This is a genomic window from Yersinia sp. FDAARGOS_228, assembly GCF_002073315.2.
GTDB classification, from domain to species: Bacteria; Pseudomonadota; Gammaproteobacteria; order Enterobacterales; family Enterobacteriaceae; genus Yersinia; species Yersinia intermedia.
This window is the reverse complement of record NZ_CP020409.2, coordinates 4,782,895-4,840,565: the sequence shown is the minus strand read 5'-3', so window position 1 is coordinate 4,840,565 and position 57,671 is coordinate 4,782,895. Positions and strand designations below refer to the sequence as shown.

Sequence of the window (57,671 nt, the reverse complement as noted above, 5' to 3'; positions counted from 1 at the left end):
CCGGCGGCGTTTTATCGTAGCGATTATCTGGGTGGGGGCGATATTAAACACAAAGCGCAGGAGCGTATTGCGCAACTGACCGGTGAAAGGTTGAATGGCCGCGTTATGCTGCTGTGCCAGTTGCGCTATCTGGGGTGTTACTTCAATCCCGTCAATTTTTACTACTTGTATAACGAAGATGACAAACTGTGTTGGTTGTTGGCAGAAGTCCGTAATACCCCGTGGAATGAACGCCATACCTATGCGGTTAACCCCGAGGGTACCTCAACCATAGACAAGGTTTTCCATGTGTCGCCGTTTAACCCGATGGACATGACCTACCACTGGCGGCTTTCAGCCCCTGCACAGCGGTTGCGCATCCATATTGAGAATCACCGTGCCAGCCGCGAATTTGATGCCACACTACTGCTTTATCGACACCCGCTGACGCGGGCAACGTTGCGCCGACAGTTATGGCTCCTGCCCCTGATGACGCTGAAAACTGCTGCGGCTATTTATTGGCAAGCACTGAAATTATGGCTGAAACGCACGCCCATTTACCCTCACCCCGCCAGCGGCGGTAAGGATGAACAATGAGTTCCTCAGAATACACCCTCGCCGATAGCGCGTCTTTTTCGAGTCACAACAAAGGCGCTCGCCGTATCATTTTTACCTTGCTACAAAAGTTGCAAGGGGGAGGCTTATTGCTGCGTGAAGCCGGTATCGGTGAAATCCAGTTTGGTGATACTCAGGCACCACTACAGGCTGAAATCGAGGTTTATGATCCACGAGTTTACCGCCGAATACTGTTGGGCGGCAGTATTGCTGGTGGAGAAAGTTACATTGACGGTTATTGGAGCAGTCCTGATCTAACCCGCCTGCTTCAATTGCTGGCCAGTAACATGCAGTTGGTCGATAAAATGGAGGCCCGTCTAAGTTGGCTGACTGCCCCTTGGCATCGGCTAGTACACCTGCTACGCGATAATAGTCGGCGGCAGGCACGGCGCAATATTGCCGCACATTACGATCTGGGTAACAGCTTCTATCAGCAGTTTCTCGATAGTGAAATGCTTTACTCCAGCGCGTTGTATAGCGAAACGGAGATGACATTGGAACAGGCGCAACAGGCTAAAATGCGTCGCTTGTGCCAACAGTTAGATCTGCAACCGCAAGATCATCTGCTGGAGATCGGTACTGGGTGGGGAGCGCTGGCAGAATTTGCCGCGCGCGAGTATGGCTGCCGCGTTACCACCACGACTATCTCGCAGGAACAATATGTTTATGCCCAACAGCGTATTCAGCAAGCCGGATTAGAGGATCGCGTTACTCTGTTGTTTGAGGATTACCGTGAGCTGACGGGGCAATATGACAAACTGGTCTCGGTCGAAATGATCGAAGCCGTAGGTAAACGTTTTTTGCCTCTATTTATCAAACGTTGCCAGCAGTTACTGAAACCTAAAGGCAAAATGGTGTTACAGGCGATCACCATTACCGACCAGCGTTATCAGCAATACAGTAATAATGTGGATTTTATCCAGCGTTACGTCTTCCCCGGAGGCTTCTTGCCGTCGATAACCGCGCTGTGCGATACCCTCACACGCCACAGCGATCTGGTGATGTGTGATCTGTTCGATATTGGCCGTGACTATGCCCGCACGCTGCAACAATGGCGTGAGCGTTTTGAGCAGAACTGGCCTTTATTACACAAGCAGGGATTTGACGAACGTTTTCAGCGCCAGTGGCGATTTTACTTGTGCTATTGCGAAGCTGGTTTTCTGGCGCGATCCATCAGTACCGTGCAACTGAGTGCTGAGCGCCGATGAAACTGGGCAACAATTGATTGGAGGTATCTGATGAATATCAAAAACCTACTACTGGCTTTCCTGTTTGTACTGGCTGGATGCAGTGCCGATATCAATGACTATCAAAACAATAAACCTACTTTCGATTTGTTCGGCTACTTCAGCGGCGAAACCCGCGCTTGGGGAATGTTGCAGAATTATCAGAATAAGCAGACCCGCCGTTTTGAGGTGGTAATCCAGGGGGATGTTGTTGGCAATACCCTGACTCTCAACGAGAAGTTTGTTTTTGATGATGGCGAGCGCCAGACACGTATTTGGCGCATCATCAGAAACGCTGATGGCAGCTATCAGGGAACCGCAGGGGATATCATCGGCGTGGCCCACGGTTATACCGCAGGTAATGCTTTCAACTGGCGTTATGACATGGACGTGAAAACAGATAACAGCAGCATAAAACTGCACTTTGATGACTGGCTATACCGCCAGGATGATACTCATTTATTTAACCAGACATCACTGCGCAAATTTGGCGTTGAAGTCGCCAAAGTGACACTGTTCTTTGAAAAGAAAAGCTAACGCTCTGTTGGGGGCGCCATAATTCATCAAATAAAGTATGCAAAGATGCAGTTTGAGGATGAAAAGAACGATTTACTTCAAGTAAATAAACCCGTTACTTGCATTAGGGTATGCTTAAATTATTCTCTGTAATGATACGTATAATCAAACAATTAATTTGAAGGAGACTCAATGTTGAAGCTACTCCATTATTTCACGTATTTATGGCTGGCCTTCTGGATTTTCCCATCCTATTCAGAGCAAATAAATAACCAACCTATCCAGGTATCTAATGGTATTACCTATGAGCTTATTGGCCGTTGGGATGTTGAACGTCTGAATAAAATCCTCAATACTGATACCCCAAAATTTTCAGGTATTGACGTTAAATACACCCAAGCACGTAATGCGGTTAATCTTTATCGGGTTACTTATCATTCAGTTATTCCCGAAAAAGGTAACAAACCTACTGTTACATCGGGTTTGCTTGCCGTCCCAGTGACAGCCGATAAATCATTTCCCCTGGTTTCTTATCAACATGGCACTGTTTACGGTAAACATCAGGTGCCCTCATTTCCTGAAGAGTCACCAGAAACGCAACTGATGATTGCACAGTTTGCCGGACAAGGTTATTTGGTTATCGGCGCTGATTATTTTGGTTTGGGGATCTCGTCAGAACCCGAAGGATATATGGTTAAAGGGAGCCATCAACAAGCTACGTATGATCTGCTTATTGCCGCCCAGAGTGTGTTAAAGCAGATGGGGCTTTCAAACAAAAACTTGTTTCTTGCCGGATGGTCGCAAGGTGGTTTTGTGACTATGGCGTTACTTGAAAAGCTAGAAAATATCGGGGTTCCAGTGCAAGGCACCGCCACGGCCAGTGCGCCACTTGATGTCTTTGCTTTGATGGAAGGTTTTCTGGTTTTCCCACGAAAGTCGGATGCTAATTGGCTGAATAGTATAATGATTTTGTCGGCTTTCGCTTATGAAAACTACTACGGTGTCCCTGGATTAGCGCATTCATTGATTAATGATGAGTATTATGACGTAGCTAAAAAGGCTTACGAACGTCAACCTTTCAATGCTGACGATATTCCCGTCGATTTACATAAGCTTATTCGCGCGGAATATTTCGATCCTCAATTTTTTGCAGCTTCAACCTTTGGCCGGCTTATTAGTTCTGCTCAATCTTATCGGTGGGTTATCAAATCCCCAGTCCATAACTACTATGGGGAGAGTGATGAGGCGATCACGGTCGGCGTTGGGCGGATGGCGATGACTTATGCTCAGTCAATGGGGTCAGGTAATTCCTTGGTAGAAGCGATATCAACAGGCCCGACGACCCATAGAGGAACCTTTGCTAGCGCAGTGCCACAATGGAAGACTTGGTTCGATACAAAGAATTGAGCTATGGGCTATTTGAGTTGATGGTTTAAGTGCAAAAGAGTGGCCTGTGATCTGGCCACTCTTCGTCTACTGAATAACATGGGGTGCCACGTTATCTTCAAGACTCAGGTCATCCTCTTTATCTTTTAAATTCAATTTTTAGAAGTATTGTGACTGATATTGACTTCTTCCATCATTGATAGTGTTAGTTATGAGCATATGAATCTGTAACATATTATCGTATAAGCAAAAAATCTAATGGAGGACACTGTTGAATCTTTGATCATGTCCGAGTCAAATCAATGACTGGAGTGTTGACGATGATTAAACCAGATATTCCTACTAATGAAATTCTGCGACAGTTAACTCTGGATTCGCTGTCTGTGTTGGACGCCACTGGCGTGACAAATCTTGACCAAGTGACTCGACTTGCCGCTAAGTTTTTTGGTGTGGAAATTGCGTTAGTCTCTCTGGTTGACCGCGATCGTCAGTGGTTTCTGTCGCGTGTTGGATTAGAGGTACAAGAGACAGCAAGAGATATCTCTTTTTGTGGGCATGCTATTTTGCAGTCGGGGACTTTTATTGTCCCCGATACACTGACGGATCTGCGTTTCAGTGATAATCCTCTCGTTACGGGTTATCCCCATATTCGATTTTATGCCGGACAGCCGTTGCTATCCCTCAAAGGCTTGCCAATGGGGACGTTATGTCTGATTGCTCACCAGCCGAGAGTTTTTTCGCCGCAAGATGTCACCGACTTATGCGATTTTTCTGCAATTGTTGAAGAGTACTTACACTGCGTTGAGCGAAAAATTTACACTGAGAGTTTAGAGTCTACTCTGAAGTGCACTGAATCCTTATTTGAGCAAACTTTTTCTCAGGTGGCGGTTGGGATGGCTCTGGTCTCCCTTAATGGTTACTGGTTAAGAGGCAACTCGCGACTTCATGAAATATTACGTTATTCTGAAAATGAATTACTCGCACTGACCTTCCAGGATATTACGCATCCAGATGATCTGGATGCTGATTTGAAACTGCTACATCAATTATTGGCAGGCAGTATCCCATCCTATTCAATGCAAAAACGTTTTTTCCGCTCAGACAGAAAAATTGTCTGGGTGCAAATGTCTGTGGCACTAAGTCGCCAATCTGATGGTTCTCCCCGTCATTTCATTACAGTAATCGTCGATATTACTGAACGTAAAGAAGTTGAGGCGGATCTGTATGCTTTGCAAGGTGAACTTGAAGACAGGATAGAGCTAAGAACCAAAGAGCTAAATACCGTAGTTGATAAACTCAATCTTGAAATTGAGAGTAGGACTATGGCTCAAAGCCTACTCAATGCAGAAAAAGAACGTTTACGCGCAATTACAGATAACATGCCAGCATTTATTAGCCAGGTTGATGCTAACGAAGTCTATCTGTTCGCCAATAACACTTTTATGAAGTGGTTTGGTTTTGATGAGGCAACGCTCAAGAATATGTGCCTTAGAGACTTTATGGGAGATAAAGCGTATTGCAACGCCAAGCCAATGATTGAGAAGGTCTTAGATGGGCATACCGTCAGTTTTGAAAATGAACTTCGCCCGCGTTCGGGGCTGATGCTGGTTCGCACCACGTTGGTACCTTGTGATAATGGCGGGTTCTATATTCTGTCGATGGATATCAGCGAACTTAAAGCATTGCAACAACGTTCTGACTATGAAGCTAATCACGATATACTCACCGGATTACCTAATCGTCGGGCTTTTTTACGCCAGTTGGCATCAAGTATTGAGAGCAGTGCAATAGCGGGTCAATACATGGCGTTATTGTTCCTCGACCTCGATGACTTCAAAAAGATCAATGATACTCAAGGCCATGATTTTGGCGATTTGGTATTAATGGCAGTTGCCGATCTTTTGTCTGAAACGCTAATGTCCAAGGGATATCTGGCTCGGCTGGGGGGTGATGAGTTTACCGTTATACTCTCAAATCTGTCTGATCCTGAGGCGCAAGTAAAGCAAGTCTGCGAAAACGTATTATCGCAATTGTCCGCATTGGTTTGCCTTGGGGAGATCGAGATACATCTGTCGATTAGCATTGGTGCAACGATTTGTTCGGGTAGAGAGGCCGCCGGAAATGAATTGTTAGCACATGCAGATATAGCTATGTATCGTGCAAAATCCGCAGGAAAAGGTTCGTATTCAATTTATTAATATTTTCGGGCGGTGGCGGGTAACTGCTGTAGAGTAAACTACAACGATGACAACTCTCTCAGGCCTCGTCGTGACTTTCGATAGCACATAACCTGATTTCAGTTTCACTGATGTTAACATCACTACTAATCACATTTCTTATCCGTGATTATCAGATAAAATGATAAATAAAGCCTATTATTCAATTGTATCTTAATACCATGACGCCCTGAATTATGTGCTTTATTTAGAATAGTCACTGTATTTACTGAGGTTACGGTAAATCATTTATCGAGCTTTCTGGTTGCTAATGTGGTCGTTCTAAGTCCGTAACCAATACACAATTTCCATTTTTACTCGCTGAATCTGCGAAGTAAAAGCCGAAAAGGAAGGTTGTATTATGACTCAGATTTTCACTTTAACATTATCCCCTTCGCTAGACAGTGCAACGACGACGCCTAAAATCTATCCTGAAGGCAAACTACGCTGTACGGCACCTATTTTTGAACCGGGTGGTGGTGGCATTAATGTCGCCCGTGCCGTTGTTTACCTTGGTGGTCAAGCTCATGCAATTTTTCCTATTGGTGGCCCAACAGGGGAGCACTTGAAAGAATTGCTTGATCAGGAGGGTATTGATACGAGAACGCTGAAAACCCAGGATTGGACACGGCAGAATATGCATGTCCACGTAGACAACAGCGGTGAACAGTATCGTTTTGTTATGCCTGGGGCGCGACTAAGCGATGCTGAGTTTGATCTACTGGTACTACAAGTGCAAAACATCCCTTCAGGATCGATCCTGGTTATTAGCGGTAGTTTACCGCCAGGTACCGGCATTGAAAAATTAGTTCACCTGATTCAGCAGGCTAAAGCGATGGGATTGCAGTGCATCATTGATAGCTCTGGCGATGCCTTAAAAGCGAGCTTAGATTTGGGTGGGCTGGCCTTGGTAAAACCTAATCAGAATGAGCTATCGGCCCTTATTGGGCGGGAGTTGGAGCATCCTGATGATGTACGCCATGCGGCTAAGGAATTGGTTAATCGTGGCGCTGCCGAGCGAGTAGTAGTGTCGCTTGGGCCACAGGGAGCATTGGCAGTTGATCGTGATAACTGGGTACAAATCGTGCCCCCTCCGGTGAAGAAGATGAGTACCGTTGGGGCAGGGGACAGTATGGTTGGCGCGATGACACTGCAACTGGCAAAGGGTGCAGACCTGTTTGAGATTGTACGTTTTGGTGTTGCCGCTGGTAGCGCGGCAACACTTAATCTTGGCACTCGCCTTTGTTCATTGGAAGATACTCAACGCCTGTATGACTATATTTGTAAGAGCTCGCATCATCCTATTAGTTGGTAATGAACCGGATAATTGCGACCTGGGTGCGTGGGTAATGCGTTTAGCTAAGCCCACGCAGCACTTTTCAATGCCAAGGTTATTCGTTTGCGCATGAGATCAGGGGGCGAGTCTTTTAAGGTCGTAAATTAACGTTGATTTAGGTGGAATCAACGGTGGTGAACCTGCATCCCCATAGACTAATTGCGCGGGAACGACGATCTTCACAACCCCCCCTTCACCGATCATATTGATGCCTTCTTGCAGAAGTGGAGGCAACTGTTCGTAGTAGATGGTGATTGATTTGTCTTCTAGCTTATCAGTGTCACTAACAATTACGCCTGTTGATAATGACTCTCTAAGTTGTATACGTAACGGTCCGTTCCCCGTATTTTTCTTGTTGTTTCCTGCGCTAACAACCTGATAACTGAAACCAGAAGGGCTCTTCTTCACGCCTTTTTTCTTATTGAACTCCTGTAGATAGCTATTACTGCTTTTCTCTGATTTGGTTGCCAGCTCATTCATTTTTTTATCGACGGTACTATTAAATGTAGTAAGCGCGGCAGAGAGATCTTTGCTGCTCATACTTGATTGTTTATTCATCTCGTCGTTGAATCCACTGACCAGGAATCTGTTATCAAGAACCAGCCCCATTTGCTGTTGCTGATTGTTGATTTCCCTTAATTGCCGGGCATACATAATGCCGTTGGCATAGGCTTGTTTTTCTGCATTGGTTACTGGTTTTGCTGACGGGCCTTTATTCGCTGCAACAGTTTGCACAGCAGATTGTTCTTGCGACTTTTTATTATCAGCTAACTGTTGTTGCAGAGCTTCGATTTGTGAAACCCGTTTTTTACTTTCTACTTCTTGCACCGCCATTAGCGATTTTTGTTCTTCACTCGCTTTTTCTGCGGCAGCCAACTGTTGTTGTAATGTGTCAATTTTAATGTTGAGCTGCAGATTATTGCTGTCCAAACTCTGACTTAGTGCATCTATACGTTCTTGCTTTCCAGCATCACGTTTTTGAACTGCATTAAGTTTGTGCTGTAGCATGGTAATTTGGGTTGCTGCCTCTTTGCGGTTGTTCTCCGCCTGCGTTTGTAACTCAGATGAACTCTTTTCGGTGTCCTTGAGCTTTTGTTGCAAGTCGGCGATCTGGGCAGTCAGTTTCTGGCTTTGATCGTCTTTGGCCTTGGCGGCGCTGTCTGCCTTGGCAAGCTTATCAGCGCTGGCTTTCTCGCTAGCGGCCAGTTGCAGCTTTAGGGCGTCGAGCTGTTTTGCCATCTCTTTGCTGCCGCTGTCGGCATCTTTCATCAGCGCGGTAGTTTGCGCCTGCATCTCTTTGGCACTTTTTTCAGAGTCGGTAAGCTTTTGTTGTAAGTCAGCGATTTGGGTAGTCAGTTTCTGGCTTTGATCGTCTTTGGCCTTGGCGGCGCTGTCTGCCTTGGCAAGCTTATCAGCGCTGGCTTTCTCGGCAGCGGCCAGTTGCAGCTTCAGGGCATCGAGGTCTGCTTGTCGTTGAGCATTGAGATTTTTAGCCGCGGTCAATTGCTGCGTTAAGTCATTAATCTGAGCCGTGAGTTGGGTCTGATTATTACCTGAAGATCTGTTCGTATTATCAGGTTTCTGAATATTCGCCCAAACAGAACGAATCCTTTCACTTACTTGCTCACCAACTTGGCGCAAACTACTTTCTGCCGGACGTTTTTGTGCTTCGGAAAGTTGCTGCTTTAATTGTGCAATTTGCGCGGATAATCGCTGCTGAGATTTTTTATAGGATTTTTCTTGAGCCTCAGCATTAACCTTTTGCTGTTGCGCAGCGCTTTGTACTTTCGCAAGTTGCTTTTTAAGTTGAGTCGTACTGTTTGAGGATCGTGTATTACTCTGTAATCTTGGTTGAGCCGATCGAGAATATTCTGAATCACGAACGGCCTCATGATCATAATTAGCGGGCGGAATGTCTAACTGCTCAATAGTTCCAAAAAGGGCATCGTGCCGTTGCTGTAAAATATCGGAGAGTCTGGAAAGGGGCTCTGACTCATTATTTGAATTTGTCTCTGCTGTTAAAGCGCTGTTACTGAATAGCAATATAGCGATAGCTAAGGCCAATGTCCCTCGATTCATACCTGATCTCCTAATGGCTCAACGTCTCTATTTAACAATCAATTTTTCTCAATACGTTCCAAGAGAGAGTGAGTTAGGTCTACTCTGATATCATTACAGGTTCTGGCAATGCGATATTGGAAAGCAGAATCGAGGATGGTTGTCATCTCGCCATTCATGCTGCTTCGTACTTTTATATAGGTTTTGGCTTCGCCCAATAAATGGTTCAGCTCTGCACTGCGAGCCATAAATTTGGTTTGTTTAACCTGCTGCAATGCTCTCAACTCTTTCAGACAGGGCTCCAAAATGGCGTCATACTCTTCGCGAGCAACACCCGTCGTCGAGTTAATTGATGATGGCGACGGGGAAACTTGGCTGCTTACCGTCTGGTATTGATGCCCAATAGGTGAAGATGGTGGGGTTATTGGGGCCTGTTGTGTAACAGAAGTCGATCCCGGTGCCAGTTTTTGCGATGCAGACTGTTGAGTCGCGTTTTGACACCCCATTAAAGACAGGGAAAGAGTAACAAGTGCTATACTTTTTTTCATTATTGCAACACTCCAGAAATACTCGTCTTGAATATTTTTTGAATTTTATAAAAGAAAAAATACATTAATAGAGAGGTCACCGGTTGACGCAACTATAATGGTTTACACCATAGTGTGACCGATATCATGGCCATTACGGAGTCCACAATCCCTGTAATTAGATAAATAACTTTAAAGATGGTTTCATCTCTGTGGAAATCATCATTGTTGGCTATTAATCTAAAATAAAGCCCACCCACAAATGCTTAAAGTTATTTACTTTTCAGAAGATAAAATTTTTAACGTATCTGGGGAGATGCCAATATTGTGCTTATGCTACTGTTTTTTTAGCTAAAAAGTAAGAGTAAGATGGATTTTTATTAATTAAAATCAATATGGGCGAAATTAATCAAATAGATACGCTCACGAAGTGGCTGACCGTTTTATGGAATTTAATAGAAAGCTGAGTATTCGCGATGAATTGCTATATGAGATATATCTTGTATGGTGTAGGACGTTAATTGGGAATCATCTTGGATTAATAGGCCAGGTATATATCGTGCTTCAGAATAGAGTTATATATCCGTCATACTTGAGGCGGTATCTTTATTGGCTGGGTTTATTTATGAAAGTCTGTACTTCAATTTGAAGCCGAGGATATTGATATAGTAACAGACACCTTGAGTTAGAACGGTTATCGGCTGTTAATCGCTAAACGTGAAGAACGCCGGGGTCAGATGGTTACCCGACTGCTTAGCCCTGAGGGGGTACTGACAGGAGTTCACTCCATGGTTACGCCATGACATCCAATAACAATCATGAGCCTGCATTTCAATCAGGCTCATGACTGTTAAGTAAACATTTACGGCATGGAGCGCGAGACTCACTTTGTAATACGCAGCCTGACTTAAAATGTTGCGTCACCAGTGGTGAAATGCGGATCAGACTATTGTCAGTACACCCCACCGTGCCTTCACTCAGACCGTGATTGCAGCCACAAAGCGACGGGTAATTTGCTGAGGGCGAGTGATCGCGCCTCCTACTACTACCGCGTGCGCCCCCAGAGCCAGACAGCGAGCAGCCATTTCCGGTGTTTCCACATTGCCTTCTGCAATCACTGGCAGGTCAACTGCGGCTAACACTTCACGTAGAAAACGGAAATCCTCCTGAGCCAGCTTTTGCCCTGCGGTTTCTTTGGTATAACCGTGTAACGTAGTCCCCACACAATCAAATCCCAGATAGCTGGCATGCGTTGCCTCTTCCAGGGTAGCGATATCTGCCATCAGCAGTAACGAGGGATATTTGGCCCTAATCGCTGCGATTAGTTCCGGTAACTGCAGCTCGCCTGGTCGCTGATGGAATGTGGCGTCCAAGGCAATCATCTGTGGTGCTACGATCATCAACTCATCTATTTCTGTCATCGTCGCGGTGATATAAACCTCACTGCCTGGATAATCCCGTTTGATGATACCAATCACTGGCAACTCGACCGAACGGAGGATGGCTTTCACATCCTCCAGGCTGTTCGCGCGGATCGCCGCGGCCCCTCCCTGTTCGGCAGCGACTGCCATGCGCGACATAATAAAATCACTGTGCAAGGGTTCATGCTCCAGAGCCTGACAAGACACCACCAACTTTCCTTTAATTTGCTGCAAAATCGACACACTCATAAATCCATTAACTCCTCTACTTCATTTTTAATGATGGTCACATGTGGGCCGTAAATCACTTGAACGCCATTACCGCGAACGATAACTGCACGTGCGCCAGTGGCTTTTAATCCTGTTTCATCAACACACTTGCTCTGTTTCAGCGTGATGCGTAAACGCGTGGCACAGCAATCCAGTTCCACGATATTGTCTTTACCACCCAATGCTGTCAGAACATGCTGCGCACGCGCTGTTCCAGGTGGTGCCGTTTCTGTCGCTGCATCATCACCGCGCCCCGGTGTTTTGAAATTGAAGCGAAGGATCAGGAAACGGAATGTGAAGTAGTACAAGAAGAACCAGGGGATACCGACCAATGGCACGTACATCCAATGGGTTTTGGCTTCCCCCTGCAAAACACCAAATAGAATAAAATCGATAAAACCGCCGGAAAACGTTTGGCCTATGGTGATGTGCAGAATATGGGCCAGCATAAAGGCCAGACCGTCAAATACCGCATGGACCACATACAGCGCCGGGGCAATAAACAAGAATGAGAATTCGATAGGTTCAGTGATCCCGGTGAGGAAAGAGGTCAGCGCCGCAGAAAGCAGCAGCCCACCAACAAGTTTGCGGTTTTCAGGCCGTGCGGTTTGATACATCGCCAGGCAAGCGCCAACCAGGCCGAACATCATGGTAATAAAGCGGCCAGACATAAAGCGTGCGGTGCCGATGTAGAATTGCTGCGTGTTGGGGTCGGCCAGTTGTGCGAAGAAGATACGCTGTGTTCCCTCCACGAGTTGCCCGTTGATTACTTCACTGCCACCGAGAGCTGTCGTCCAGAAAGGCAGATAGAAAATATGATGCAGGCCAAAAGGGCCAAGCATGCGCAGTACAAAACCGTAGATGAAGGTTCCCACATAACCGGTAGCATCCACCAGACCGCCCAAACCAAAGATTACCTGCTGGAAGTGCGGCCAAACCAGGGTCATCAATCCCCCCACGCCAATCGCCGCCAATGAACTAATGATGGGAACAAAGCGGGAACCACCAAAGAAACCCAGAAACTGCGGGAGAGCAATCTTGTTGTAGCGATTATGCAAATACCACGTCACTAACCCGATAATCACCCCACCGAATACGCCAGTTTCCAGTGTCTGAACCCCCAAGATCATCCCTTGTCCCACCGCGCCGAGATTATCCGTTGCCAACGAACCGTTAATCTTCAACAAGGCGTTGATGGTGGCATTCATCACCAGATAAGCAATTAATGATGCTAACCCCGCAGTGCCCTTATCACTTTTTGCCAACCCCACAGCCACGCCCACGGCAAACAGCACCGCCAGATTGGCGAACACGGTAGAACCCGCGCTGGCCATAACGATGAAGATACCTTGGAGCCAACCGACATTCAGGAAAGGGTAAGCTTCGACGGTATTCGGATTGGAAAGCGCCCCACCAATCCCTAGCAGCAGCCCGGCTGCTGGCAGAACGGCGATAGGCAACATAAATGATTTACCAAAAAGCTGAGCTTTTTCAAACCAGCCTCCTGACTTTGTCCCCTCTAACTTTGACATAAATCCCCCGCTTAAATTGTTTTTATGGTGAAAATTATTACCACAAATTAAATATAATTTAGGTAATTTTTTTCAAAAGGATGATGGATTTCACAATTAGCGAATTTAGCTGGCGGGAGATGAAGGCTTTCCGTCACAATAGAAACAGGAATAATCAGAAGGGTAACTTGATGAATACTGGAAATTTGTTATTACGCCTCAGACAAGATTTGGCCGGTTACAGCCCTACGCTGCAAAAACTTGGGAATTTTGTCATCGAAGAATCATCCAGAGTTATCTACTTTACCATCACTGAATTAGCCCGCGAGAGTGGCACCAGTGAGGCCAGCGTGACCCGTCTGTGCCGGCATTTGGGCTGCAAAGGTTACACCGAATTTAAAATGATATTGGCGCTGTGCGTACAGCAAAGCCAACCAGAGATCGCCTCCAATCTGAGCACTACGGAAAACTTGGTAGAAGAAAGTGTACAAGCGCTGCGTGATACCGGAGCCTTACTTGATCATCAAGCACTACAACAGGCTGCGCAGGCGTTGCATCAGGCAGAAACAGTGCAGATTTATGGCGTAGCGGCCAGCGCGATTATCGGTGACTTCTTGCAATACAAACTGTTGCGTGTGGGTAAACCAGCCCTGCTATTCAGCGACATGCACCGTGCGGCGATGAATGCTTCTTCACTGGGCCTGAATGATATGCTGATTGCCATTTCCAGCTCTGGTTCCACCAAAGACATTTTGCACGCAGTAACGCTCGCTAAACAGCGCCAAGCGCGGGTAATAGTTATCAGTAACACCCAACGCAGTCCTTTGGCCAAACTGGCCGATACGCTATTGGTAGCGGCAAAGCCCGAAGGCCCACTCAACGCTGGTACGCTTCCGGCTAAAGTTGGCGCAATGTTGTTGGTGGAGTTTATCGTTGCAGAGCTGACAAAACGCGATCCTGCCTACAGCCAATCCATTCAGGACACTGCAAGTGCAACATTCCCTCTGTTGCTTTGACGCCAAACCACAACCCTGATAATAGAATCGGTTTTGAAGGGGGTGGCTGCGTTTTGGGGTTCCGGTTGAGTAGACATAGAGGGAGGGTAATCGTACAAAAACCGGCACTGTTGCAAATAGTCGTTAAGGGTAAGTTTTCTCTCCGGTTAAAACGTACAGGCAGCTTAGAAAGCGGGCTTTTCTAAATAACAGTGTCACGGTTTTAACTCATAGTGAACAACTGAGTGGCAGCTAAAAATTATTGAATATAATGATCTGGTCAAAGAATAATTGTCATTATTTAACCAACAGGTATTACATCCTCGGGATAAATAAAATCCAACTCAAGTTCTGATCTTCCCGTCTTCCCCTCTCCTCGGACTGTATATGTACAAGGATTAGGGAAGAGGGAAGTTGTTCTCGTTGGCTAACGTTACCCTTACTGCAGCTCAGGCCAGTAGTCCTTGTTAGCTTCAATCAAGTCATCAAGTATCGCTTTAGCAACCGATGCGCTCGGCACAGTCTTGGACAGTGTAATGGCTTGCCACAGCTTCTGATAAGAGCGGTGTTCCCAAGCATCGACCACCAGCTTTTCTACCGCCACCTGCTGGCTCATCAGCCCTTTCTGGAATTGCGGGATATTGCCAACCACCAGCGGTTCAGGGCCGTTCTTGCCAACCAGACATGGGATCTCGACCATGGCTTCTGGGTCGAAGTTATTAATGGCACCGTTATTTGGCACAATCAGTAACATGCGTTCTTGCGTGTTGAAGGCGATGGCTGTTGCCAGATCGACGATGTAAGAGGCATGCTCATCGATTTCCAACTCGCCTGCCGAGGATTTACCCGCCTGGATAATGGCATTGCAGGAGCCGAAAACGTGCTTCTCGCGGTGATCCATGACCTCGTTAGCGCGGGTACGCTCTGGGTTGGAATGCGCTACTACGTAGTCCGGGAACAGATAGTATTTCAGGTAAGTATTCGGGAAGGTCTCTGGATCCAACGCCCAGACATCTTTTGCTTTGGCAAAGGTGTCATTCCAACTCGCCTCGGTACTCTGTTCATCTGATGGCGGAACGTAGCCAAATTTAGCCACATATTCGCGGATTTTAGGCATCAAATCGTTGCCCTGTAGATCCTCAATCGATGTCCACCAGCCGAAGTGGTTCAGCCCGTAGTAACGCACGCGCATCTCTTTGCGGTCTTTCAGACCAGCAATTTGCGCCATGCGGCTTTCAATGCCAATTGGCATATCGCAGATGTTGAGGATTTTCGCCGTTGGGCGCAGACGACGGGTTGCTTCTGCCACAATCGCCGCTGGGTTGGAATAGTTTAGCATCCAGGCGTTTGGCGAGTATTGCTCCATATAGTCGACAATTTCCAGCACGCCGCCGATGGAGCGCATACCGTAAGCAATACCACCTGGTCCGCAGGTTTCCTGGCCAAGCACGCCGTGGCGCAGAGGGATTTTTTCATCTTTTTCACGCATCGGGTATTTGCCCACGCGGATGTGTGCCATCACGAAATCTACATCGGTAAATGCTACTTTGGGATCCGTGGTGTAGCTGAATTCGATGTCTGGCGCCTGTTCTTTCAGGATGATTTTGCACGCTTCGGCAATGGTTTCCTGGCGCGCACCATCGTTATCATAGAATTTCAGCGCGCGCAGCGGGAAACGGTGCTGGTTTGCCAGTAACATCAGTACGATACCAGGAGTGAAGGTGCTGCCACCGCCAGCTACAACTACTGAGAATTTATTCATGATACTGCCTCCGTCATGGATTTAAGTTCGCTCGAAGAAGAGTCTTTCATCAGGTTTTCGATCTGGTCGCGGACCTGCGGGACATTCAGCCCCACAATCACCTGTATACCGTTGCCGCGTCGCACCACACCGTGGGCACCCAGCGCTTTAAAAATGTCATCGCTTTGCGTCAGCGACATATCCACCAGGGTAATACGCAGGCGGGTCGCACAGTTGTTAACGCTCAGGATGTTGTTTGCTCCGCCAAGTGCTTCGAGAAAGCCGACAGCCTGGCTTTGTTTGGTTTCTTTAGTTACCGATGCCGTAGTTTGCTTGCGGGATGCTTGATAATCCGCTTTGCTATAGAGCTTGATTTCGGCCTCTTCCCGGCCCGGTGTTTTCAGGTTGAAGCGCAGGATCAGCAAGCGGAACACCACGAAGTAGAGACCGGTGAAGATGAGGCCGATGCCAATCTGGGTGAACATCATTGACGCATGGTTGTGGAACATCGGGATCCAGTTTTGTGGCAGGAACTGGTCAAGCAGGCCGCCGCCCATATTGCCCACCACGCCGCACATATACATTACCGTCGCCATGGTTGCGGCCAGAAATGCGTGGACGACAAACAGCACCGGCGAGATAAACAGGAAGGTAAATTCCAGTGGTTCGGTAATGCCGACCAGCATCGCCGTCAACGTGGCAGGGATCAGCAGACCTGCCACCTTCACTCGATTTTCAGGTGCGGCGGTGGCGTAGAGGGCCAGCGCAATCCCCAGGCAGCCAAATATCTTCGAGTTACCGTGCAGCGCAAAGCCACCTTCTGGGAATAGCGTTTTTAGCGGCAGCGTGCTTTGACTGAACTCCTGCAAATGCTGCGCCCAGTAAACCTGAATGCCGCTTTCCACTACTGCCGGGCCAAAGATAAATGGGCCATAGATGAAGTGATGTAGCCCCGTCGGGATCAGGATGCGCTCAAGGAAGGTGTAAACCCACACGCCGAGTGAACCCGCGCTGCGTAGGAACTCCTGCAATGATTCAATCCCCATCTGTACTTTTGGCCAACCGAACAGGGTAAGCCACGCACAAGGGATCATGGCGAAGAAGGCTACAATGACGACGAATGAGCTACCCTGGAAAATACCGAGGAAAACGGGAAGTGGCTTATCAAAATAGCGGTTGTGGATAGCGGTGACCAATCCAGAAATCACAATCGCACCGATAATACTGGTATCGAGAGTTTTGATGCCGGCAATCATAGTGAGCCCAGTTCCCGCCACTGGGTCGACGCTAAAATCAACGCCAAAGTAGTGACCCCAAGTCATTCCCATTGCGTTAATGAAGTAGTTCCAGGTCATGAAGCTGACTAGCACGGCCAGGCAGGCGCGGCCCTGAGCCTGTTTTGCCAGACCAATAGGTAAACCCACAGCGAAAATCAGTGGCATATTACGAAATACCGTCCAGCCACCTTCTTCAATAATATGGACGATTTGCGCAAATAAGTTATCGGGTGCAGTGAGCGCTTCGCCGACAAACATCGGGTTACTTAGCATAATGGCGATACCGACCACAATCCCGGCAAACGGGAATAGCAGGACTGGGGTAAACATTGCACCACCAAAACGTTGTATTTGACTGAGCATTTTAAATCCTCATGTAACAACCTGTAGGGGACGTGACCTTATTCTTTAACGCGGGTCTGAGAAGCAGAGTAGGGAGTTCATGAAGTGTTATCTTTGTCCGTCGCACCGATTCGTGATCACATTCATGGTTTTTGTTTGTACCAAGTTGTCTACTTTTTGTCATAAAGCTGTACATGACGATTTCCCATAGAACCTTCACGGGATGATGTTGATTACAACTTAAATAAAAACAGCATATTAGTTTATAGTATGTAGATTATTTAAGCGCAGTGCGAAACTCCAGAGAGGTCTACCAGTGATCTACAAATCCATAGCCGACAGACTACGTATCCGACTCAATTCTGCCGATTACAATATCGGCAGCCCATTGCCTGCGGAGGTTCGCTTGGCGGAAGAGTTTGGCGTCTCCCGCATGACCATTCGCAAGGCGATAGATTTGCTGGTGGGATGGGGATTGGTGGAGCGCCGCCACGGTAGCGGTACTTATATCGCGAAGAAAGATGTACATCATGAAACCACCAACCTGACTGGATTTATCGAGGTGATGCGCAATCAGGGTAAGGAAGTGGTAAGTGATGTGTTGGAGTTTACTATTATGCCCGCACCACCCGCTATCGCCAGCCAGTTGCGCATTAAGATTGATGAACGGATCTACTACTCGCGCCGAGTTCGTTCGGTCGATGGCAAACCTCTGATGGTAGAAGACAGCTACATGCCAGCGAAGCTCTATCGCAATTTGTCCGTTGCCCACCTTGAGGGGTCGAAATTCAGCTATATCGAAGATGAATGCCACATCATCGTGTGTGGTAATTATGAGAGCCTCACGCCTGTACTTGCCGATAAAAAGATGGCGAAGCTGCTGAATGTCGATGAGTTGACACCTATTTTGCGCATCACCTCGCTGTCATACAGCGACAGTGGCGATTTCGTGAATTACTCCGTAATGTTCAGAAATGCCAGCGAGTACCAGGTGGATTACCATTTACGGCGGGAGCATGTGAAAGTAGGCGTTGTTGAATAAATTGGGCAGTTAGCTTTTGTGGGTGAATGAGAATCGAAACACGGATAACGATGAAACAAGCGGAGTTGCTTATTTTAAGGGCGTTAAAATGTTACAAAAGTTACACTTGCAGAAAAAATGCACTCCTGTAACATTTTAATATATTGCTTCTGGTTTTTCCCTGGTGTTGACTAGACTGATGTAGTCACCTGACTCTTGTGGTCAGGTTTTTTTATCAACTTGTCTAATCATTATACGGGTGTGAGTACGGGACGGTAGTTGTACTAAAGTGCAATAATTCATTGCACTTTATGTCAGTCAATGGAGAAGGTGAATGCATTCTTGTTTCAAGAAGAGTGAAGAAATAATCGAGACACTACGTGATTATATTGATAGAAAACTCATCGACTATGATCGTCCAAGGTATACTTATATGGTGATCAATAAAAAGGACCCCGTCGATATTTTTATTGTCACTAGCTATCCGAACGAATGGGCTGATATTTACACCACCCATAACTACCAGCTTATAGACCCCGTAGTGCTGACCGCTTTCAGGCGATTCTCACCGTTTTCTTGGGATGAAAATATCACTGTCCTTTCCGAACTGAAATTATCCAAGATTTTTGCTCTCTCCAAAAAATATAATATCGTTAATGGTTTTACCTTTGTCCTTCACGATACGATGAATAATCTGGCGATGCTGTCACTTATCATGGACGATAATGTCCAGAAAGAGGTGGAAGGCAGAGTAGTGAATGACAGAGATCGGTTACAGATGGTTTTGATTGAAACCCATGAAAAGATGCTCACGCTAAGTCAAAATAAGATTAATGTTCTGGGCCTCAAGGGGACAGGTATATCCAGTAAAACCCTTTTATCTCCACGAGAAAATGAAGTACTTCATTGGGCCAGTATGGGTAAAACGTATCAGGAAATTGCGCTGATCACAGGCATTACATCCCGAACGGTGAAATATCATATAGGAAATGTGGTGAAAAAGCTGGGTGTGATCAACGCCAAACAGGCCATCAGGCTTGGCGTTGAACTGGAACTGATTAAGCCGGTTCTGGCATGACGGGCAGCGCCATAGGCCATGCACTCAATATTGAGTCTGAATCTTGTAACCTTTGGTTAACCTGTCGAAGCAGTTGTGTCTGGTTATATTGATCTGTCGGAAGACAGAGCAGATAGATAGGTTCATTTTCGGTGACATACGCTTCTTTAATCACCTCAACCTGCCAGCCTGAACGTTTAAGTATGGTCAACATAGCCCGGCTGACGATAGTATAAATACCCGTGTATCCATGATGTCTGGAGTAATTTATAATCGACAGAAAGAACACATAACTGATGGGAAAAGTCCCCCCAAAAAGCAGTTTTGCGCGGGTTTTATCAACGAAGAAACGGCTCGACTCAATATAACCCTTTCCGGGTAACGCGATATCCTCGAAGAGGGTGGTGAAAGTATGCGTGATCATATTGGGTAAATGGAGATCGATAAAACGAACACTACAAATTAATTGACCTTGATAAATACCCAGGAGATAACGCGTATCTGGATTATCATATTCATCAAACTCCATTCCATTGCTGCAATTTACCGCCCAGTTAAGGCGATCCTTAAATGTTTTTTTCCTCAGTTTATACAGGTCCTCAGACCGTATATCAGTCAACTCATCATATTTGACATCAAAAATTTCTAACATGTAATTTCCTGATATTTAATACTGCCAGAGTGTTATATGTAAGATCGCCTTTCATCATCATAAAGTAAGTTGTTGTATTCGGAAACTACCGTAAGTGTCATATGTAATCTCTCTTGTTTAGAAAAATTGGTTGTTTGGGGCACAATGCGGTGACCGTCAAAAAAAATAGTAAGGCTACTCGCCGTTTTCTACATTCCTGTTCACTGCCCAATTCTGGGCTCACCAGTCCAGTCGGAAAAATAACCCAGCAAGTGATGTTGGCAATGCCCGCTTAACCGCAGCCCCTCAGAACACCGATCCGCATTAGCTCTGGGGACGCCAATTCGGAACCCACCAAAAGGAGCTGGTCGGCGATTAGCGTTCCTTATCCTCTTTTTAGCATTTTTGCAGCCTGCATTTTGATTGTGACCAACTTCAACCTTTCTATTTGTGTGCCGATATTTGTTATTCCCTTTTTATTAACGCTGCCAGTATGGGCTCAGGATCGTGGGCGCTGTAGTCAGGCGGTATCTGAGTGAATCCCATGAAATGGCATTAATCATTTCATGGGGGGAATGAAAGTGGCCACCGTAGCAGCAGCGGGGATCGGGTTTAGAAAACAAGGGACACAATGGAAAAGGAACGGATTATTCAAGAGTTTGTTCCCGGTAAACAGGTGACTCTGGCTCATATCATCGCGCATCCTGGCGAGGATTTAGCGAAGAAGATCGGAGTTCCCGGTGCAGAAGCTATTGGCATCATGACGCTAACGCCAGGCGAAACTGCCATGATTGCTGGCGATTTGGCAACAAAAGCGGCGAATGTGCAAATTGGTTTTCTCGACCGTTTTACCGGTGCGTTAGTGGTGTATGGCTCAGTAGGCGCTGTTGAAGAGTCATTACAACAAACGGTCACAGGATTGGGAAATTTGCTCAACTATGCCGTGTGTTCGTTAACCCGGAGCTAATGATGATGCGCACTATTTTTGTTGGTGCCGTTGGTGCCGGAAAAACAACGTTATTTAATGCGTTACGGGGAGATTACTCTCTGGCGAGAAAAACGCAGGCCATTGAGTTTAACGACGAGGGTGATATTGATACCCCCGGAGAATATTTTAGTCACCCACGCTTATATCACGCATTAATTAATACGTTGGTCGAGTGCGAATTGTTGATTTATGTTCACGCTGCCAACGATCCTGAATGCCGCATTCCAACAGGCTTGCTGGATATCTATTCCCACTTGAAGCGCGTTGCCGTAATCAGCAAAGCCGATTTACCCGACGCAGATGTGGCAGGTGTAAAACAAATGCTGGCAGAGGTCGGATTCAAGCCTCCGATGTTCGTGGTGAACAGTAACTCGAGCACCAGCCTGGAAGCGTTTAAGGCGTTTTTGACTGAACAATACGGTCAGGACAAAAGGGTTAAATGATGAAAAAACTGATCACGGCGAATGACATTCGCACCGCACAAGCTCAAGGCCAAAAGAGTATTGATATCGTGTTGGCCGATTACATCGTGACGCCAGAGGCGCGAGTGGTTGCAGAGCAACTGGACGTCAAAATTATCGAGCAACTAACCGCCGAACCTTCAGCACCAACTGCTGCCGATGTTCAGGTAACCGCAGCGGAAAATGACAACACAATCGCTGAACGTCAGCGTATTCGTGAGCATATCTTGGCGCAGTTACCTGAAGGCAGCGTGACTGAAACGTTGTTATCCCAACTTATCGAAAGAGTGCAGCAGGAGCAGCGCGCGCAGAACCAGTCTGTTGCGCCGCCAAATACTACTCAGCCAAGTTTTCGCTCGGTTACGGGCAAAGGTGGCATCAAAGTGGTTGATGGATCTTCCGTAATGTTTGGTCGTTTTGACGGTGCGAAAGAGCATCAGGTGGGGCTTACTGATCTGATCACCGCTCAAGACGGCAGCAGCATGGCGGCAGGGTTTATGCAGTGGGAAAACGGTTTTTTCCCTTGGACGCTGAACTACGACGAAATTGACATGATTTTGGAAGGCGAACTGCACATCCGCCATCAAGGTGAAACGCTGGTGGGCAAAGCGGGCGATGTGATGTTTATCCCGCGCGGTTCCAGCATTGAATTCGGTACGACCAGCCATGTGCGCTTTTTATACGTGGCATGGCCCGCTAACTGGCAGGAATGCTAAGCAGGGGCACCTATGACAACCTTTATCACCGAAGACTGGTTACGCGCTAATCATACCTTGAGCGAAGGGAGTGAAATTCGTTTGCCGTCAGATAGCCGCATGACGCCATCGGCTCGCGAACTGATAGAAGGACATCGGCTGTTGGTGAAATTTCAGGATGAGCAAGGGCGATTATTTGTTGCCCCATCACTTGATACATCGCCCACAGCATTAATGGAAAGCGACGATACGGCCAAGATCCCCAAGTTGCAGGCGGTACATGGGCTTACCAGCCAAGATAGCGTTTCGGTTGCAAGCTGTGAGCTTTGTCATCAGACGGTGATGCATAAGCCCGATACGCTGACTCATCTCAATGCGCAGGTTATGGTCGCAAAAAACGATCCGCGTTTAGCTTTTCGCGCTCGTTTAGATGCCACCATCGCTATTGCCGTATGGTTGCAAAATGAGTTGAAAATGCTTGATTCTGCTCAGTATTGGCTGGCAGATATTCGCTCGTTACTCGGTAATATCATGCGGGCTGATGCCTTGGATATTCCCTTGGCTGCGCAAAAAATTGTGGGGCTGAGCACAGATGAACTTCACCGTTTATCGCATCAACCGCTCAAATACCTCGGGCACGATCACATTGTTCCAGATGTGACCCAGGGGCGCGAAGTCGCGCTACTAAATTTACTGCGTGTCTCGGTGCGAGAAACTGAAATTACGGCGGCTCAGGTTTTTATCGGTGCCGATTACCATGTGCACAAAGCTGATTTGCTTCAGGCTCTTAATCGCTTATCCAGTGCGGTGTATGTGTTGATGATCCTGTGCGTGCGTCAAAATATGCACCCAGGTGCATTGCCTACCACTGAACAGCTTAAGCAAAGGATCGCAAGTGGGGGCAGCTCATGTTAATTGATCGCTGTCGGCGGATGGCGCAAAGCCATCCTCGGCGGGTGGTTTTCCCTGATGCTCTTGATAAGCGGGTGCTGGAAGCCGCTCATTATTTATTACACCACAGTTTGGCTCAGCCAATTTTGCTGGCGAATCCCTTTGCTCTACGCCATTTCGCACTGAGTCAGCGCTTAACATTGGACGGCATGACGGTGATTGATCCGCAAAATGCCGATGATTGGCACCATGAGTTTTGCCAGCGTCTAACGCAGCGTTTGGGTGAGAAAACGCCCGCAGACTGTGACGAGAAAATGCGTCAGCCGCTGTGGTTTGCTGCTGCGATGGTGACTGGCGGTAAAGCTGATTTATGCATTGCCGGAAATCTCTCGTCAACCGCTGCCGTATTACGCGCAGGGTTACGGGTCATGGGGCTTCAGGCAGGAACCAAAACTCTGTCATCCCTATTTTTAATGCTGCCTCCGCAAGGTGACGAGGTGCTGGGTTTTGCCGATTGCAGCGTGGTTCCTCAACCAACCTCAGCGCAATTGGCAGATATCGCCATAAGCAGCGCTGCAACGTATCAAATGATTACGGGGGCTGAATCTCGCGTGGCGATGCTTTCGTTTTCAACCCGTGGAAGTGCCAAGCATTCGGCAGTGGCATCTGTTCAACAGGCCACTGAGATAGTTCGCCAGCGTTTACCGACGCTGATTGTTGATGGCGAATTACAGTTTGACGCGGCTTTTGTACCCGCGGTCGCGCGGCAAAAAGCGCCAGATAGCTTACTGGAAGGGCGCGCTAATGTGATGGTATTCCCTTCACTTGAGGCAGGAAATATCGGCTATAAGATTGCTCAGCGCTTGGCCGGATATCGTGCTTTAGGGCCGTTGATTCAAGGACTTAATGCACCTATGCATGACCTATCACGCGGGTGTAGCTCACGTGAAATTATCGAACTGGTGCTGGTGGCACAAACGCAATGCTCATTGTCCGTAACACCAGCAAAAGCAAATGGAGTCGCATCTGCTGTTGCGTAACTCCAGCCAGAAATGGCGGTATGCCCAAATTAGTTGGTGTGTAGCTCACGTTGCGGCACCAAGTAAAAGGGTGGTTTTAACCGGTCCCTACGGGATCTCATTGAGAGGTATATATCATGGAAGCATTAGGATTGATTGAAACCAAGGGCCTGGTCGCACTGATCGAAGCATCGGATGCCATGGTTAAGGCTGCTCGCGTTAAATTGGTAGGAGTGAAGCAGATTGGTGGCGGTTTGGTGACCGCAATGGTTCGTGGTGATGTGGCCGCATGTAAGGCCGCAACAGATGCGGGCGCTGCTGCGGCACAACGTATCGGTGAACTGGTTTCTGTGCACGTTATTCCACGTCCGCATGGTGATCTGGAAGAAATTTTCCCTATCAAAATGTCTGGCGACAACCCACTGGATTAATCGTTGCTCGCGTGACGCCGTAATCTGACGTCACGCCATTTTATCTACCCAGATTTTTTGCTGCCTGCGGGCGGTGCGGGACGTCTTTGCTCTGCGTTTATGCAAAACGTTTTAAAAATAGTAAGGAGATAAACGTGAAACTGGCCGTCGTGATAGGACAGATCGTATGTACCGTGCGGCATCCCGGACTTGAGCACGACAAGCTGCTACTGGTTGAGACGATCAACCGTCAGGGTGAACCGAGCGGAGAGTGCAGCGTCGCAACCGACAGTATTGGCGCAGGTAACGGTGAATGGGTGCTGGTGGTGGGGGGAAGCTCCGCACGCCGTGCGCAACACAGTGAGGCATCACCCGTCGATTTAAGCATCATTGGCATCGTAGACGAAGTCGTGATGGAGAGTCAGGTGATTTTCCATAAGTAATTTCCCACAGTTGGTGGCTAACGCATTAGCCGTCATAAATAACGGGGCGGACAGTGAACATGGATCAGAAAGAAATAGAACAAGTGGTGAAGGCGGTACTGGCAGGGATAGCGTCAGCACCTGTGGCAACAGCATCCGTACCTAAGAAGCCAGATACTCAAGTATATAGCACAGGCGTTTTTGCCTCGCTTGATGACGCCGTTTCTGCCGCCAGAACGGCACAGTGCGGCCTCAAAACCGTGAGTATGCGCAAGATAGCGGTTGAAGCTATCCGCCATGCGGCTGAAAAGCACGCACAGTCACTGGCGGAAATGGCCGTACAAGAAACAGGCATGGGGCGCGTTGAAGATAAATTTGCCAAAAACGTGGCTCAGGCTCGTGGAACACCAGGCGTGGAATGCTTAGCACCACAGGTACTCACCGGAGATAACGGCCTAACGTTAATTGAAAACGCGCCGTGGGGCGTGGTGGCATCGGTAACACCGTCCACAAATCCGGCGGCAACGGTGATTAACAACGCGATCAGCATGATTTCTGCTGGTAACAGTGTAGTTTTCGCGCCGCATCCTGCGGCAAAAAAAGTCTCACAGCACGCGATCACGCTGCTTAACGAGGCCGTGATTGCCGCAGGTGGCCCCGCCAACTTGATGGTAACAGTGGCAAATCCAGATATTGATACTGCTCAACGCCTTTTCAAATATCCCGGTATTGGCCTGCTAGTGGTTACCGGCGGTGAAGCCGTGGTGGAGTCTGCACGCAAACACACGAACAAACGTCTGATTGCTGCGGGGGCGGGTAATCCGCCGGTGGTGGTGGATGAAACTGCCGATATCCCACGCGCGGCACGCGCTATCGTGCACGGTGCCTCTTTTGATAACAACATCATTTGCGCCGATGAAAAAGTGTTAATTGTTGTCGACAGCGTGGCCGATCGGCTTCTTGCTGAAATGCAACTTCAGCATGCGTTTTTACTCAGCTCTGCGCAGGTAGAACAGCTAGTGCCTCTGCTGCTGAAAAACATTGATGAGCATGGCAAAGGTACGGTTTGCCGTGATTGGGTTGGGCGTGACGCGGCCAAAATCGCAGCGGCGATTGGATTGGATGTTGATGTGAACATCCGTTTGCTGCTGGCTGAAACCTCGTCTTCGCATCCTTTTGCCGTAACGGAAATGATGATGCCGGTATTGCCTGTGATTCGTGTGGGTAATGTCGAGCAGGCCATTGCTTTGGCGGTGAAATTGGAAGGCGGTTGTCATCACACGGCGGCCATGCATTCGCGCCATATTGAAAACCTCAATCAGATGGCGAATGCCATTGATACCAGTATTTTTGTCAAAAACGGTCCTTGCATTGCAGGATTAGGGCTTGGCGGAGAAGGCTGGACCTCAATGACCATTACCACGCCAACGGGTGAGGGTGTGACTTCTGCGAGAACCTTTGTCCGTCTGCGCCGTTGTGTGCTGGTGGATACATTCCGCATCGTATAACGGAGGCGTAAATGACTCGAACCGCACAGGAATGGCTTCATCCGCGTTTGTTACGTGCAGCAGAACTGCATCAGGGAATTGCCGGAACAATAGAAGCCAGCCAGCCACTTTGGTTGGGCATTGATTTAGGCACCTGCGACGTGGTGTCGATGGTGGTGGATGCGGACGCTATTCCGGTGGCGGTTTGTCTGGACTGGGCGGATGTGGTTAGAGATGGCGTAGTGTGGGACTTTTTTGGTGCCGTCACGATTGTACGTCAGCACTTAGATACTTTAGAGGCTCAATTTGGTTGGCGTTTTGACCGTGCCACGACGTCATTTCCGCCGGGTACAGATCCCCGTATTTCAATCAACGTATTGGAAGCGGCGGGGCTAACCGTCACTAAAGTGTTGGATGAACCTACCGCAGTGGCCGATATGATGGGGTTAACGCATGCAGCAGTGGTGGATATTGGCGGTGGAACCACCGGTATTGCCATCGTTCAGCAAGGCGTAGTGGTTTACTCCGGCGATGAAGCCACCGGTGGCCATCATATTTCCCTCACGCTGGCAGGAAATCAGCGCATTCAGTTGGACGACGCCGAGCAAATGAAGCGCCAGCGGGGTGCAGATATCTGGCCTGTGGTGCGCGCGGTTTATGAAAAAATGGCTGATATCGTTGCGCAGCATATGCAAGGGCACCACGTCGATGAACTGTGGCTCGCAGGCGGTTCTTGTATGCAACCTGGGGTTAAGGCGTTATTTACCCAGCGTTTCCCACTCCTCGATATCCATCTCCCACCTCAGTCGATCTTCATGACACCGCTGGCGATTGCCGCTTGCGGCATTCGCGAAGGGGAGGGGTGTCATGCATAACTCATCGTTGCACGATATTCCGGCCAGCGAGTTAGTACAGACCGCGCTTTATCAGGCGTTGGATATGTTGAATTCGCGTCAGGTTCGGGAGTTCGCCGTGCCGCCTTCCACGCTGATGGGCCCAGGAGCGGTAAGCCGTTGTGGGCAGGCATTAGTCGATCGCGGCATTGAGCGCGTATTTCTCATGGTCGACGGTGGGTTACATCAGGCGGGAATGACGCAAGTTTTACTGCGCAGTCTTGAGCAGAGCGGGGTGGCGTATGAGATTTGGGCATGCCCGCCGGGGGAACCCATCGATACTGATGTTCATACGGCTGCCACGCAGCTTTTACAGGTACGGTGTGACGGTGTGATAGCGCTGGGCGGTGGCTCGGTGTTGGATGCGGCGAAAGCCACTGCGCTACAGGCAGCAAACCCAACGCTCAATTTTGCTGAGCTCACGCCGTCATCACGTCTCAAACGCCGCCTGCCGCTAATTGCGATCCCTACCACTGCAGGAACAGGTTCGGAGGCTACCAATGTTTCAGTCATTATTGCCATGCCCCAGCACCGTAAGCAGGTTTTGGTTCACGCCATGCTCATTCCAGACATGGCCATTATTGATGCTTGCTTGACGCTCGGTGTGCCGCCACACATTACGGCAGCAACCGGCATTGATGCGCTGACTCACGCCATTGAAGCCTACGTAGCGATTAACGTCACGGCGTTGACGCGCGCGTTGGCGTATCGAGCGATTACTCTCATTGGTCAGGCGTTACCGCAAGCGGTAGGGATGGGACAGGATCTGGCCGCGCGTGAGTCGCTGATGTTGGCCTCCTACATGGCAGGTATGGCGTTTTCCAATGCTGGGTTAGGGCTATGTCATGCCTGTGCACATCAGATTGGGGCGGCATATGGCATTCCACATGGCGTGGCGAACGCCATTATGTTGCCTCAGGTAATGGATTTTAACCGATTGGTTTGCAAAAGAACTTTTGCCGAAATTGGTCATGCTCTCACGCGTGAAACGCTGGATGCGGCAGACACCATTCGCGCAATAGCGCAGTTGATTGAAGATGTGGGGTTAGGCGGAAACCTGGCGAGCTATGGCGGGCAGGAGTCTGACTACGCTGAATTCGCTCGTGCAGCATTACAAGACGTGTGCATTCAAAGTAATCCACGCATCGTCACTGAAGCTCAAATCGTGGCGCTGTATCGGGGCTCGTGAGTTGACTAAAACAGGCGTTGAAGGAGAACAGGCTATGGGCATTAACGAAATTATCATGTACATCATGATGATCTTCATGCTGATTGCGGCAGTGGATCGCATATTTACCCAGTTTGGCGGCTCGGAACAGATTTTAGGCAAAGTTGGCCTCGGCTCGCTGGGAAAGAGTATTTCCGGCTCTGGGGGGCAATTCGAAGAAGGCTTTATGGCAATGGGCGCATTGGGCTTGGCGATGGTCGGTATGACCGCGCTGGCACCCGTTTTAGCTTACTTGCTTGGGCCAATCATTATTCCTATTTATGAAATGCTGGGTGCCAACCCATCAATGTTTGCAGGTACGCTGCTGGCATGTGATATGGGCGGCTTCTTCCTCGCTAAAGAGTTGGCGGGCGGAGATATTGCAGCGTGGCTCTATTCTGGTTTGATCCTAGGTTCCATGATGGGGCCGACCATCGTGTTCTCGATCCCCGTGGCGTTGGGAATTATCGAAAAATCAGATCGCCGCTATTTGGCTCTAGGTGTGTTGGCGGGGATTGTCACCATTCCGATTGGCTGTATCGCTGGTGGGCTGGTGGCGATGTATTCCGGCGTGGAAGTTAACGGCCAACCGGTGGTATTCACGATGAGCCTGATCCTGATGAACATGATCCCGGTACTGATCGTGGCGGCGCTGGTTGCGCTGGGGTTGAAGCTGATTCCAGAGAAAATGATCAACGGCTTTCAAATCTTTGCCAAGATTTTGGTGGCGATCATCACCGTTGGTTTAGCGGCGGCGGTGGCTAAATTTGCCGTCGGTTGGACGATAATCCCAGGTCTAGATCCGATCTTCATGACTGAAGGTGATAAGCCCGGCCAGGTTATGCGTGCGATCGAAGTCATCGGCTCTATCTCCTGCGTACTGTTGGGTGCATACCCGATGGTATTGCTGCTAACCCGTTGGTTTGAAAAACCGTTGATGCGCGTTGGTGGATTGCTGCGGGTTAACAATATGGCGGCGGGCGGTATGGTAGCGACGCTGGCAAACAACATCCCAATGTTTGGCATGATGAAACAAATGGATGCGCGCGGCAAAGTAATCAACTGTGCGTTCGCCGTCTCAGCGGCCTTTGCTTTGGGCGATCACCTTGGCTTTGCCGCTGCGAATATGCCTAGCATGATTTTCCCCATGATCGTTGGCAAGTTGGTCGGTGGGGTAACTGCCATCGGTGTGGCAATGATGTTGGTCCCGAAAGGGGAAGACGTTGCAGTCGACGCTGTGCAACCAGTGTCAGAGGAGTCCTAGCGTGAAAACTCTCGAACTGCTTAGCGTCGGCATTGATATTGGCACAACCACAACGCAGGTGATCTTTTCTCGCCTGTCGTTGGTGAACCGTGCGTCTATTTCTCAGGTTCCCCGCTATGAGTTCGTGAAGCGCGAGATTATTTGGCAGAGCCCAGTGTTGTTTACACCGGTTGATTTCGCTGGCTTCCTGCGGGAAGAAGAGCTGCTAGCATTAGTATTGGCTCAGTATCAGGCTGCTGGGATTGCGCCGGAAACTATCGACTCTGGTGCCATTATCATCACCGGTGAAACAGCAAAAACCCGCAATGCGCGTCCGGCAATCGTGGCACTATCTCAACGGTTAGGTGACTTTGTTGTCGCCACCGCCGGCCCACATTTGGAGTCGATAATTGCCGGTTTCGGTTCTGGTGCGCAGACCTTATCCGAGCAAAAAATGGCGCGGGTATTGAATATTGATATCGGTGGTGGCACCGCCAACTACGTGCTGTTTGAAGCAGGGCGCGTTATCAGCTCCGCCTGTTTAAACGTGGGGGGACGACTGCTTGAAACTCGCTCTGATGGCCACGTGTTACGTGCACATCCTGCCGGACAATGGATTGCCGACTCTCTGTTTGGCGATGGGGTGAATGTTGAAAACCTGACGGTAATACAGCTCAATCAAATAGCTGCACGCATGGCGCAACTGCTATTAGAAGTGTTCAATGGCGCACCTTCTTCACTGGCTCAGCGACTGCTGATGACTGATGCCTTACCCGTATGTGATTCGCTGTATGCCTTAACGTTATCTGGCGGCGTAGGCGAGTGTTTTCGTGCAGGTGAAAACGATAACCCATTCCGGTTTGGCGATATTGGTCCGCTGCTGGCGCAAGCCATTCACAACGATCCCGGTTTTGCCACACTACCGGTGCAGGTTCCGAATCAAACCGTGCGTGCCACCGTGATTGGTGCGGGTGCACATACGCTTTCTCTTTCTGGCAGCACTATCTGGCTCGATGGTCTCTCGCTTCCCATTCGCAATATTCCGGTGGTTCATCCTGCTGGAGGTAACGCTGCACTGCTGGTAGACGAGTGGCTGCAAGCGCTGACTCAAATGGATTTACAGCCACAGCAAGATCTCTATGCATTGGCATTACCCACTGAACTGCCCGTGAGCTATGCCTCGGTGCAGCAGTGTATAGAAGCTTTGCAGACGTTTTGCGCTCATTTTCCTAATCCACATCCGCTGCTGGTCGTCGCCTGCCAAGACTTTGGCAAAGCGTTGGGCATGTTGCTGCGGCCGATGATGGCACAACGTCAGCTGGCGGTGATCGATGAAGTGATCACCCGAACCGGCGATTACATTGATATCGGCACACCGCTATTTGGCGGTGCAGTGGTGCCGGTCACCGTCAAATCACTGGCTTTTCCTTCTTAAGGGAATCTCATTATGAAACTAAAAACACAACTATTTGGTAAGTCGTATCAGTTCAAGGATGTGAAGCAGGTACTGGCGAAAGCCAACGAACTGCGTTCGGGGGATGTGTTGGCTGGCGTGGTGGCTGGAAGTTCGCAAGAGCGCGTAGCGGCCAAGCAGGTGCTATCAGAGATGACGATTGCGGATATTCGTATGAATCCGGTTATCCCGTATGAAGAAGACTGCGTGACCCGCATTATTCAAGATGACATCAACGAAACTGCCTATGCCCGAGTGAAAAACTGGAATATCAGCGAACTTCGAGAATACATCCTTGATGATGAAACCAGCGTGGACGATATTGCCTTTTTACGCAAAGGGATAAGCTCCGAGGTGGTTGCTGCGGTGGCCAAGATTTGTTCCAACGCTGACTTGATTTACGGTGCCAAAAAGATGCCGGTGATTAAGAAAGCCAATACCACGATTGGTCTTCCTGGCACCTTCAGCGCCCGTTTACAACCTAACGATACCCGTGACGATGTGCAGAGTATCGTGGCGCAAATTTATGAAGGGCTTTCGTTTGGGTTGGGCGATGCTGTTATCGGGGTTAACCCAGTGACCGATGATGTCGATAACCTGAGCCGTGTGTTAGATACCATTTACGGTGTAATAGACAAGTTTTCAATTCCGACCCAAGGCTGCGTGCTGGCGCATGTGACGACCCAAATTGAAGCGATTAAACGCGGCGCACCGGGTGGCCTGATTTTCCAAAGTATTTGTGGTAGTGAAAAAGGGCTGAAAGAGTTCGGTGTTGAGCTGGCAATGCTGGATGAAGCGCGTGCAGTGGGCGCGGAATATAACCGCATCGCAGGTAGCAATTGTCTCTACTTTGAAACTGGACAAGGCTCTGCGCTATCTGCTGGCGCTAACTTCGGTGCCGATCAGGTCACGATGGAGGCGCGCAACTACGGTTTGGCGCATCACTACGATCCTTTCATCGTTAATACCGTGGTGGGTTTTATCGGGCCAGAGTATTTGTATAACGATCGCCAGATCATTCGCGCCGGTTTGGAAGACCATTTCATGGGCAAACTGAGCGGGATCTCAATGGGCTGCGATTGCTGCTACACCAATCATGCTGATGCCGACCAAAACCTTAACGAAAACCTGATGATCCTACTAGCGACCGCCGGATGTAACTACATCATGGGGATGCCGCTGGGTGACGACATCATGCTCAACTATCAAACTACTGCATTTCACGATACCGCCACGGTGCGTCAGTTATTGAATCTGCGCCCATCGCCGGAGTTTGAGCGCTGGCTTGAAACAATGGGGCTGATGGCAAATGGTCGCTTGACCGCACGCGCCGGTGATCCGTCGCTATTTTTCTGATTTCTGAGGTGAATCATCATGGATCAAAAACAAATAGAAGAGATTGTGCGCAGCGTGATGTTACGCATGGGGCAGGTCGAAGTTGCTACGCAACCGGCATCGGCAGCAGCCAGTGCAGATAACGTTGAGTGTTGTTCTATGGATCTCGGTTCTGAAGAAGCTAAGCAGTGGATTGGCGTGACCAATCCGCATCGCCTTGATGTGCTGCAAGAGTTGCGCAGCAGCACGGCAGCGCGAGTATGTACTGGCCGCGCAGGCCCTCGTCCACGTACTCAGGCACTGCTGCGTTTTCTGGCTGACCATTCGCGCTCCAAAGATACGGTACTAAAAGAGGTGCCGCTGGAGTGGGTACAAAAGCATGGCCTACTGGAAGTGCAGTCTGAAATCAGTGACAAAAACCTGTATCTCACTCGTCCAGATATGGGGCGATGCCTTAGCGCCAGTGCAATAGAAACATTGAAAACCCAGTGCAAAGCCAATCCTGATGTGCAGGTGGTTATTTCTGATGGGCTATCGACTGATGCCATCACAGCTAACTATGACGAGATCCTACCGCCGTTGCTGAAAGGTTTGGAACTTGCAGGGATGAACGTTGGCACGCCGTTCTTTGTGCGCTATGGCCGCGTGAAAATTGAAGATCAGATTGGCGAATTACTGGGCGCGAAAGTGGTGATTTTGCTGGTTGGTGAGCGCCCTGGATTGGGGCAATCGGAAAGCCTTTCCTGCTATGCAGTCTATTCGCCACGAGTGGCAACCACCGTAGAAGCTGATCGCACCTGCATTTCAAATATCCATCGAGGCGGAACGCCTCCGGTTGAAGCGGCTGCGGTAATTGTGGATTTGGCAAAAAGAATGCTGGAGCAAAAAGCTTCTGGTATTTCGATGACTCGTTAAGGAGCAAACACTATGCCAGCATTAGATTTTATTAAACCAAGCGTCAAAGCGATGAGAGTTATTGCTGCGCTGCAAGACAATTTCCGTTGCGAGTTGAAATTGCCATCCCATATTAGCAGTCTTGGCCTGATTACCGTTGATTCTGACGATGTGGCTTACATCGCCGCCGATGAAGCCACCAAACAAGCTCAGGTAGAAGTGGTGTATGGCCGCTCACTGTATGCCGGTGCCGCACATTCACCATCACCGTCTTCGGGTGAAGTGATTATTATGCTCGGCGGGCCGAACCCTGCCGAAGTGCGTGCCGGTTTAGATGCGATGTTTGCCATGATCGAGCAAGGGCCAGCATTCCAATGGGCCAGCGATGCCGAGGATACGGCGTTTCTAGCCCATGTGGTTTCACGTACTGGCTCCTACCTTTCTGCCTCTACCGGCATTCGTTTAGGTGACCCGTTAGCATATTTGGTTGCTCCACCGCTGGAGGCCACATTTGGCATTGATGCCGCGCTGAAATCGGCCAATGTGCAGTTAGTGACCTATGTTCCACCACCGTCAGAAACCAACTACTCCGCTGCGTTTTTAAGCGGTAGTCAGGCGGCCTGCAAAGCTGCGTGTAATGCGTTTAGCGAAGCGGTATTGGAAATAGCACGCTGCCCTATTCAGCGCGCTTAACGGAGGACGGCCATGATCAACGCGCTGGGATTACTGGAAGTTTCGGGTCTGGTCGCGGGAATTGATGCAGCTGATGCCATGCTCAAAGCCGCCGATGTAAGAGTTCTCAACCATCAGGTGATTTCGCCGGGGTGGGTTACGTTAGTCATCGAAGGCGATCTGGCTGCCTGCCGTGCGGCGCTGGATGCCGGTGTTGCCGCTGCTAGCCGTACCGGTACGGTTATCAGCCGTAAAGAGATTGGCCGTCCGGATCCCGACATTGAAGAGTTCGTTTTAGAACTGCGCGGTGTCAGGCCGAAAGCGCATGCGGTGTCTGATCATGTGGAGGATCCAGAACAGGTGCCGGCCACAGAGGAGAACGATGCAGCATGGCTGCTGGAAGCATTGTTGGCGGAAATTGCCAGCCATGCTCAAGGCATGACGGTCGGTGAAGTTGCTGCGCGTTATCAGCTTAGCTTGAAGCAGAGCAAGTATGCGTTAGAAGGGCTGCTGCGAGAGGGCAAACTGCGTAAGCGCGGCAGCCGTTATCGCGTGAAGGCGGTGAACAGGGAGGTGGGCCATGAGTGACCCGAGCCAAATGCGCATTGCGCTAACACCCGAGGAGATCCGCGCTCGGGTTGCGGCGGCGGGCGGTGCGGGGCTTCCTACTTACGTAAAACTTCAGGCGAAGGCGGAGATTTATCTGGTCAATGCTGCCGAGTGTGAGCCGCTGTTGCAGGTCGATCAACAACTGGTGGTGCGGTCGGCCGATAGCTTGCTGCGTAGCCTGCAATACGCCATGTGTACCACGCAAGCTGCAAGTCAATCCGCAGGAGAAAAAGGCGCACTGGTATACAGCATGGTGGTGCCTAATCCACACCCGGAATGCTGGCAGCAACTGGTTGGATAACACTTGTGGGTTTCTACCGAGGAGCGCATATGAAAAAAAAACCAGAGCTCGATCTGCACCATCTTTTTTCTGGGGAAATCGATCCAGAGAATTGCAAACCGTTAGTTGAGCAAGAAAATGTTCATCAACGAAAGTCGCAAGATGTGTATGAACACGCCTGCACTATCACCGCATGGCAGCAACTTTATGATCAGCTCCACCCAGGAAAGTTTAAAGGTGAACTAACCGAAATTCTTTTTGATGGTGTGCAGATTTTCCGTGAATACACCAGCTTAGCTCTGCGCCAATCTTGCATGGTGTGGCCGGATGCCTTCTGGTTTGGGATCCCTGAGTTGAAAGGTGAACACGGTTTTATCGGTGCGCAACCACTGGACTTACAAGAAATCGCGGTTCGCCCTGGAGGAAAAGAGTTTGAACTCAGCACTCCAGATGATTACACCATTCTCGGCGTGGTGGTTTCTCATGATATGTTGTTTAACCACGCAGCATCGTTACTCGACCCTGATCGTCTGTTGCAATTGCTCAACAGTAACCCGGCTCTGGAAGTGAATGCTTATCAAAAAGAATTCCTATGGTATTTCATTAATCAGGTGCTATTGCACGGCAGCGTGGATCCTGAATGTATGCAACTGGCAAATGTGCGCAAAGTGTTGTGCCACAACCTGCTAACGGCGATGACCAATTTACTGGAAGGCGCACAGCCAGTCTCGACCCGACAAGTGCACAGCCGAATTAACTATCGACATCTGGTCTCACAGGCGAGGGAATATCTGTTGAGCCAATCTTCTGAGCCGGTAACTGTGTTGGATTTATGCCGTGAGTTATACGTTAGCCGTAGAACGCTGCAAAACGGTTTTCATCAGGTGCTAGGCATTGGGCCGAACGCGTGGCTAAAAGCATTGCGCCTGAATGCGGTACGCCGCGAACTGGTCAGCCCATATTCTGAGTGCCGCACCGTGAAGGACGCCGCGATGCAGTGGGGATTTTGGCATTTAAGCCAGTTTGCTATTGATTATCAGCGTCTGTTTAATGAAAAACCATCGGCTTCGCTGGCCGCGCGTGGTACTCGCTTTATCTAGTCATCATGGCGGGGTATACAAACAAAAACGGACCTCCATGGAGATCCGTTGATATGAATTTGGTGCCCGGACTCGGAATCGAAATAAACTACCTGATGAATTGTTATTAAACGATATTATTATATTCGATAAATGTAGAGACCTCCGTTAAGGCTCCCGGAATCGTGTGGCAGGCAGAAGGTGAAGGGGCGGGCCCCTTCCATGCCTCGTTAAGGAATCACAACTTCGTTTGTGTAGCCCCACATGAGCGTATATATACCTGTTAGCATCTCTACAACGGTTTTATCTCATATTCTGGCAGAGAATATTGGGTAATAAATGTATCGAGTGACTTGGTATCCGGCAGGGCAGTTAGGGCACCTTTCTGGGTTGTTGCCAATGCGCCACAGGCGCTGGCCTGGGCGATAGCGCGCCGGAGCTGATCAAAGCTCTGCGGTATGCCGGTATGCGCTATACATGCAAGCAAACCTGCCAGAAAAGCATCGCCAGCCCCGGTCGTATCTACGCTATCTACGGTGTAGCCGTTAAAATGGATGACCATGTCGCGCCAGAGCACCATGGCACCTTGCGCGCCGTAGGTCACGATTTTCATCTCGGCTGGCAGGACCTTAAGGGCATTCAGGGCTCTGGTAAAATCGTGAGTGCCTGTCATCCAGTACCACTCTTCCTCAGATAGTTTCAGGATGTCGGCCTGTGTGGCGAAATGGTGTACGCGAGTGAGCATTTCTTGCTTATCACCCCACATTTGTTCGCGTAAGTTCACATCGAAACTCAATAGTCCGCCGCGCTGTTTTATTTTCCCGACGGCGGTGGCTAACGTATCGCGACAGGCTTCGGCAACAAGCGCCAGGGAGCAGCAGTGCAGTATATCGTTGCTAAATTCGGGTAGGGCATCTGAAGTTAAAAATTGATCGGCGGAAGGATTGGTCAGAAACGTAAATCCACGTTCTCCACCACTTTTCAGGGAAACCAGTACCGTGCTGGTTCTGTGCTGGTTATCCATCTGTAGGCATTGGATTGAGACACCAGAGTCGCACAGCGTTTTTCTTAAAAAATGGCCGAAGTCATCGTCACCCACCCGGCCAATAAATCCACTCTGACAATTCAAACGGGCAGTTCCGACTGCAACGTTGAAAGGCGCACCTCCTGCGCAGGCCTGATACTGCATATCTGAAAGCGGTAAGAGATCGACCACCGCATCGCCAAGGGTCCAGATGTTCATGAAATTTCCTCACAAGTAATAATCTTTTTTTACACTTAAGTAATCAGCGGTGGCGACGCAGTGATCAAGTAAATGCGAGATCCGCTTCCCTCGCACCGCTGATGATTTAAAAGTTGTAATCCAACATCAGTTTATAGTTAGTAGTGATGGCATCTCCGTTGGTTACCCAGCTCCCGCTCTGATTAATCAACGCACCGGTTACTTCTCCGGAAACGGTGACGCGGGAGGTCAGAGGATAATTTGCCGACACCTTCAGGAAACGATTTCGGGTATTCTGGAAGACTTCTCCATCTTCGGGTTGGGCATTATTTTTCTTATAATGCCCATATCCGCCGCTGAGGGTTGTTGATAGTTTCCCCCAGTTGCGCCAGACACCGAGCGATGTGGTCCAACTTTTTTCGTCGATATCACCCCATTGCTCTCTGTCTAATATTGCAGAGGCGAATTGCTGGCGAAACCAGACGCCGGTTGTGTTGTTAATAATATATTGAACGCCAGGCTCGATTTTAAATGAGCGCACGTCACGGTCATTTTGTGACCCCCCGCTGCGGCGATGATCTATCTGCTGATACAGGTAATTGAAGAATGAGAAACGGTCCGTTACTCGTAGATCGGTAAAAAATTTGACGCGTCCCTGCCAGCGATCCTCGATTGACGAGCTTCCTCCCATAACGTCCCAGCCATAGCGCAGGCGTTTGTAGAAGTATTCATGGCCGACAATAAGTTGTGTCCACTGATTTTGGCTGAGGTAAGTCTGGTTCTCCCACGTACCGTTGTAGTTCGTTGTTCTGCCTTCAGAAAATGCCAGATACCAGCCGGGTAAAGCATCGTGGCGCATAACTCCCTGAACAAAAGTCAGTGAATCGCTCCCGTTGTGGAACTGGCTGTTACGCCAGTTATTATCCTCAATGGCATATTTCATTTTAAGCTGGCCATGAACGCGACCGCCGGCACGATTGGAGGATTGGGTTGAGGTCCACATGACATCCTCATCCAGATATGACCAAGGGTCCACGGCAACGACCTTTCCCGATAAATCCTTCATGATGCTCATACTTGCATTGGCCAGAATCGGAAGCATAAGAGCACAAATAACAGCTAGGGCATGATGGTTTTTCATAATAATATCCCGTTAAATCATTTCTTTTATTTTCAATATTGCGTGAAAATTATCGTTTTGAGGCAGGCTGATACTCCATGGCTTCTCAGGCATGGAATACATACGGGTACTGAATGCCGCTTTGTTGTTAATGTAAAAAATAGCAATTGAGTCCTGAATCAGGACACGTAGCTCAACGTTTTCACCAAGCGGAACATCAACCCAGGATTCGGCGTTGGCCTGATGAATTGTTGCCAGCGGAGAGTTAAAGAAATAGACTTTCCCTTTGCTTTTATTGAAAACAACGTTGAGCGGTGCGTCACTCACGCTATCGCCTGTCAAACCAAAGCTCATGACCATTCCTGCGGAGGGAACATCCACTGTTGCAGTCAGTTCTCCACGTCTGGGCAGTGGCGAATAAACAGATGACTGTAATAGGCCAAACGGCGTTGCCGTTTTTAGCGTTTTAACATGATCTATGGTGTAAACCGGACCACGGTTGTCATTGATGACCGTCTGAAGTTCCTGCGGGATGACGCTATTGAGCTGCCCCTGAGCATCAGCGGTCAGTTCATGAGCAACCAGATTTCCTGCCCAGTCGATGTTGCCTCTGTCACTGTTTCCTGCTTTGGTCGGGATCCAGCCGAAAACAAACAAACGATCGTCTTTTATTGCTAATTTGCCTGCATAAAAACCTGAACCATCCACAACATAGTTATCCAGCTTGCGCCATGGCCCGTCTGGATTGTCCGCAACCCTATACTGCGTCAGGCGCAGCGGCCATTGATCGCTGAAGCTCAGATACCAGCGCCCGTTAAAGAAGACTAACGTAGGGCATTCAAGGTTTGAATTACTGGTGATGGTATCGTTGTCAAAAAATATGCCGCGATCTTCCCAGTTTTTTAAATCCGTTGAACTGTAACGTGCAATAATACCGCGACCGCTACTGCGGGTGGTAATCAGCATCCAGTACTCTTTCTTTTCTTCAACCCAGACGACGTGAGGATCACGGAAGTCATTACCTCGATAGTTAACGCCCGGCAGAATAGTGTCCTGCGGGTGTTTCACCCAGTGAAGGCGGTCTTTACTGGTGGCATGCATGATTGATTCAACTGGGAATACGTTTTCATTATGTGCGGTATACCACGCGTGCCAAGTATCGCCCACTTTGATAATAGAGCCAGTCCCCAGGAGCAGTTCTGGATCGTTAACGTCATTAACGTAAGGAATAACTTCTGAATGGTTCTGATAATGATATAAATTGGCGCTGGACAGCAGGTGAATCGCATGCACGCCTAAATCGCTGCCGCCTCGTACGTCATTAAGGTAAAAAATATCGAATTCGCCTTCGTTATAGACAGGCATCGGATCGCCAATAAATGACCCCTCCACCAGAGGGAAAAAGTCATTAATACGGGTGATGCTTTTATTCTGTAATGTTTCTTTAGACTGTTGTGAATACGCAGGCATATTCCCTACGGAAAGTGCAAGCAGAGCAACGAGTACCGATGAAATTAATTTTTTCATGCTACACCCAGAGTGTTAGAAGTTATAAGTAACGCCAACCACGGTGAACGGATTCCATGAATGTCCCGTATTTGTCCAGAGCCCTGTTTCTTTTGTAAATTGTGCTTTGAATTCACCATATAAACGAACTTCGCCAAATACCGGATAGCTGATGGTGCTGCCAATAAATTTATAACGACCATCATAAAATATTTCTTGGGCGTTACTGGCGTTGTAAACTTTTTTCTGCCCGAAGCCTATATACACTGACGTTAATAGGGGGTACCAGTTTCTCCAGAGTCCGGCGGTTACTTTACTTTTCTGCTCAATAATATCACCCCAGTTTTCACGCCCCTGGCGGTTATGGTAATAATAAGGACGTAAATACAGGCCGAGATCCGGATTGATGCGATATTGAATAGCCGGTTCAATTTCAAAAATATACTGTTCAAGATCACCATTGCCTGGTTGGTTACCCTGGGGTTGGTATTCGCCATAGGCATATCCGGCAAGGCTCCATTTATTGGTCAGGCGTAAGTCCTGCCAGACTTTGAAACGGTTTTTCCAGCGTTTCGTTGCTGTTTCGGAACCGACCATCACTTCTGTACCAATATTTCCTCGCCAGGTTTCAAAAATGTGCCCGATAAAAATCTCATTAATTGTGTTCGAGCCGTTATAGTCCTGATTGCTGAATTGTCCTTTATAACTGTCTTCCCTGGCATTCCAGAAACCAAAGTACCAGTTAGGCAGTTCATCATGTCTTAAAAAAGCCTGAATGGTTGCAAGTTTGAATTTTCCGCTATTTTTCTGATTATCGCTCCAGCGAACATCATCAATCTCTATCTGGGTACCGATGTTTCCGTGCAAAGCGCCGGCCTCCATATTACGGCCAATGCTGTTCCAGTGAACCGGAGGTGCTTCCTGCCTTAACCGCAGTAGGCTGACGTTTCCCGGACTGTCCGCAGCAATATCCTGTTTTTGCTCTGGCGTTTTATTATAGGTTTCAGGGGATAACGCTACCGACGCTGAAGAGGCTGCCTGTCCGGTTGCTGTACCCGAAGTCACAGAGGGTGATGAAATGCTACCTGTTGAATTTTGATTCCCTTTTTTTACAGGGGAATTGTTATGTTGCAGGTTTTCAGCCTCATCGTGAAAATAGCTTTGATAGTTTCCTGTATAAATATCCGAGTTCTCTACAGCTTCTTCGGCGATGGCAGGAAAAGCGGCTAATAACACCAGAAGTGCCAAAGCTGTTTTTCTTGACGGTGGCTTATTTTTATTCATCGTTATAGCGTGATGATGAGGTATTAATATTTCATCCATTTGGCTATCTCATTATTCCAGATAATATAATGCCAGCCAGAGACTGGCAGAAATAAAAATGCACAATATAAAGGGCGCGATGATTTTGGATGGAATTATTTATCCAGAGACCAATATCCAGCTTCTTTTAACTCAGCGACTCCGTTATTTGCGAACAATATAATATCGCGCTGACCCGGCTGCGGATAAATTCGACTGCTTAGACACGCTTCGCCCTCGTTGACAAATACTTCCACGGAGGAGCGGTCGATGAAAATTCGTAGAGAAAGAGTATTGTCAGTGGGCAGTGCAATACTGCGTATTCCCTCAAGGGAGAATTCAGGATAGCGACGCTCCACTACCAGACGCTGGGCCTGATTATCAACGTAAATTCTCAGCCCCTCCCCCAGTGCAATACCATACTGTTCAGCCGTAGACGCGTTACGCTCCCATTTCAGCAGAACCTCCACCGCTTCTGCATCTGCTGCGACAAATATCTTCTGATTATTCAGGTGATGGGTTGGCGCAGGATAATAGGTACCGCGCAGTGCGGTGACTTCTTCAGTGGGTTTCATCAGCACGCGATTATTGTTACCTAGACTTAATTCGCGCGGCAGAGAGAGCATACCGGCCCATCCATCCTGTTGTTCCGGCATCGGTGATTCCCACATATCCAGCCAGCCGATGACTATGCGGCGACCATCCGGACTCAGGAAGCTTTGCGGAGCATAAAAATCGTGGCCGCTGTCCATCTCGATAAATTGTCCGTCATGGGTTAACGGTTGACCTGGCTGCCACTCACCGAGCACATATCCGCTCTGGAACAGGTTGCGATTTTTATAGCCTTCTGCCGCCATCCCCTGCGGGGAGAACATCAGCACGCGTACACCATTCAGTGTAAAGAAGTCAGGACACTCCCACATATAGCCCATGCCTTCTTTGGCCTCAGCGAAAATGCCTTCATTGTGCCATTCGCGAAGATCGGTGGAGCAGTACAGTCGCACCTGGCCGGTATTCTCCACGCGGGAGCCTACAACCATGTACCAGTATTCACCTTCGCGCCATACCTTTGGATCGCGAAAATGATGCAGGCCTGGTGGTGTATCAATCACCATACCATGACGTTCGAAATGTATGCCGTCACGACTGGTTGCCAGACATTGCACTTGGTAGAGGTTGTCATCAGTGTCTGCCGAACCATGAAATTTATGTCCGGTATAAATCAGCGCCAGCGTATCACCGTCCACCACGGCAGAGCCGGAGAAACAACCGTCTTTATCCGCCGGACCTTCCGGTGCCAGAGCGACAGGCAGATGCTCCCAGTGAATCAAATCTTTACTGCGAGCATGCCCCCAATGCATTGGACCCCATTTTGTTGAATAGGGATGATGTTGATAAAATACGTGGTACCAACCGTCAAACCATACCAGGCCGTTAGGGTCGTTCATCCAACCTGCGCGAGCGGCAAGGTGATAGCGAGGATACCAGCGAGTGTTAATCTCGGACTGTGCTTTTTCAAGCGTCTGTTCAGCCTGTTCTAATAAGGATGTCATTGTCGTTACTCTCGATAATTTACACAGCGCCTTGCTGCAAAAATGATTGCTCAGTAGAGGACTTATTTGAGCGCAAAAGGAAGATGGAAATAAACGTGGTGCAGAACACCATGATGCCCATGATCAGATAGGACTGGGCAAAGCCAAATTTTTCGTAGCTGAAACCAGCCAGTGGTGATAACACGGTGCCAATAATTGAGCTGGTGCAGGCGAATCCCACCAGATAAATCGTGGAGGACAAGCGCTTATCGAAATTCAGGCTGTTGTATTTAAAAATGGAAACTAACAGTATCGGCAACTCCAACGCATGCAGCAGTTTAGTAATCGAAATCAGCAATGGTCCTTCCACCAGTCCGGAGCCGATCATGCGAAGCGCCATCACCATACCTGCGAATATCAGGCCATTTTTAGCCCCAATTCGGTTAACCAGCCACGGCGCACAGAACATGCCTGCTGCTTCCAGGAAGACCTGGACGGAGTTTAAATAGCCGAACATGGCATTCCCCTCTTTTAATGTCGGGAACTGCGAGGAGAAATAGACGGGGAATTGCTGATCGTAGACGCCGTAAATACAGGTTCCGACCACGAAGAAGATTAGTGCCCAGAAGTGTGGCAACGTTAGCAGACGTAGGGCATCTTCAAGGGATATTTTTTTAGCACCCAACTCTAGTTTCTCCATACTCGCTGGTGCCGCGACTTTTAAGCGGGCCAGCACACAGAAGAAGACCAGGCCAGAGCATGATGCCACCAGGAAGTTAAGGTCGGGATTGATATTAAACAGCAGCCCGGCAAAAAATGTGGCGACGGCCCAACCCAGAGAACCCCACATGCGGGCTCGTCCAAATTCGAAGGTACTCTGACGCGCAACGCGCTCGGTATAGGACTCTAGTACGCCGATCCCGCCGTTAAACGTCAGACCGATAAACAGGCCGCCGAAAACGCTACCTAGCAAGATATTTACGCTAAGCAAATAGCCAAAAAGGAGATAAGCGGGGCCGGACAGAATCAACAGTGCGGTGATAAACCACAGGAGGTTTTTGCGTAAACCGAGCCTGTCCTGAATAAAACCATAGCAGACCTGGGTAAAGAGAGCGGAGACCGATAATACGGAAAAGATAATGCCCGTTTCTGATGCCTTTAACCCAACTTCTTGATGAAGCCAAATAGAGAGAAGTGAACTTGACGAAGACCAAGTTACAAAGAAAAAGAACAGCAGGGCACTGAGCTGTACATAACTGCGGGAAGGCCGTTTTTTCATCTTAGCAATCTCATAGCGGATTATATGCATTAATGGTAACGTTAACACATTGGGTGTTCATCGCTTTTTGGCTTGATATTCGATGTTAATCACAAGAGTTAACGTTAACATTTATTTTTTGAGATCGAGATCAGATTTTGCTCCCGATATGCAAAAAAAATGGTTCCCAATGTTTAGAATAGTAAATGCACTGTTGCGGAAAATCCTTATTGTTGGGTTTAATTACGCAACAGGGATTTGGTCGTTTGTTTGCTAAATGGAAGGTTATGGCGTCTTTAAAAGATGTGGCCAAACTGGCTAATGTGTCATTAATGACAGTATCGCGGGTGTTAAACAACCCTGAACGCGTGAAGCCTGAAACCCTTTCCCGGGTGCAGGCGGCGATTCAGCAGCTGAACTATGTGCCAGACCTGTCTGCCAAACGGATTCGTAGTATCGGCACCAAAAACAAAACGATTGGTGTGCTGGCGTTGGATACGGTAACCACGCCTTTCTCGGTCGAAATTACGCTGTCTATTGAGGAAACCGCCCGCGCCCACGGCTGGAATAGCTTCGTGGTTAACATGTTCTCTGATGATAACCCCGATGATATTGTCAATCTGCTGCTCGCCCACCGGCCGGGGGGGATTATTTTCACCACCATGGGGCTGCGCGAAGTGCACGTTTCCCCTAAGTTACTGATGCATCCTTGTGTACTGGCAAACTGCGAGAACAAGGGCGAGCCGGTTGCCTGCTATATCCCGAACGATGAGCAGGGCCAGTATACCGCAGTGCAGGCGCTGCTGGCGGCGGGGTACCGTCGTCCCCTCTGCCTGCATTTACCGGTTAACCATCTGGCGACTGTCCGCCGTCGTCAGGGGCTTGAGCGCGCCTTTCATGAGGCCAAGATCAATCCCGATGCGCTTGATCATTACTACATGCAATATGGCGATGAGCACTATCGTGATATTCCTGGCATACTGCTGGCGTATATTCATCAGGGTAAACCGAATTTTGATTCGGTGATTTGTGGCAATGACCGCATCGCATTTATGGTGTATCAGACGCTTTTGGGACAAGGGATACGTATCCCTCAGGATATTGCGGTTCTTGGCTACGATAACCTTGTGGGCGTCGGTAATCTGTTTTTACCGCCACTGTCTACGGTACAGTTGCCGCATTACGAAATTGGGCGCCTGAGTACGTTGCACATTATCAATGGTGATAGCCACCAAGAGAGAGTACTGGTTGATAGCCCGTGGCTGCCGCGCGAGTCATTTTGATAGCGCGTTATTAGGCGCGCGATCCTGTTGTGTCCGGCACGTTCACCCAAGTCTTTCATATCGAGCCAAATTTTTCGATAACCATAAACCGTACCGCTTTCAAGCCACAGCTGTTTAATGAAGCCTGTTTGGCGCTCATCTTGCCTGGCGCGCAAAGATTTAGGCCGCTTTAACCGCTGGTAATAACCGCTATAATGGAGGCTAAGAACCAGACACAAGCGGCGTACAGCGTAAAAAGATGACATTATTTTTTTAATGAAGGCGTACTTCAGTCCGACGTTCTTGCAAAGTACGCAGCGGCCTTTTTAAAATATCTCGCTCTTCAGTCACCCGCTTAAGTTCTTGCCTAAGGCACTTTACTTCATGCTGAAGGGCATCGTCCTTCTTACGTTGCGGTTCGGTTTTTGGTAACGCTTGATCCATGCGTGAAGGCTATTGGTGGAAACGCCGAGTCGTGCCGCAACCTCAGATACAGGGTATCCCTGCTCGTTAATCTGTTTTACAGCTTCAATTTTGAATTCTTCAGTGAAATTTTTGGCTGACATAAACACTCTTTCATTGAGCCTCCATTATGAGGCAAAAAAATGTCTACGAAACCCAGGTCTATTCAGGCCTTGGCAGGGCGCGTTATGGTGAGGACCTGACAGAACAGTCATTTTTGTAACTGTTAGATGATGCCGATCGGAAAAACATTAACTCTCTTGAGATCATGTGCCACCCAGCCTTCATAGACAAAATCCTACTGGCCAGTGGTTATTGCTATCCACGCCTCACTGAGCTGGAAATACTAACCTCCCCGCGATTAAAACAAATGATCGCCGATTGTGTCTATCGTTTGGGGGCGTATCTCGATTGTTGAATGTCAGTTCATGTGTGGTTATGAATTAAATCATTAATTTCATGAGATTGTTTACAGATAATTGTTATGGGTATTTGGTTTTATGATTAGGTCACATAACAAGTGACTATAAATGTAAGCCTACCAATAACTGCAGCGGCAGTGATTAGCAGTACAAACAGTGCCAGCGCTGGCATCTCAGATAGAAATGCCATATCAACAATAGGTTTTTCAGCATCCAACTGTATTTTAACGATTAAGTGATACCATACCTCTATTATGGTAGCCAAATTCACTATTCTGCTCCCTTCCACTTAAATTCCTTACAGGTTATCTGTAGCTCATGCTATTAATGAGAAACACTTCGTTTTTAGCTTCGGCTGTTTTTTTTAACAAACTTTTTGATACATTTTATACATAAATATTCATTTTATGGGCTATGGATTACAGCGAGTGTAGGCACCTCTAACCTCTTGTGTAGGGGGATACTTAATTCCAAAAAATCCATTGAAATATTTTTCACTAATATTTATATAAAAATAATATTTTAATCTAAGTTTGTTTTGTTTTTTATATAAAATATCATTATTAATGCTATTGTTAGCATTATATGCTAATTGTTGGTGTTTTGTGGCACTGTTTGGTCTAAATCGAAAGTCTTTAACAAATTTTAATGTCGTATATAATCAAATCATTAAATATATACGGGAATTTGATATATATACCTTGGAAAGACAGATAAATAACTTCGATTGGAATATTGTAGGCAGCAGAGAGTTATCCCTTTCTTACAGACATTTAGAATAAATTATTAGTTTTTTTGGTGTTTATTATAATAATCTATAGGAGACTTAATATGGTTAAGTAGGACAGATAAATTATGATATTTCACTTGCACATTAACTGAAAGTATTAGGCTGTATTATTTTTTGGCTTCCTGCCAAGAATAACTCTGATGAAAAATAGAAATTATCATACTAATGATCTATATGATTATTTCTATTCCGCATCGATTAATACAATGTTTAATTAATGAAAGATAAGGAATATGAAAATGTTATCGGTAGCTATCATAACCAAAAATACTTTTTACAAATTAGGTTTAATTTCTTTACTAAAGAAAACTTTTAATAAAATGTCAGGTAAAGATTATTTATTGATCGATTCTTATGAAAAAAAAGGAAATAAAAAAGCCAATGTGATATTTGAAGATTTTATGGTTATAGTTAATATCTATCAAGATAATGGTTTTTTAGATCAGGAAACTAATGATGCTGATAAACCAATTCTGACTATAAATATACCATTTAATAGTGACAAGTTAGATATCGATGATATTGTTAATAAAATAAACAAAATAATTAAAGTTGCTAAATTGGATTGTTGTAATATGACAAGTAAGGATATTATTAGGTTTTTAGGACTAAAAGATAATATGCAACTTTCAGTAACAGAAAGTAGATTAGTGAAGTTAACAAGCAATGGGTACAGTATTAACGATATATCTACAATGCTTAATCGCTCTGAGAAGACAATATTAAGTTATCGTAGAAGTGCAATTAAAAAACTTGGTATTTTAAATAAGTTGGAATTTTATAATTACGCCTCAAATATGAAGGATTACGGTAATAATGATGCAATTTTCATTTGTATCTAACTCTATTTATCGACGTTTTCTCCTGATTGCGGACTCACTAAAGGAAGTGTGGCTTATATAGAGAATGCCGTAACTGGGTTTTAAATGAGCATATTTTATGGATGCAATATAATGATTTGTTTTTGGATTAAAAATAAAACTCACAGATCCAGAAATTCTGAGAATATAATCTTGGGCTCGTTATATTAAATAATTATTTTAATACTGCTATTTATTATACTCTGATAAATTTTAATGACTTCAGTTTTAAATAAGTATAATTATTAAATACTTAACAAGCAGGAGCGGCGAAAATATGAATGCTATAGTATTTAGTCAGTGTAAATTACTGTCGTTCTCATTTGAGTGTATTTTTAATCATATATTTAATACTCAAATTTTTAAAGAAGTTACTGTAGAAACTTATGATGTTATTGATTCATTTGTTAGTGCTATAAGTCAAAATACCAAGTTAGTTTTAGTTGATATAACATCAATCGGCTGCATAGATGCATACACTTTGCTAAAGAAAATTAGAAAAAAGTCCAGAGTCATAGTTTTATGTGATAATAAAACTAACTTATGCATTTTACCTGATTATTACAATGCTATTTTATATAAAACTACGAGTATATTGAATATTATAGCAACAATAGAGAGGGTCTGTGATAGAAAATATAATGATCTGATTGTCGATTTAGATAGTGATTGTTATGAAATACCAGTGTTAACGAAAAAAGAACAAGAAACATTAAAGTTAATTACTTTTGGACTAAGTAACGATCAGATAGCAGAATTGCTTTCTACGACGCATAAAAAAATTATTGAATATCGCAGTAATATATGTAGAAAATATAACGTTAATAGTTTAGATATCAGTTATTATAAACATATTTAGATGAAAATCACTTCACATGATATATATGTGAAGTGATTTTTTTTGCTTGTATTAATCGGAAGATATCACTTTTGGATTAAAACTGTTGATGATTTTTACGTAATGTTTACGTTGATGTTCAGTAAATTCCCCTCCAGTTTTTGTCAAAGTAAAAATAAGCACAACACGGTTATCAGGATTTGAAATTGGGTGATGTGGCAACAACACGATAGATTGAACTTGGCGAGTCCTTTCCCCGTTTTGCAAAAAATTGTTTGCTACTTGTACTACCGGTAATTTGGCTGGGCCAAGTTTATGTGTCAGTAACTTTCCTTCAATTTGAAAGCCCGGTAGTTTATTGTGTAGTGCTTCCATTTCTTTTTCACAGAAAGCTTCTGGTGTTTCCTTTTCATCCAGCAAAGTACGGTTAATAATAATATTATATTCGTGATTATCAGGATCTCTGAACATTAAGATATTCACTGATTGATCTAGGATAGGGGCCGTGGTCAGAAACGTGCCCTCATAAATTGAATAATTTGAAGATGTAGCACTCATTGAATTTTAACTCCTGCATTCTTATCTTGTATTGGTAATAACAGCACTTCAACACGTCTGTTTTGGTCTTGTCCTATTTTTGTGTCATTTGATGCCACGGGTTCTAATGCACCTTTTCCTATAATAATAAAATCGTTAGCTGAGATTGAGCTGTGTTTAATCAACCAGTCGGCAACCACCTGCGCGCGCTGCTCAGAAAGTGTCATATTAATCGAAGGACTACCTGTGTTATCCGAATGGCCGACAATTAAAACTTTGCGACCCGGATGATGTTCCAGAAAACTTAACAGAGATGTCAGTATCTTATTGGTTTGCGTGTTTGGTTTCAGTTTGCTGCTATTTGAGTCAAACAGTGGTGCCATTATGGCGGAATTAAACACGGGAATATCGGTATAAGTTTCGATCTTATGGTTTATTTGTTTCAACAATGGCGCACATTGTGAGAGTCCCCAACGCGTTATATCGAATGAATCTACGCATGTGGACAAGATTTTTCCTTTGTCAGCCAACGCCGCGAGATTTTCTGCAAGATGTTGCATAGACAACTCGTTAACATTATCTACAGGGGCTAACTGCTGGCTAAATTTCTGATAGAAAACTTTCTCTTGTGACACTGTGTGTATCATATGCAAGGCTAATAGCACCGCTGCAAAACATAGACTCCATAGCCATTTCACTGGTGCAGGTGGTTCTATTACCTGCGGTTCCGCTGCTGGAATCACTTGTTTTTTTTGCCAATTAATAATTTTTGGGAAAGGGGGCAGTGAAACAGCAGAGGCTAAACCGGGTAGAATTCCCACGGTTCTTTCTAGCCATACTGACCAGGCACCATGCTTGATAAACCCTTTGCCATTATCTGACAAGATTACATCAGTTAATTGTAATGATGTGTGGGAGAACAGTGTTTGTAGGGTATTGGTTATTCCTGATTCGTTTAACCAGATAAAAAATTGGTACGCCATCACATTACGTTGAGAAGCGAACTCAGTACTGTTGTTATCTTGCAATGAAAACTTATTGTTTAATACTTCAAAAGCAGAGGCAATATCGATCTCCTCCTTATTGGCAAAATTAATATTTCCTGTCCAATAGGCATTATCAGGATTATGGCTAAGACGTTCCCCACTCAATTGTAAATAGATAGCTAATACACTCGAAAGAGGGGTTTGCAGTGGCAATGTGGCAAAACTATTCTGCCACGTGGTCAGTTGTGAAATGATAATTGACGTACTGTCATGCACATCTGGAAGGAATGGAAAGAAAACCAAAACCTGAGCTGAAGGATGATAGTCAGCAATAAATTTAAGTCGTTTTTGTAATGCTTCTGGTTCAGAAATTAATATCCAGGTTGCATGGTTGGAAAAACGAGTATTATCAGTCGCCTCTGGATTACTAAACCACTTAGCCGCATAAGGACCAAGGATTAAAATAACAGTGCTTTCTGAATCTGTAGGCTGGACAGTTACTCCTTGCGCTGACTGTGGTTCTGGATGGGGCTGCTCTGGCTGAGTCTGTACCGGCTTCAGAGTGTAATGCCACCAGACAGTGATTGCTAAGAGAATGAGAAATATAATGAAAATAACGTTATTCCATAACGTATTTCCTTGAAAAGTAATACTTGCTATTAAAAAGCCAAAGGCTGCCAACCACAGCAGCAATAGCGATTTATTTAATTTAACCGTAAACATTTAAGACATATCACCTAAATAGCGGGAGCACCAGAACCAGAATGCTGAGAGTAATAACGCCAGAGCAAATAAGGCGATGCTCAAAGAGCGCCAGCTACTACGTTTGACTGAAGCGAACACATTTTTGACAGGCTCTTTGATAGGGGGAGCAACCTCGACTAATTCTGGTTCTACATCAATTTTATCGTCAGCCACGGCCAAGTTGAGTGATAAAAATTTGTGGCTATAACGTGCGATTAATTGTTGTGATTTCATATCACGAACTGGCAAATTACGCGAAAGCAGAAGTACTTTAAACGCATAATGATAAATGATCTTATCATCGCTATTTAATAATGCTTCCAGACTCGCGTGATCGGTAGGTAAAGGCGTACTGTATCCATAGAAGTAATCTAATAATAAGTAGCTATCCCAATTTAATCCTTTATCTTTAATAGTGCTGTCAATGCGTTTATCGAGATAATGGCAAAGCTGATGGCATAAGCGATCGACTTCGATTGGTGGATGTTGCTCTGATTTAAGCGTTTGGCTGAATTCTGTAATCAACGTTATCAACTTTTCCTGAAAATCAGATAACGACGGAATAATGCCATTGAACGACAATAAAGTGTCAGCAATTAAGATTTGTTTAAAAATGTCTTCACTCTTCACCAGGATTTCTCCACAACTTCACCCCAACCTTGCATCCGAATATAAGGACATATTCTGATAGTATGCGGATTTACATTCTTTTCAGTATTGAATGCTAATTTCAACTCAACGGTTGAGTCATCTATTTTATTAATGATTTTCTTCATATTATTCAGATCGACCTGTTCTGCTGTGACCTGTGTGTTTTGTGAGTTATAGACACCGATGTGCCACCACTCAACATCTTCACGAGCAAAATCGACTTCATGCTTTTCTATTTTTAGTGTTTTTTTATTCACCACAATCAGGGATTGCAACCATTGCGAATGAGATGTAGGCAGCTCATTGAAATAGCTAACTTTATTGGATCCCGTAACATCTGGATGTGTGGTCCGTTGTTTAAAGTTGAGGCCAAGTCGATATTCGTACTCTTGTAAAGAACGTTTTGTGCCTAATGTATAGCGGCCAAGTTCGATAGTTTCTTGTTCAGATTCGAGCAGTGCTCGAACTCGACTTTTTGCGATTTTGTCTCTTTCCCACCAAGCAAGATCAATAGCACCTGATTCTTTTGCTTCATTACTGTGATCTGACCAAACTTTGCTGTGGTTATTTCGAGTATAAAAATGCCAGAGCAAAATTTTATTTGGCGCATAAGTATCATAGCCATGAGTAAAAGCGCGAGCAGCCATGGCAATCTCTTCACCCATAAAGAAAATATCAGGGTCGTTGGCAACATCATGCACAAAACTGCCATCACTGAAGATGAAGCCGGCAGCTAAATAGCCGCAGCGTACTGGTGCGGTTTCAGTAAAAGGTATCGACATCATTTGCACCATGCCTTCTGGTGTAAAAGTATTAAAGATTAAGCGGCTGACATAATCTTTTCTGTTCTCATTTTCACCAGGTTCATAGCCAGGAGGATAGCTGGATAAGACTGGTTTAGGACTATTAACCCGTAGGCTATTTAACATAGCGATCATTTCATGATCCCAATGCTGTATAAACCTGCAGTGAGAATCTATTTGCAAGAAATAATCTTGATCTTCAAATAGTTGCTCGGCCATATGTCGGGCCCAACATGCCCCTTTACTTGCATAATAATGCACACTTAAAACCCATATGCGCGCACCGTTATATTCCAGCAGATGTAATGGATATCCAAGATAGGTTTTACTTTCGTTCAGTCGCATACCCTGATTTAAAAAAGTATTAATATCATTATCATCCTGCCAGAAAACTGCAATATCGAGATGTTTTGGGTGTTTGGCTGTATTTATCATGTCATGCAATGTCGGGATTAATTCCGAATCCCGATAACTTGCAATGCTCACAAAAATAGAAGATGCAGACTGCATAAATGTTCCGTGTAAAATTAATAATGTTTATGTTATAGGTTAATTAACTTGCAAAATTATTTCGGCAGCAGCGCTAAAGCGACCGTTAGCTGGCTTAGCGTTTATAACCGCGGGCTCAAGAGTTGCCTTCCATTTAAATTCAGCTGGAGTGGCACTGGAAATATTGACTTTTTTCTCGGTAGTACTACCGTCCATTATCATTAATTTCCCGCTACTGTCGCTAATCTTTATGCGCATTTGACCATCTTGGTCATTGTTATCTTTGACTTTAATGTAATGTCCATCTGCAGTGGGGGTTTGTGTGGTAATTGCAGCTATGGCCGAATATTGGCCATAATCGGTTTTGCAGGTAATATCAAAATCCAGATCTCGTTCTATTCCGTTATTTAAATTACCGGAGGTCACGAGGCCGAAATCGACGACTTTTGTCCCGTTAAAAGTGCAAGATGGAGTACTGATTATGGTGATTTGACCAATATCCATTTTTTGAGCGAAGTTGGCCAAACTATTAATATTTACCCAGTTATAAGCAGCGGTACCGCCGGGCAGAACTAATTGACCTGCTGGGTTATTTAATAATAGTGTGTCTTTTATTTTATAGAGCTCAATCCTGAAATAGGAATTAACAGGATAAGTCCATCGACCAATATCGGTGTTAAATGTCATGCCTGCAGAGGTATTAAATGTTCCAAAGGCCCCCCCATTATTCCACATAGGTTTAATGGCAATGCCCTCAATATTGGTCGCAAACAGCCCATTGCCCAGGCTGGCACCTAGTAGCGGGGCCACATTTTTACCATATGGATTACCGTCGGCACAATCAACGTAACTGACTCTCTCACCCTGAATTGCTGTATTTGCTTCAGCAATAAATTTTGAAGTATCAGCCGGTGCATCAGCATCAATCGTGATGGTGAACGCGGGCACAGTCATGGTTGTCGGCAGTACTCCACCCTTATCACTGGTAGTGTCAATTGTGCAAATAGCATGTGTTTGCCCTGTGATAGCGGCACCCACTAATAATATGAAAAGCTCCCTTTTCATGGCTGGTTACTCCTGTCCTGCGTCAAGTTTTGAAATCAGTTCTTGAGGAATGATTTGAAGTAACTCACCAAAGCTTTTGCCGATTGTTTTTTCTGAAAGGGATAATAAAGCAATGACAGGGCTACTGGGTTCCGAGTCTGCAAACCACTGGCGTACTTCGATAATTCTGGATAATGCTTCAGCGCGACTTTGGATACCTTTGGGTTGTGGAGGCATTGGTATCGGCATAGGTACAGCTTGTAATGTTGCTTGCTGCTGGGGCTGAAATGAGGTGGCCGCAATGTCTGTCTCGGCGGCAACTGGTGCCGCGGCTTCTATCATTGATGGTTCAGTGGCGAGTTCGTATGGCTTATTTTCCTCAGAAGCTACATGGTATTGAGGTGTTTCAAAGGCCACCATTGGCGCAATACCGTCATGACCAAAGTGACGTAATAGTGAGGTTAATCTGACAAAATCCGGCGTGATGTCGCCAAGAGAGTCACGGAGGCGAGCGGTGAGCTCCAACAGTAATGCATAGGCTTTCTGCAATGAGGTAATAGTACTGTCGGATCGGACCAGCCATTCATGTTTAATTGCTTCCATGGTGCCTTCGTCCAGTGCGCCTTCTTCACGTGGAAAAGAATGGGCTTTTTCAAATTCTTTAACCGAAATTTGCATACCGGCAGCTTTGGGTAGAAGTTGGTTGCGAAGATCTGCGATAAAGCCATCAATATCTTCCAGATCAGCAAAAGCGTTGGCCCGCATAAAGGGCTCAAACTCTCCTCCATCAAGCAGTTGGGGGTGTAGGTCTTCAGGCCACAGCTTCAGACAGCAGATTAAAGCTGCAAGTCCTTCCTGTACTGCACTGAGGCCAATTTGGCGCATCCGACAACGTATGAGGATAATAAATAGCCGAACATCCCGAGCTTTGTTCAAAAGCTCGAGGCATTTTCTTTCGGTATCTGTCCAATTAATTGACTCGGCGACTTCAATAAAATCACCATATTCAGCAGTCAGTTTGGGTTGTAATTTTGTCTGCAGCAGTAAAAATGCCGCATCATATTCGAGATCCAGGCCACAAGGATGGTCTCCTGGAATCGGCTGCATCAGGTTGTGGTAATAACCTGTATTTTCAGCGATGTTCTGTACACTCATGTTTCTTCCTTTTAACGCCATGGAGCGCTATGGTCTAATCTTTTGTTTTTGGCCCGATGGGCGGGGGGGTTATGCCCTAATAGCGGTGCATTTCAGGTTCAAAACTCATGCCACTCACATCGGCTGATGTTTCGTCCCTTGCCAACCAACTGGTATACCCAAGTTGGCTCTCTCCCCTTAAGGTGGCGGTGGGAACTTCATTGGCCGCAAGCAGCAACTGTACTTCCCAGGCATATTCAAACCCGACAAAGTTACGTACCCATTCACGTAATACAGGCAAATCCTGACCTGATGGGCTGAACCGCAGGTATTGTTTCAAACTGAGCGGGCCGAGGATAAGTTCAAACTTGTGCTGCCTGTCTAAAACGGTATTGCCCAGAATGGCACCGTCCCCAAGCAGCATGGCTGAAGATCCATCCCCTAGCTGGGTCTGATCATTTTTGTCCAGAAAGATCCATTGTTGGGCGTATTCCACCATGCTCACAGGCACTTCAAAGTAGTATTGCAACGCCCCCACTAAGCCTTCAGGGTTACGGGCTTCGCGAATCAAATGTGCTGACGAGGCGAGTTGAGCATGTATAGGGAGCGCACTGTGGCCCAGTTCTTTGAGGTCCAGCCCTGCCAGGCTACCGACATAAAAAGAGAACTTTTCATCATGTCGCCTATCCAGTGAAGAAGTATCCTGAGAGACAAACCATGCGCGATATAAGTGTGACAATGCTCGATGATGAAAAAGGTCAACGAAGTCAGTCATGGTATGGTCATGCAGCTCGGCGCGGGTGTAGGCCAACTCCGTCATTTGTAGTGGCATTGCACCATGAGGCCCCCAGATACCAAGGCTGAAAAGTTGCAGATCCATCTTCCCGTCTTTCATTTCTACATGCGCTATTTCTCGGGGGGAGAACGCCATATTGGCACTTTGTCCAATACGAAATGTTTCCTGCTCAGGTAGCATGGCTTTGCCGGGAGCGGGCATATCGGGAGTACGGGCAGCATTAACCCGCATCATGCTGATGAAACCGGCGTTCCAGGGTTCTGACTTTTGATACCAGGCATCAAGGTTGACCTGACTTTCCTGATGAAGCTTCTCATCGGGGGACATCATAAGACTCCTCGTGTCCCTGGGCGGGCTTTCCATCGACCAACACGGCCTCTTTGCATCGAATGCAGTTCCGTTTCGGTAAACACATTGATGGCAGCATGGCGCGCTAAATAATTTTCCATAATCAAACCAAAAAGATAGGGGCTGATACCGGAGAAGCCTTCTTCATCGACTGTCAAGGTGCAACAAATCCCCCGCCCATAAACCAGCAAGCCATTACCAGGTAATCGACGGATAACGGGCTCGCTTTTACAGCCAACCAATGCATCAATTTGAGTATTTGATTCAAGGTCAGAAGCATTAACAAACAGGCGCAACATATCGCGTAGTGACTCACCGCCATTGGAGTGAGACATATCAGACAGTGGCAGATAGTTGAAACTGAGTTGGCGAATCAATCGCCAGGCTGACTCATCTATTGCAAAAGGCGCTCGCGGTGCACTGGGTTGGAAAACAAAGCGAGCACCATGAACGGGTGCCGAATTCGACATTGTTAATTCAAAGTTATTACTACTTGAGATAAGGCGTGGCAGATCTCTATTGGTTACCTGCGCCTCAATAGATAAATAGCGCAGATCATCACCATAAGGTGCTTCTTGTTGGTCAACCAATGAAATAAAGACCTCAGTGCTATCATAAGGTGTGCGGGTGTCATACTTTCTCTTATTGTTCTGGCTTGTTCTGGGCTTGCGAGTAATCGAAAAATAGCGCCCGAAGTTGCCATTGTCGCAATGGCGAGTTTGATAGAGGGGGTTAAATACCACCTCTTTACTGCTTTCTGCTTGTTGACCAAAAACTCTATTGATCGAGAAAACTTCGTAGTCTAGTGGGCGGCTACGGTCTGGTACCACATGGAAATCGTTCAGTGCACGGTTAATCTCAATCTTGTCCATTCGTTTTGGAAATAGGTTGATTACCGGCGTGCAATTTAAGAGAAAGCGAGATGGCGCAACATGGCTCACTAGTTCCTGCGGTAAGCGATCCAATAAAATGATGATCTCCGCTTCATTGGTGTGATTATCGCACAGGCTCTTGGATAGCTGAGTCAGGGTAAAGAAATAGAATCGCTGGCGGCAGGTAAAATACTCCTGCATGAGATTATGGCCGTGAAAAATATTCCATGATAGCGGCAGCAAGCTTTGGTCAGGACTTAACCCCTCAAAAGCGAGCGAATTTTCACTGATTACAGTGTCTTTTGCTGTCATAGCATGGCCAGCACGAATGATGGTTGCAACATGGCTGGCATGCAGGAGCTCAAAGATATTAGAGACTATTCTCTCGTCACCATTAATATAAATGGGCAGCCGATCAAGCCCCTCTAGCTGTGAAAACTTCAGGTCCCCTACGAGTTTTAATTTAATGCGCAGGGCACCCTTTAGCCGATGATAGGCTATTCGATGCTTTTCCATATTAGGCATATCAG

52 protein-coding genes and 3 pseudogenes (2 of these 55 only partly in view) are annotated in these 57,671 nt (G+C 46.9%); 32 read left to right on the top strand and 23 right to left on the bottom strand.

Going from position 1 to position 57,671, the window contains the following annotated elements; genetic code table 11:
* From A6J67_RS22640 to pfkB, 6 genes are all read left to right on the top strand, one after another.
* Positions 1-576, top strand: partial view of a DUF1365 domain-containing protein gene (locus tag A6J67_RS22640; protein WP_032907307.1) — the 3' portion only. It extends 150 nt beyond the left edge of the window; only the last 576 of its 726 coding nucleotides appear in the window; its start codon lies beyond the left edge, outside the window; the stop codon is at positions 574-576.
* Positions 573-1,802 (top strand): SAM-dependent methyltransferase, encoded by a 1,230-nt coding sequence (locus A6J67_RS22635; protein ID WP_050074589.1) that lies wholly within the window; start codon positions 573-575, stop codon positions 1,800-1,802. The genes A6J67_RS22640 and A6J67_RS22635 overlap by 4 nt, the downstream gene beginning before the upstream one ends.
* A gap of 30 nt (positions 1,803-1,832) precedes the next feature.
* Entirely contained in the window at positions 1,833-2,357 is a 525-nt protein-coding gene (locus A6J67_RS22630; RefSeq protein ID WP_005189942.1) for a DUF3833 domain-containing protein, read from the top strand.
* A gap of 171 nt (positions 2,358-2,528) precedes the next feature.
* Positions 2,529-3,743, top strand: a complete 1,215-nt coding sequence (locus A6J67_RS22625; protein ID WP_050297786.1) for an alpha/beta hydrolase family protein — start codon at positions 2,529-2,531, stop codon at positions 3,741-3,743.
* 299 nt (positions 3,744-4,042) lie between these two features.
* Positions 4,043-5,920: a diguanylate cyclase domain-containing protein gene (locus A6J67_RS22620; RefSeq protein ID WP_192945351.1), complete on the top strand. Its 1,878-nt coding sequence runs from the start codon at positions 4,043-4,045 to the stop codon at positions 5,918-5,920.
* Between the two features lie 379 nt (positions 5,921-6,299).
* Entirely contained in the window at positions 6,300-7,253 is a 954-nt protein-coding gene (pfkB, locus tag A6J67_RS22615; RefSeq protein WP_042569122.1) for a 6-phosphofructokinase II, read from the top strand.
* Between the two features lie 96 nt (positions 7,254-7,349).
* Here the strand turns inward: pfkB and A6J67_RS22610 are convergent, their stop codons facing one another.
* Both A6J67_RS22610 and A6J67_RS22605 read right to left on the bottom strand, forming a co-directional pair.
* Complete coding sequence (locus A6J67_RS22610) at positions 7,350-9,353, bottom strand: FKBP-type peptidyl-prolyl cis-trans isomerase N-terminal domain-containing protein (RefSeq protein WP_050297788.1); 2,004 nt, start codon at positions 9,351-9,353, stop codon at positions 7,350-7,352.
* A 38-nt stretch (positions 9,354-9,391) separates the two neighbouring features.
* Positions 9,392-9,880, bottom strand: coding sequence for a hypothetical protein (locus tag A6J67_RS22605; protein ID WP_050074584.1), 489 nt, complete (start codon positions 9,878-9,880; stop codon positions 9,392-9,394).
* Positions 9,881-10,551: 671 nt separating this feature from the next.
* On the opposite strand from A6J67_RS22605, the pseudogene A6J67_RS23770 reads away from it, so the two are divergent.
* A pseudogene (locus A6J67_RS23770) lies at positions 10,552-10,662 on the top strand (glyoxalase); the annotation flags it as partial.
* A 174-nt stretch (positions 10,663-10,836) separates the two neighbouring features.
* Here A6J67_RS23770 and A6J67_RS22595 read toward each other — a convergent pair.
* Both A6J67_RS22595 and A6J67_RS22590 read right to left on the bottom strand, forming a co-directional pair.
* Positions 10,837-11,529, bottom strand: coding sequence for an N-acetylmannosamine-6-phosphate 2-epimerase (locus A6J67_RS22595; RefSeq protein WP_042569125.1), 693 nt, complete (start codon positions 11,527-11,529; stop codon positions 10,837-10,839).
* The gene (locus A6J67_RS22590; protein ID WP_042569126.1) at positions 11,526-13,082 is read right to left on the bottom strand and encodes a maltose/glucose-specific PTS transporter subunit IIC; all 1,557 of its coding nucleotides are present in this window, start codon (positions 13,080-13,082) and stop codon (positions 11,526-11,528) included. The genes A6J67_RS22595 and A6J67_RS22590 overlap by 4 nt, the downstream gene beginning before the upstream one ends.
* Before the next feature lie 167 nt (positions 13,083-13,249).
* Here A6J67_RS22590 and A6J67_RS22585 point away from each other — a divergent pair, with 167 nt between their 5' ends.
* The gene (locus tag A6J67_RS22585) at positions 13,250-14,077 is read left to right on the top strand and encodes a MurR/RpiR family transcriptional regulator (protein WP_032907332.1); all 828 of its coding nucleotides are present in this window, start codon (positions 13,250-13,252) and stop codon (positions 14,075-14,077) included.
* A gap of 418 nt (positions 14,078-14,495) precedes the next feature.
* Here A6J67_RS22585 and A6J67_RS22580 read toward each other — a convergent pair whose 3' ends face one another.
* Both A6J67_RS22580 and A6J67_RS22575 read right to left on the bottom strand, forming a co-directional pair.
* A complete protein-coding gene (locus A6J67_RS22580; protein WP_032907299.1) occupies positions 14,496-15,818 on the bottom strand; it encodes a 6-phospho-alpha-glucosidase in 1,323 nt (440 codons plus the stop codon).
* A complete protein-coding gene (locus A6J67_RS22575) occupies positions 15,815-17,437 on the bottom strand; it encodes an alpha-glucoside-specific PTS transporter subunit IIBC (protein ID WP_005189909.1) in 1,623 nt (540 codons plus the stop codon). Before A6J67_RS22575 ends, A6J67_RS22580 begins: the two co-directional genes overlap by 4 nt.
* A 295-nt stretch (positions 17,438-17,732) precedes the next feature.
* Between A6J67_RS22575 and A6J67_RS22570 the strand changes: the two genes are divergently transcribed.
* Together A6J67_RS22570 and A6J67_RS22565 are read left to right on the top strand one after the other, a co-directional pair.
* Complete coding sequence (locus A6J67_RS22570) at positions 17,733-18,458, top strand: GntR family transcriptional regulator (protein WP_005189905.1); 726 nt, start codon at positions 17,733-17,735, stop codon at positions 18,456-18,458.
* Between the two features lie 313 nt (positions 18,459-18,771).
* Positions 18,772-19,515, top strand: coding sequence for a helix-turn-helix transcriptional regulator (locus A6J67_RS22565; protein ID WP_080608438.1), 744 nt, complete (start codon positions 18,772-18,774; stop codon positions 19,513-19,515).
* Here A6J67_RS22565 and A6J67_RS22560 read toward each other — a convergent pair.
* Positions 19,496-20,146, bottom strand: coding sequence for an acyl-homoserine-lactone synthase (locus tag A6J67_RS22560; RefSeq protein ID WP_032907296.1), 651 nt, complete (start codon positions 20,144-20,146; stop codon positions 19,496-19,498). The two genes, A6J67_RS22565 and A6J67_RS22560, sit on opposite strands and share 20 nt — an antisense overlap.
* Before the next feature lie 610 nt (positions 20,147-20,756).
* Between A6J67_RS22560 and eutS the strand changes: the two genes are divergently transcribed.
* The 18 genes from eutS (at position 20,757) to eutR (ending at position 36,184) form a co-directional block, all read left to right on the top strand.
* A complete protein-coding gene (gene eutS / locus A6J67_RS22555) occupies positions 20,757-21,092 on the top strand; it encodes an ethanolamine utilization microcompartment protein EutS (protein WP_025801761.1) in 336 nt (111 codons plus the stop codon).
* Between the two features lie 2 nt (positions 21,093-21,094).
* Positions 21,095-21,556, top strand: coding sequence for a EutP/PduV family microcompartment system protein (eutP, locus tag A6J67_RS22550; RefSeq protein ID WP_032907294.1), 462 nt, complete (start codon positions 21,095-21,097; stop codon positions 21,554-21,556).
* The gene (eutQ, locus tag A6J67_RS22545) at positions 21,556-22,290 is read left to right on the top strand and encodes an ethanolamine utilization acetate kinase EutQ (RefSeq protein ID WP_005189890.1); all 735 of its coding nucleotides are present in this window, start codon (positions 21,556-21,558) and stop codon (positions 22,288-22,290) included. The genes eutP and eutQ overlap by 1 nt, the downstream gene beginning before the upstream one ends.
* 12 nt (positions 22,291-22,302) lie before the next feature.
* A complete protein-coding gene (eutT, locus tag A6J67_RS22540; RefSeq protein WP_080608437.1) occupies positions 22,303-23,184 on the top strand; it encodes an ethanolamine utilization cob(I)yrinic acid a,c-diamide adenosyltransferase EutT in 882 nt (293 codons plus the stop codon).
* Positions 23,178-24,200, top strand: a complete 1,023-nt coding sequence (pta, locus tag A6J67_RS22535; protein ID WP_032907292.1) for a phosphate acetyltransferase — start codon at positions 23,178-23,180, stop codon at positions 24,198-24,200. Before eutT ends, pta begins: the two co-directional genes overlap by 7 nt.
* A 116-nt stretch (positions 24,201-24,316) precedes the next feature.
* Entirely contained in the window at positions 24,317-24,610 is a 294-nt protein-coding gene (gene eutM / locus A6J67_RS22530; RefSeq protein WP_005189879.1) for an ethanolamine utilization microcompartment protein EutM, read from the top strand.
* Between the two features lie 134 nt (positions 24,611-24,744).
* The gene (gene eutN / locus A6J67_RS22525) at positions 24,745-25,032 is read left to right on the top strand and encodes an ethanolamine utilization microcompartment protein EutN (RefSeq protein ID WP_032907291.1); all 288 of its coding nucleotides are present in this window, start codon (positions 24,745-24,747) and stop codon (positions 25,030-25,032) included.
* Positions 25,033-25,091: 59 nt separating this feature from the next.
* A complete protein-coding gene (locus A6J67_RS22520; RefSeq protein WP_042569132.1) occupies positions 25,092-26,519 on the top strand; it encodes an aldehyde dehydrogenase family protein in 1,428 nt (475 codons plus the stop codon).
* Positions 26,520-26,530: 11 nt separating this feature from the next.
* Positions 26,531-27,373 carry an ethanolamine utilization protein EutJ gene (eutJ, locus tag A6J67_RS22515; protein ID WP_005189870.1) on the top strand — a complete coding sequence of 281 codons (843 nt, stop codon included), beginning with the start codon at positions 26,531-26,533 and terminating at the stop codon, positions 27,371-27,373.
* Entirely contained in the window at positions 27,366-28,580 is a 1,215-nt protein-coding gene (locus tag A6J67_RS22510; protein ID WP_032907289.1) for an iron-containing alcohol dehydrogenase, read from the top strand. Before eutJ ends, A6J67_RS22510 begins: the two co-directional genes overlap by 8 nt.
* A 34-nt stretch (positions 28,581-28,614) precedes the next feature.
* Complete coding sequence (gene eutH / locus A6J67_RS22505) at positions 28,615-29,862, top strand: ethanolamine utilization protein EutH (protein ID WP_005189864.1); 1,248 nt, start codon at positions 28,615-28,617, stop codon at positions 29,860-29,862.
* Between the two features lies 1 nt (position 29,863).
* On the top strand, positions 29,864-31,276 hold the full coding sequence (gene eutA, locus A6J67_RS22500; RefSeq protein ID WP_105165866.1) for an ethanolamine ammonia-lyase reactivating factor EutA: 1,413 nt from the start codon (positions 29,864-29,866) through the stop codon (positions 31,274-31,276).
* Between the two features lie 12 nt (positions 31,277-31,288).
* Positions 31,289-32,650, top strand: a complete 1,362-nt coding sequence (locus A6J67_RS22495) for an ethanolamine ammonia-lyase subunit EutB (protein WP_005189856.1) — start codon at positions 31,289-31,291, stop codon at positions 32,648-32,650.
* Positions 32,651-32,668: 18 nt separating this feature from the next.
* Positions 32,669-33,544, top strand: coding sequence for an ethanolamine ammonia-lyase subunit EutC (gene eutC / locus A6J67_RS22490; RefSeq protein ID WP_042569134.1), 876 nt, complete (start codon positions 32,669-32,671; stop codon positions 33,542-33,544).
* A 12-nt stretch (positions 33,545-33,556) separates the two neighbouring features.
* Positions 33,557-34,216 (top strand): ethanolamine utilization microcompartment protein EutL, encoded by a 660-nt coding sequence (gene eutL / locus A6J67_RS22485; protein ID WP_005189853.1) that lies wholly within the window; start codon positions 33,557-33,559, stop codon positions 34,214-34,216.
* A gap of 12 nt (positions 34,217-34,228) precedes the next feature.
* Positions 34,229-34,783: a BMC domain-containing protein gene (locus A6J67_RS22480; RefSeq protein ID WP_050297790.1), complete on the top strand. Its 555-nt coding sequence runs from the start codon at positions 34,229-34,231 to the stop codon at positions 34,781-34,783.
* On the top strand, positions 34,776-35,105 hold the full coding sequence (locus A6J67_RS24000; RefSeq protein WP_050297791.1) for a hypothetical protein: 330 nt from the start codon (positions 34,776-34,778) through the stop codon (positions 35,103-35,105). Before A6J67_RS22480 ends, A6J67_RS24000 begins: the two co-directional genes overlap by 8 nt.
* A 29-nt stretch (positions 35,106-35,134) precedes the next feature.
* Positions 35,135-36,184, top strand: coding sequence for an HTH-type transcriptional regulator EutR (eutR, locus tag A6J67_RS22470; RefSeq protein WP_005189847.1), 1,050 nt, complete (start codon positions 35,135-35,137; stop codon positions 36,182-36,184).
* A 271-nt stretch (positions 36,185-36,455) separates the two neighbouring features.
* Here the strand turns inward: eutR and A6J67_RS22465 are convergent, their stop codons facing one another.
* The 6 genes from A6J67_RS22465 to A6J67_RS22440 form a co-directional block, all read right to left on the bottom strand.
* On the bottom strand, positions 36,456-37,406 hold the full coding sequence (locus A6J67_RS22465) for an aminoimidazole riboside kinase (protein WP_042569137.1): 951 nt from the start codon (positions 37,404-37,406) through the stop codon (positions 36,456-36,458).
* A 106-nt stretch (positions 37,407-37,512) separates the two neighbouring features.
* Positions 37,513-38,526, bottom strand: coding sequence for an OmpG porin family protein (locus A6J67_RS22460; RefSeq protein WP_042569138.1), 1,014 nt, complete (start codon positions 38,524-38,526; stop codon positions 37,513-37,515).
* 12 nt (positions 38,527-38,538) lie between these two features.
* Positions 38,539-40,032 carry a family 43 glycosylhydrolase gene (locus tag A6J67_RS22455; RefSeq protein WP_080608436.1) on the bottom strand — a complete coding sequence of 498 codons (1,494 nt, stop codon included), beginning with the start codon at positions 40,030-40,032 and terminating at the stop codon, positions 38,539-38,541.
* Between the two features lie 15 nt (positions 40,033-40,047).
* Positions 40,048-41,334, bottom strand: a complete 1,287-nt coding sequence (locus tag A6J67_RS22450; protein WP_050288902.1) for an OmpG porin family protein — start codon at positions 41,332-41,334, stop codon at positions 40,048-40,050.
* Positions 41,335-41,429: 95 nt separating this feature from the next.
* Entirely contained in the window at positions 41,430-42,866 is a 1,437-nt protein-coding gene (locus A6J67_RS22445) for a glycoside hydrolase family 32 protein (RefSeq protein ID WP_050074576.1), read from the bottom strand.
* Between the two features lie 19 nt (positions 42,867-42,885).
* Positions 42,886-44,124, bottom strand: coding sequence for an MFS transporter (locus A6J67_RS22440; protein ID WP_042570090.1), 1,239 nt, complete (start codon positions 44,122-44,124; stop codon positions 42,886-42,888).
* A gap of 266 nt (positions 44,125-44,390) precedes the next feature.
* On the opposite strand from A6J67_RS22440, the gene A6J67_RS22435 reads away from it, so the two are divergent.
* Entirely contained in the window at positions 44,391-45,386 is a 996-nt protein-coding gene (locus tag A6J67_RS22435; protein WP_042569142.1) for a LacI family DNA-binding transcriptional regulator, read from the top strand.
* Positions 45,387-45,394: 8 nt separating this feature from the next.
* On the opposite strand, the pseudogene A6J67_RS22430 reads toward A6J67_RS22435, so the two are convergent.
* Positions 45,395-45,931 (bottom strand): annotated as a pseudogene (locus A6J67_RS22430) (transposase); the annotation flags it as partial.
* 83 nt (positions 45,932-46,014) lie between these two features.
* Here A6J67_RS22430 and A6J67_RS23760 point away from each other — a divergent pair.
* A pseudogene (locus tag A6J67_RS23760) lies at positions 46,015-46,245 on the top strand (ChbG/HpnK family deacetylase); the annotation flags it as partial.
* A gap of 86 nt (positions 46,246-46,331) precedes the next feature.
* Here the strand turns inward: A6J67_RS23760 and A6J67_RS22420 are convergent.
* The gene (locus tag A6J67_RS22420) at positions 46,332-46,520 is read right to left on the bottom strand and encodes a hypothetical protein (RefSeq protein WP_125461935.1); all 189 of its coding nucleotides are present in this window, start codon (positions 46,518-46,520) and stop codon (positions 46,332-46,334) included.
* Between the two features lie 758 nt (positions 46,521-47,278).
* Between A6J67_RS22420 and A6J67_RS22415 the strand changes: the two genes are divergently transcribed.
* On the top strand, positions 47,279-47,881 hold the full coding sequence (locus A6J67_RS22415; RefSeq protein WP_050074804.1) for a helix-turn-helix transcriptional regulator: 603 nt from the start codon (positions 47,279-47,281) through the stop codon (positions 47,879-47,881).
* Positions 47,882-48,176: 295 nt separating this feature from the next.
* Positions 48,177-48,758, top strand: a complete 582-nt coding sequence (locus tag A6J67_RS22410) for a helix-turn-helix transcriptional regulator (RefSeq protein WP_042569145.1) — start codon at positions 48,177-48,179, stop codon at positions 48,756-48,758.
* Positions 48,759-48,809: 51 nt separating this feature from the next.
* Here the strand turns inward: A6J67_RS22410 and A6J67_RS22405 are convergent, their stop codons facing one another.
* The 8 genes from A6J67_RS22405 to tssF all read right to left on the bottom strand — a co-directional run.
* A complete protein-coding gene (locus tag A6J67_RS22405; protein ID WP_042569146.1) occupies positions 48,810-49,295 on the bottom strand; it encodes a DcrB-related protein in 486 nt (161 codons plus the stop codon).
* On the bottom strand, positions 49,292-50,983 hold the full coding sequence (locus A6J67_RS22400; protein WP_080608434.1) for an OmpA family protein: 1,692 nt from the start codon (positions 50,981-50,983) through the stop codon (positions 49,292-49,294). Before A6J67_RS22400 ends, A6J67_RS22405 begins: the two co-directional genes overlap by 4 nt.
* On the bottom strand, positions 50,984-51,634 hold the full coding sequence (locus A6J67_RS22395; protein WP_042569148.1) for a hypothetical protein: 651 nt from the start codon (positions 51,632-51,634) through the stop codon (positions 50,984-50,986).
* On the bottom strand, positions 51,631-52,968 hold the full coding sequence (locus A6J67_RS22390) for a GlcNAc-transferase family protein (protein ID WP_042569149.1): 1,338 nt from the start codon (positions 52,966-52,968) through the stop codon (positions 51,631-51,633). Before A6J67_RS22390 ends, A6J67_RS22395 begins: the two co-directional genes overlap by 4 nt.
* Positions 52,969-53,007: 39 nt before the next feature.
* The gene (locus A6J67_RS22385; RefSeq protein ID WP_042569150.1) at positions 53,008-54,012 is read right to left on the bottom strand and encodes a fimbrial protein; all 1,005 of its coding nucleotides are present in this window, start codon (positions 54,010-54,012) and stop codon (positions 53,008-53,010) included.
* 6 nt (positions 54,013-54,018) lie between these two features.
* Positions 54,019-55,146 carry an ImpA family type VI secretion system protein gene (locus A6J67_RS22380; RefSeq protein ID WP_080608433.1) on the bottom strand — a complete coding sequence of 376 codons (1,128 nt, stop codon included), beginning with the start codon at positions 55,144-55,146 and terminating at the stop codon, positions 54,019-54,021.
* A gap of 76 nt (positions 55,147-55,222) precedes the next feature.
* Complete coding sequence (gene tssG, locus A6J67_RS22375; RefSeq protein ID WP_042569152.1) at positions 55,223-56,248, bottom strand: type VI secretion system baseplate subunit TssG; 1,026 nt, start codon at positions 56,246-56,248, stop codon at positions 55,223-55,225.
* Positions 56,248-57,671, bottom strand: partial view of a type VI secretion system baseplate subunit TssF gene (tssF, locus tag A6J67_RS22370; protein ID WP_042569153.1) — the 3' portion only. 457 nt of this gene lie beyond the right edge of the window; the window shows 1,424 of its 1,881 coding nt (coding positions 458-1,881); the start codon falls outside the window, past its right edge; the stop codon is at positions 56,248-56,250. The genes tssG and tssF overlap by 1 nt, the downstream gene beginning before the upstream one ends.

Bases quoted from the DNA above. Each gene is read 5' to 3' on its own strand.
- A6J67_RS22635 (WP_050074589.1), top strand. From the start codon at position 573: ATGAGTTCCTCAGAATACACCCTCGCCGATAGCGCGTCTTTTTCGAGT.
- A6J67_RS22630 (WP_005189942.1), top strand. From the start codon at position 1,833: ATGAATATCAAAAACCTACTACTGGCTTTCCTGTTTGTACTGGCTGGA.
- A6J67_RS22625 (WP_050297786.1), top strand. From the start codon at position 2,529: ATGTTGAAGCTACTCCATTATTTCACGTATTTATGGCTGGCCTTCTGG.
- A6J67_RS22620 (WP_192945351.1), top strand. From the start codon at position 4,043: ATGATTAAACCAGATATTCCTACTAATGAAATTCTGCGACAGTTAACT.
- pfkB (WP_042569122.1), top strand. From the start codon at position 6,300: ATGACTCAGATTTTCACTTTAACATTATCCCCTTCGCTAGACAGTGCA.
- A6J67_RS22610 (WP_050297788.1), bottom strand. From the start codon at position 9,353: ATGAATCGAGGGACATTGGCCTTAGCTATCGCTATATTGCTATTCAGT.
- A6J67_RS22605 (WP_050074584.1), bottom strand. From the start codon at position 9,880: ATGAAAAAAAGTATAGCACTTGTTACTCTTTCCCTGTCTTTAATGGGG.
- A6J67_RS22595 (WP_042569125.1), bottom strand. From the start codon at position 11,529: ATGAGTGTGTCGATTTTGCAGCAAATTAAAGGAAAGTTGGTGGTGTCT.
- A6J67_RS22590 (WP_042569126.1), bottom strand. From the start codon at position 13,082: ATGTCAAAGTTAGAGGGGACAAAGTCAGGAGGCTGGTTTGAAAAAGCT.
- A6J67_RS22580 (WP_032907299.1), bottom strand. From the start codon at position 15,818: ATGAATAAATTCTCAGTAGTTGTAGCTGGCGGTGGCAGCACCTTCACT.
- A6J67_RS22575 (WP_005189909.1), bottom strand. From the start codon at position 17,437: ATGCTCAGTCAAATACAACGTTTTGGTGGTGCAATGTTTACCCCAGTC.
- A6J67_RS22565 (WP_080608438.1), top strand. From the start codon at position 18,772: ATGCATTCTTGTTTCAAGAAGAGTGAAGAAATAATCGAGACACTACGT.
- A6J67_RS22560 (WP_032907296.1), bottom strand. From the start codon at position 20,146: ATGTTAGAAATTTTTGATGTCAAATATGATGAGTTGACTGATATACGG.
- eutS (WP_025801761.1), top strand. From the start codon at position 20,757: ATGGAAAAGGAACGGATTATTCAAGAGTTTGTTCCCGGTAAACAGGTG.
- eutP (WP_032907294.1), top strand. From the start codon at position 21,095: ATGATGCGCACTATTTTTGTTGGTGCCGTTGGTGCCGGAAAAACAACG.
- eutQ (WP_005189890.1), top strand. From the start codon at position 21,556: ATGAAAAAACTGATCACGGCGAATGACATTCGCACCGCACAAGCTCAA.
- eutT (WP_080608437.1), top strand. From the start codon at position 22,303: ATGACAACCTTTATCACCGAAGACTGGTTACGCGCTAATCATACCTTG.
- pta (WP_032907292.1), top strand. From the start codon at position 23,178: ATGTTAATTGATCGCTGTCGGCGGATGGCGCAAAGCCATCCTCGGCGG.
- eutM (WP_005189879.1), top strand. From the start codon at position 24,317: ATGGAAGCATTAGGATTGATTGAAACCAAGGGCCTGGTCGCACTGATC.
- A6J67_RS22520 (WP_042569132.1), top strand. From the start codon at position 25,092: ATGGATCAGAAAGAAATAGAACAAGTGGTGAAGGCGGTACTGGCAGGG.
- eutJ (WP_005189870.1), top strand. From the start codon at position 26,531: ATGACTCGAACCGCACAGGAATGGCTTCATCCGCGTTTGTTACGTGCA.
- A6J67_RS22510 (WP_032907289.1), top strand. From the start codon at position 27,366: ATGCATAACTCATCGTTGCACGATATTCCGGCCAGCGAGTTAGTACAG.
- eutH (WP_005189864.1), top strand. From the start codon at position 28,615: ATGGGCATTAACGAAATTATCATGTACATCATGATGATCTTCATGCTG.
- A6J67_RS22495 (WP_005189856.1), top strand. From the start codon at position 31,289: ATGAAACTAAAAACACAACTATTTGGTAAGTCGTATCAGTTCAAGGAT.
- eutC (WP_042569134.1), top strand. From the start codon at position 32,669: ATGGATCAAAAACAAATAGAAGAGATTGTGCGCAGCGTGATGTTACGC.
- eutL (WP_005189853.1), top strand. From the start codon at position 33,557: ATGCCAGCATTAGATTTTATTAAACCAAGCGTCAAAGCGATGAGAGTT.
- A6J67_RS22480 (WP_050297790.1), top strand. From the start codon at position 34,229: ATGATCAACGCGCTGGGATTACTGGAAGTTTCGGGTCTGGTCGCGGGA.
- A6J67_RS24000 (WP_050297791.1), top strand. From the start codon at position 34,776: ATGAGTGACCCGAGCCAAATGCGCATTGCGCTAACACCCGAGGAGATC.
- eutR (WP_005189847.1), top strand. From the start codon at position 35,135: ATGAAAAAAAAACCAGAGCTCGATCTGCACCATCTTTTTTCTGGGGAA.
- A6J67_RS22465 (WP_042569137.1), bottom strand. From the start codon at position 37,406: ATGAACATCTGGACCCTTGGCGATGCGGTGGTCGATCTCTTACCGCTT.
- A6J67_RS22460 (WP_042569138.1), bottom strand. From the start codon at position 38,526: ATGAAAAACCATCATGCCCTAGCTGTTATTTGTGCTCTTATGCTTCCG.
- A6J67_RS22455 (WP_080608436.1), bottom strand. From the start codon at position 40,032: ATGAAAAAATTAATTTCATCGGTACTCGTTGCTCTGCTTGCACTTTCC.
- A6J67_RS22450 (WP_050288902.1), bottom strand. From the start codon at position 41,334: ATGGATGAAATATTAATACCTCATCATCACGCTATAACGATGAATAAA.
- A6J67_RS22445 (WP_050074576.1), bottom strand. From the start codon at position 42,866: ATGACATCCTTATTAGAACAGGCTGAACAGACGCTTGAAAAAGCACAG.
- A6J67_RS22440 (WP_042570090.1), bottom strand. From the start codon at position 44,124: ATGAAAAAACGGCCTTCCCGCAGTTATGTACAGCTCAGTGCCCTGCTG.
- A6J67_RS22435 (WP_042569142.1), top strand. From the start codon at position 44,391: ATGGCGTCTTTAAAAGATGTGGCCAAACTGGCTAATGTGTCATTAATG.
- A6J67_RS22415 (WP_050074804.1), top strand. From the start codon at position 47,279: ATGTTATCGGTAGCTATCATAACCAAAAATACTTTTTACAAATTAGGT.
- A6J67_RS22410 (WP_042569145.1), top strand. From the start codon at position 48,177: ATGAATGCTATAGTATTTAGTCAGTGTAAATTACTGTCGTTCTCATTT.
- A6J67_RS22405 (WP_042569146.1), bottom strand. From the start codon at position 49,295: ATGAGTGCTACATCTTCAAATTATTCAATTTATGAGGGCACGTTTCTG.
- A6J67_RS22400 (WP_080608434.1), bottom strand. From the start codon at position 50,983: ATGTTTACGGTTAAATTAAATAAATCGCTATTGCTGCTGTGGTTGGCA.
- A6J67_RS22390 (WP_042569149.1), bottom strand. From the start codon at position 52,968: ATGCAGTCTGCATCTTCTATTTTTGTGAGCATTGCAAGTTATCGGGAT.
- A6J67_RS22385 (WP_042569150.1), bottom strand. From the start codon at position 54,012: ATGAAAAGGGAGCTTTTCATATTATTAGTGGGTGCCGCTATCACAGGG.
- A6J67_RS22380 (WP_080608433.1), bottom strand. From the start codon at position 55,146: ATGAGTGTACAGAACATCGCTGAAAATACAGGTTATTACCACAACCTG.
- tssG (WP_042569152.1), bottom strand. From the start codon at position 56,248: ATGTCCCCCGATGAGAAGCTTCATCAGGAAAGTCAGGTCAACCTTGAT.